Source organism: Acinetobacter sp. 12966 (assembly GCF_031196995.1).
In the GTDB taxonomy this organism is placed as follows: domain Bacteria; phylum Pseudomonadota; class Gammaproteobacteria; order Pseudomonadales; family Moraxellaceae; genus Acinetobacter; species Acinetobacter geminorum.
Genome location: NZ_JAVIMC010000059.1, coordinates 1 through 57,671, shown reverse-complemented (window position 1 = coordinate 57,671; position 57,671 = coordinate 1). Strand labels below are relative to the sequence as shown.

Genomic DNA, 57,671 nt, shown 5'->3' with positions numbered 1-57,671 from the left:
GATGCTCTTGCCAACTGCTATCACCTAACTCACCAATATCCCCCATGACCATCACTTTTACGCCTTGTTGCTGCAACAACACTTGTGCAGCAGCGCGCATAGAAGTCGGATTGGCATTGTAGGTATCATCAATAAATAAGTAAGGTGACTTTTGAATAAAGTTAAGACGACCTTTGGCTCCCTGAGCTTGCTCTAAACCTTGGACAATATCTTCTAGTCCAATACCAATTGCTAAAGCAAAAGCTACAGCTGCGGTCGCATTTTGAACATTATGCTCACCCGCAAAAGGAAGCTTAACTGCACTGCTACCTTGCGGTGTATGAAGGTTAAAATTCGTTGATTGAGGCAATAATTCCACATCTGTTGCATAGACATCACCACCTACACCAAATGTAGAAATACGATGAGCTTTTGCAGCATCAAGAATCTCAGCAGTGAAGTCATCTTGTTTTGGCACGATTGCAACGCCATTTGGTAAAATATGACGATAAATTTCCGATTTAGCGCGGCAAATACCTTCACGGCCACCAAATTCGCCTAAATGAGCAGTACCAATATTTAATATGCCCGCAACATGAGGCTGAACGAGTTGTGATGTGTAATCAATCTCGCCTTGATGGCTTGCACCCAACTCCATCACCGCATATTGATGTTCCTTGCGAAGCTCGAGCAACATCATTGGTACACCAAGGTCATTATTTAAATTGCCTCGGGTGATTAGTGTCGGTGCTAAGCGCGACAATATACTTCCCAGCATTTCTTTGGTTGTAGTTTTACCACTACTTCCCGTTAAGGCAATCACCTTTAATTGTGAGTTTTGCTCACGGCGATAAGCGCCGAGTTGCCCTAAAGCCAATCGGGTATCTGCAACAACGAGTTGTGCAATATCTACATCTAGCGGACGCTCAACGATAGCTATTTGACAACCATTTGCAGCAACTTGTGTAACGAAATCATGCGCATCGAAACGCTCACCTTTTAGTGCTAAAAAGGCATCCCCAGTTTCCGCATGACGCGAGTCCGTCAAAATACGTTTAATTTCAGTTTGAGGTATCTGGTCTTTATGCCAGTAGCCCTGTGTCGCCTGTTGTAATTGTTGAGCTGTCCACGGTTCCAAAGGTACGGTACTGGTGGTTGAAGTATGCATAATTTGTCCTATTGTGCAGGGTAAGCAGCGTCTACAGTGTGATGTTGTGCATCAATCGCAGAACGCACTTCAACAACATCATCAAACCAGTGACGTACGCCATTAATTTCTTGATAATTTTCATGTCCTTTACCAGCAATTACAACAATATCACCAGCCTGGGCCTGCTGTGCAACAAATTTAATCGCTTCACGGCGGTCATGAATTTCATGCATACGGTGCCCTGAAAAATCGATTCCTTGCTTCATATCAGCAAAAATTTGTTCAGGGTCTTCTGTTCTTGGATTATCCGAAGTCAAAATAACTGGATTTGCGCCATCCAGAGCTGCTTGAGTCATGAGTGGACGCTTACCGCGATCACGGTCCCCGCCACAACCAAATACGGCCCAAAGTTGATTAGACACATGACGTTTTAATGTTTTAAGCACTTGAATTAATGCATCTGGTGTATGTGCATAATCAACAACAAATAAACGTTCATCATCACGAATAACTTGCATTCGGCCAGGTGCACCTATCAGTTTAGGAACAAAAGTAGCTAATGCTTTTAAATCAAAGCCTGCTTGCTCAGCAGCAATAAGTGCTGCAACCAAGTTTTCGACATTAAAATGCCCCAACAATGGACTTTGCACAGCAAAAGAACCTTGCGGGCTCACTAAATTAAATGTCGCCCCTGCTAAACTATAACTCAGGTCAGTAATATAATAATCAGCAGTATTTTGAGTAAGTGAATACGTTAAAATTTTCGGTTGAGCAGGATTTTGCTTTGCTGCATTGATCATGAAAGCAGCATGCTCATCATCTAAATTAATAACAGCTACTTTTAAAGAGCTAAAACGAAATAAAAGAGCCTTCGCTTCTGCATAAGCCTCTAAAGTGCCGTGGTAATCCAGATGGTCACGACTCAAATTGCTATAAACAGCAATCTCAATCGCACAACCATTTAAACGACCTTGTTCCAAACCATGTGAGCTTGCTTCTAAAGAAGCGAAAGTCGCACCTTGTTTTGCATAATCATGCAATGCATTTTGCAGTTGTAAAGCATCAAGCGTAGTGTGAGTTGAAGGTGTTAAGTCTGGTAAAATACCATTGCCTGTAGTGCCCATCACAGCACAGCGCTGTTGTTGTGAACTAATTAATTCAGCCACTAGACGCGAAATTGTGGTTTTACCATTTGTACCAGTCACTGCAATAATACGCACTGGTGCCACGGGATCTATACGCTGTAAATAACGTTCTTGCCACTCACCCATACGTTGACGCACATCAGAACATACCCACTCATTCGCTACGCCCAACTTAGTCTCACTAATAATGGCAAGAGCACCATTAGCTAAAGCTGACTCAGCAAAAGCACGTATTTTTTCAGGTTGGCTATAACTGGTCAAAGCGATAAAGATCTGGCCCGACACAACCTTACGGCTGTCTAAACTAAAGCCTTGAAAAGGCTGTTTAGACCACTGTGCATCGATCTCGACTGGATTAATTTCTTGGAAAGAAACAGACATAGCTTACCTGCGAATAGGATTTTCTGGAGTATCAAGGGGCTTATCAAGCGGCACATTCATTAAGCGCAATGATTCTTGCATAATGCGTGCAAAAACAGGGGCCGCAACCAAACCACCGTAATAACGGCCTTGTGGATTTTCAACAACTACAATAACCGCTAAACGAGGATCACTAATCGGAGCTACACCTGCAAATAAAGCACGATATTCATTATTAGAATAACCTTTACGGTCTGCACGCAGTTTATGAGCCGTACCTGTTTTACCACCAACGCGATAACCTGGAATATTAGCTTGCTTTGCAGTACCGCCTGGCATCGTCACTTGCTCAAGCATAAGCAAAACCTGATCAGCAATTTTTGGAGCAAGAACTTGCTCACCTTTAGGTGCTTGATCGAGCTTATGCAAGCTTAGAGGCATTTTTACCCCATGGTTTGCAAGCATTGCATAACCTTGCGCCAACTGAAGAATAGTTGCATTTAGACCATAACCGTAAGCCATGGTACCAATTTGGGAAGAGTTTAATTTGTTTACAGGAAGTACTAAACCAGAGCTTTCACCAGGGAACTTCACAGCAGAACGCTTACCAAAGCCAGCACGGTTAAAGAAGCTTGGTAATGTTTCCTTAGGAAGTGACAACGCAATTTTTGCTGAACCCACGTTTGATGACTTAATAATTACGCCACTGACAGTCAAAGCACCATAATTATGCGTATCACGAATAGTATGCCAGCCTAAACGCATTGAACCTGGCGAAGTATTGACAATAGTATTTGGCGTATATTGTCCAGTTTCAAGTGCAGCAGAAACTGTAAAAGGCTTCATGGTAGAACCTGGCTCGAACATATCAATCGCACCGCGGTTACGCATGGCATCTTTATTAGATAACCCGTTTTTATCATTCGGGTTATAAGATGGCCAACTGGTCATGGCCAGAATTTCGCCTGTTTTAACATCAACAGCAATTGCTGTCGCCGAACGAGCGTTATTTGCAACACCAGCAGCAGTCAACTCACGATACATAATATATTGCAAACGAGAGTCGATACTTAAAGTGATGTTTTCGCCTGGTTCACCCTCACGAATAACCTCTGAAACTTTTAAGCGGTTACCACGTTTATCACGAATAATTTTTTGTTCGCCATCTACCCCCGACAGTTGTTTATTCAACTGCATTTCCAAGCCTTCAATCCCTTGGCCTTCACTATTGGTTAAACCAATAATCTGAGCATTTGGTTGCGGTTGAGGATAATAACGTTTATAGGTTTTCTCAGCATAAACGCCTTGGAAATTACCCTTTGTAATAATATCTGCCTGTTGCGGCGGCACTTCTTTTTTCAAAACCAAATAACGAGAACGTGGGCGTGCATTCATTTGTTTTTTTAGATCTGCGCGATCTAAACCAACCACATCCGCCAACTCATCAAGATTTAGGTTTTTATCTGGTAATTGTCGTTTTAACTTACGATTATTTGGATCTTTTTTTAATTCAGCTGTAATTTCGTCATATAAATGCTTGGCGTCAAAGTAATCACGTGGATCAATGACAATTTTCATAATAGGCGTGCTAATGGCCAAAGGCACGCCATGACGGTCACTAATAACCCCACGCATTGCCTCAATACGTTCAGTACGCAAAATATTGGCATTGGCCTTGTTTTGCAAAAAGTCTTTATTAATCACTTGCACATAAAATGCACGTGCAATTAAAACAACAAAACAGAGCAGTACTGTTGCCCAGAGCAGATAAAACCGCCACATATCGAAGGCAAGAGTTGGCTTTTCCGAAATAGACTGCTGTTTTTTCCGTGTTTGCTTTGTTCGCTTATCTACCATACAGCAAGGCCTTACTTATTTTGCTCTGAGGTCATCGGTAAAGAAATTACCACCGTTTCTGCAGCAGGTGGTGAAAACATGCGTAGTTGGGTTACAGCACGCGTACCAATCTGTGCTGTTGCACCGAAGGTTTGTTGCTCAATAAGCAAACGTCCCCATTCAGCATTGAGATCATCACGTTCACGCATATAAGAGCTAAGCTCTCTATAATCATGACGATATTCAAACACTTGAAATACCACCATCATGGCACTGATAAAAACAAGCGCCACTAATACGGTGTATGCCACAACTTTTTTCCCCACTTTATTTTCAGTGGTTTCAATTTCATCACTGCTTTTCATTACGCGCCTTTTTGTTCCAAGCGTTCAGCAACCCGAAGCCATGCACTACGTGAACGTGGGTTCGCTTTTACTTCTTCTTCACTCGCACGAACCCGTGAAATTTTCTTTAACCTTCTTGTATCTACCTGTTGCTGTGGCATTCCCCAGCCAATATCTTCTGCCAAAGTCGATTCTTTTTGAATAAATTGTTTGATTAAGCGATCTTCAAGAGAATGAAAGCTAATCACAGACAAACGCCCTTTTGGTTTTAGTAAGTCTACAGCTTGTGGTAAAAATACTTCAATATCATCTAGTTCTTTATTAATAGCAATACGAATTGCCTGAAATGTACGTGTTGCTGGATGTTTATGCTTTTCCCATTTTGGATGAGCTGTTTTAACAAGTTCTGCCAATTGGGCTGTTGTATCTAGTTTTCCAGCTTGTTTAATCGCTTTTGCAATACGTCGACTATAACGTTCTTCGCCATATTGATAAATAATATTTGCTAATTGTTCTTCTTCAATTTCAATTAACCACTCAGCTGCGGTTAATCCCTTAGAATTATCCATTCGCATGTCTAGAGGACCATCTTGCATAAAACTGAAACCACGTTCAGCTTGGTCGAGTTGAGGAGATGACACCCCTAAGTCAGCCATAATGCCATCAACACTCATCACACCAATTTCCTGCATTTTTTCTTTAATATCAGCAAAACTGGCATGAATAATGGTAAATCTTGGGTCTTCTTGTGCCAAAGCAGCCGCAACTTCCAAAGCTTGAGGGTCTTTATCAAATGCATATACTCGTGCATTTTCATCAAGTTTTGAGAGCAATAAACGTGTATGCCCACCTCGTCCGAAGGTTGCATCGATATACACCCCTGTTGTGCGATCTGCCAATAAGCTCTCAACGGTCTCAAAAAGTAAGACAGAAATATGCGACATAGGTGTTAAATCATTGCGTAAAAATGTAACTGCACATTATCACCTTGTTTATGATCAACGCCAAACGGCTTTTTGTAGGAAAATATTAATTTTTCATAGATAAAACCGTTTTGTTAGCATTTTTTAAGCAAAAAAAGAAAGCAAGCTAACCTTTTTAAGTTTGCCTGCTTTCTTTATGAATATTTATCTTTTAAATTTTCTTTTTGAACTACTGTTTTTTAGGTAATTTTATTTACTGCTTCCCATCATAAATTTGATCAAAGACAGCTCCATTAGCAAAGTGAGTTTTCTGAGCTTTCGCCCAACCACCGAACACATCGTTAATAGTAAATAATCTAATTTTTGGGAATTGTACTGCATATTTTGCTGCCACTTGAGCATTACGTGGTCGGAAATAATGCTTAGCAGCCAGCTCTTGCCCTAAAGGTGAATATAAAAAATTCAAATAGCCTTTTGCTAAAGTGCGGTTCCCATCTTTATCAACGGTTTTATCTACAATTGCGACTGATGGCTCTGCCAAAATTGAAATTGATGGGTAAACAATTTCATATTTGTCTTTATCAGGTCCTTTCGTTGCCAATAAAGCTTCGTTTTCCCAAGATAATAAAACATCACCAATGCCACGTTCGGCAAATGTTGTTAGCGAACCGCGAGCTCCCGAATCAAGTACTTTTACATTGTGATAAAGCTTTTTAACTAAGTCACGAGCCTTGGCATCATTACCACCCGGTTGTTTTAAAGCATAACCCCACGCAGACAAATAAATCCAACGAGGTGCGCCCCCTGTTTTAGGGTTAGGGGTGATAATTTCAACACCCGGTTTTGTTAAGTCATTCCAATCACGTATATTTTTCGGATTACCTTTTCGTACTAGAAATACAACAGTCGAAGTATAAGGCGCAGAATTATTCGGAAATTCTTTTTGCCAGTTCGGCTGGATAAAACCTGCTTTCACAATCTCATCAATATCATTCGCTAACGCTAACGTTACAACATCAGCTTCTAAACCAGTAGCCACCGCCCGAGCTTGTTTACCAGATCCACCGTGCGACTGTTTAAATTCAACATCTTGCCCCGTACGCTGTTTCCAGAACTTCCCAAAAGCCTGATTATATTCTTGATAAAATTCTCGGGTCGGATCATAAGAAACGTTTAAAAAAGAAGTAGCAGCCTGAGCTGCTGTTGCCATTCCCAAATATACAGCTACAGCCATTATTGATATTTTTTTCATTTACAAAATCCATCATTGGTTTTAATTTTACTATATTTTTAATTTTATAATTTACAATCAATCACTTATATTAATATATTTTTTATTAATCTCTTTAAAATATATAGATTAAGATGTCTAAGTTATTTCATTTTTGAAAAGTTTTGTAATTATCCTTACAACTTAATGAGGGCCTTCACTTTATCTACACATTAATTTGTTAAATAATGAAGCTCAAAGGATACATATGACCTACATTTGGGTCGACCAGATTAAAATATAGATAATTTTTGTAAAAAGTGTGATGCAGTTCCACTTTTTTATTAAGATTTATGTTTAAATCGTAGTATTACCGTAATTTTACATTTCGTTAAACTCAAAAAATAGATGAAATGTAATGAACAGAGGGGATGATTAATAATGAAAATTCATTATGGAAAAGCGTTAAGCTTAAGTTTGGTGCTGGGTTTGGCATCACAGTTTTCTGCAGCAGCAGTACTTAAAGATACTCCAAACAAAACTGGCTCAGATAAGCAGACTTCGCTTATTGAAAAAGCTTTAGATCAACAGAAACGTAATCCTATTGTATTACCTTCCACAAATGATGAACTTAAAGTACTCAATTCAATTCGCGTTACCCCCACTCAAAACTTTCTTGCTGCTCAGCACGAACGTTTTTCACGTTTTGTTCAGGCGATCTTTCAGCCGCATGCTTCTTAAAATCTGAAACACCCCCTCTTCGTTTCAGTTTGAGCCCAGTCTGATGTTAAATAAAACGTCAGAATACTGGGCTTTTTCGTTATAATAGTTTCAATTTTTATTTTGACCCATTACCTATGAAAGTTCGTACTCGTATTGCACCTTCCCCTACCGGTTTCCCTCATGTCGGCACCGCCTACATCGCCTTATTTAACATGTGTTTTGCGAAACAACATGGCGGAGAATTTATTTTAAGGATTGAAGATACAGACCAACTTCGCTCTACACCAGAGTCTGAAAAAATGATTTTGGATTCATTGCGTTGGTTAGGTCTAAATTGGTCTGAAGGTCCAGATGTGGGGGGCCCACATGCACCATATCGCCAATCTGAACGTATGGGAATTTATAAGCAATACGCATTAGAACTTGTTGAAAAAGGTCATGCTTTTTATTGTTTCGCAACAGCTGAAGAACTGGATCAGATGCGTGCAGAACAACAAGCACGTGGCGAAACACCAAAATATGACGGCCGCGGTTTAAAACTTTCTCAAGAAGAAGTGACTCGACGTCTTGAAGCAGGTGAACCTCATGTCATTCGCATGAAAGTGCCTGAAGAAGGTGTTTGTAAATTTAATGACTTGCTACGTGGTGAGGTTGAAATTCCTTGGGCTCAAGTCGATATGCAAGTCCTTCTAAAAACAGATGGTTTACCAACTTACCATTTAGCTAACGTTGTTGATGACCATTTAATGGAAATCACTCATGTATTGCGTGGTGAAGAATGGCTTCCTTCTGCACCAAAGCATCAGTTGCTTTACCAATATTTTGGTTGGGAAATGCCAACACTTTGCCATATGCCACTGTTGCGTAACCCTGATAAATCAAAATTGTCTAAACGTAAAAACCCGACATCAATTAACTACTACCGCGACATCGGTGTATTACCTGAAGCCTTATTAAATTATTTAGGCCGCATGGGTTGGTCAATGCCGGATGAAAGAGAAGTTTTCACATTACAAGACATGATGGATAACTTTGATATTCAACGTGTATCACTAGGTGGACCAATTTTTGACGTTGAAAAATTGAACTGGCTTAACGGTCAATGGATCAAAGGCTTGACACCTGGCGAATTATTAGACCGTTTGTTAACATGGAAGAGTGATCGCAAAACTTTAGAAGACATTGCTGCCGCTATTCAACCACGTATTAATTTACTTTCAGAAACTGTAAATTGGGCTGGTTTCTATTTTAACCATATGCCACAAATTACTGCTGAAATGTTTGAAAGTAAAAAATTGACTCAAGAGCAAGTTCGTCAAAGCTTACAATTTGCAATTTGGCGTCTTGAAGGTCAGTTTACTTGGAATAATGACACCGTTAGCCAAACCCTAATGGATCTTGCGAATCAGATGGGCATTAAATTACGTGATTTCATGCCAACGTTCTTTATTGCAATCGCCGGTTCAACGAGTTCGACCCCAGTGATGCAATCAATGGTTACGCTTGGACCTGATTTAACTTTCGCTCGCTTACGTCATGCCCTAGAAATTGTAGGCGGACCAAGTAAGAAAGAAGTTAAAAATTGGGAAAAACTGAATGAGAGCTTAAAATTGCCGAAAAATGACGCAACTAGCGAAGTTTAATTCATTTTTTTGTTGACGTGTGAGCGCATTCACCCTAAGATTGCGCTCACACAAACTGGGGTCATAGCTCAGTTGGTAGAGCGCTACAATGGCATTGTAGAGGTCAGCGGTTCGATCCCGCTTGACTCCACCACGCTCCTTCGTGTTTGCCTCATCAAGTCCCTATCGTCTAGAGGCCTAGGACATCGCCCTTTCACGGCGGTAACCGGGGTTCGAATCCCCGTAGGGACGCCATATTCTGCTTTAAAAATTATTAAAAGACTCTATCGTCACCTTACTGTTTATTCTTTATCTCTTTCTAGATTGCACATTTGTCTATTTTATCTAAAATAGCGTCTTTCTTAATTCTCTCAATGTGTAATATGCAGCCATCTGACAAACAACTAGATGCTCATCAGCATCAGAACAGTACTGCACCTTTAAAAAGAGCCATGAGTACTCGCCACCTTGTGATGTTATCACTGGGCGGAGCGATCGGAACTGGTCTATTTTTAGGTTCAGGGGAAGTCATTTCACAAACTGGAGCTATTGGCGCAATTATTGCCTATATTCTTGGTGGCGCGATCGCTTACATGGTCATGCTCTGCCTAGGAGAACTCGCTGTACACATGCCTGTTTCAGGTTCTTTTGGTGCCTATGCCAAAAAATACATTAGTCCAAGTACAGGCTATATGATTTCTTGGATGTACTGGTTAACTTGGACTGCAACGCTTGGAACAGAATTCACAGCCGCAGCATTGCTCATGCAAGAATGGTTCCCTCAGATTTCAATGTGGATTTGGACAATTATTTTTGCAGTTACTATTTTTGGCTTAAATATTAGTTCAACGCGTATTTTTGCTGAGTCTGAGTTTTGGCTAGCCCTTGTTAAAGTCGTTACGGTCATTGCTTTTATTGTTCTTGGCTTATTAGCAATTTTTGGTTTAATTCCATTCCATGGTGCCCAGACTGCTCCACTATTTAGCAATCTTACAGCTCAAGGCTGGTTCCCTCATGGTTTAATTCCTATTTTTACGACCATGCTAATTGTTAACTTTGCTTTCTCAGGAACTGAATTAATTGGTGTAGCAGCTGGCGAAACAAAAGATCCAGCTCAAAATGTACCAAAAGCGATTAATGCCGCGATCTGGCGCCTACTTATTTTCTTTGTAGGTACCATCATCGTTATTAGCGCCTTACTCCCATTCCAACTCGCAGGTCTAGGCGGTGATGGTGTAAGTAGCAGTCCTTTTGTGACGGTATTTAATTATATTGGCATTCCATATGCGGATGACATTATTAGGTTTGTAATTATCACAGCTCTGCTTTCAGCAGCCAATTCTGGCCTATATGCAGCTTCACGTATGATGTGGTCTCTGTCAGAACAAAAATTACTACCTAGTGTGTTTGCGACTTTATCAAAAAGTGGAACACCAATCGTTGCTCTAGTTGTAACCATGTTTGGAGCAATTCCAGGTTTGCTATCAGAGCAATTTGCACCAGAGACTATTTTTAAGAATCTGCTTGGCGTAGCGGCTTTTACCATGGTGATTGTATGGATGAGCATTTGTTTAAGCCAGTTCAATTTCCGCCGCCAATGGTATAAATCAGGCCATACTGTTAAAGACTTACAATATGCTGCGCCTTTATTTCCTATTGTGCCAATTTTAGGTTTTATTTTCTGTTTCATTACTTGCTTGAGTATGGCAGCAGACCCTGAAATGCGTGCTGGTTTTGTAGGCTGTCTTATTTTTACAGCTTTATGTTATGTCAGTTATTTTATTTTTTATCGCAATAAAGACTAAACCTGTCGTTATTCAATTAAAGTGTAGCAAAAAGCTACACTTTTTTTTGCCTACATACTGGTTTTATATATCAGACCACGGTAAATTAAAATTTATATTAAAAACAATTCTTTGTATAGAATGAAAATTATATTTATCCATGGGATGAATCAACAAAACTACACAGCACATCGCTTGAAAGAGCATTGGTTAAAAGTGTTTAAGCTCGGCCTAAAACAAATGCCTTGCAGAGTTAATATCCGTGATCTTCATATTCACATGCCATTTTATGGCGACTTAATGACCAAATACCAATTAAGCAATCAATTAGACCTTAACACGTTGTTACCTAAATCATTTTTTAATAATTATTTCCCTATTAACGTACACCCAAGTAATCCTCCACCTAAAGAGCACACTCCATTTGTTCCGTTGTTACGTCCCTCAACCGATCAAGCTGATAAAAGCTTCTCAGAACGACTTTATCTCACTTCTCAATTAGTTAAAGATCGCGTACTGAAAGAACTAGTTGTTCTATTAAATAACTTTCCTAAACTGCATGAAAGTTTGATTCAACAATTCCTTATCGAAACTTATATGTATTTATCTAATCCAGAGTTCATGCAGGAAGTACATCAAAGAATTTTAAAGAAAATGCGAGAAGAAGAAGATTATATTGTGGTCGGACACTCTCTCGGTTCAGTTATCGCTTTCCAATTATTATCAGATCCATCTTATCAATTCTCAGTTAAGCGTTTTATCACCCTAGCTTCCCCTTTAGCTTTTCGCGTGATTCAAAGTAAGCTCCCGAATCCAATTTCTAGACCACCCTGTATTCATGGTGACTGGTTTAATTTTTACTCTCAAGATGATTTTTTGACCGCTTTTCCCTTATGCGAGGCCCCATTTAATTTTGATCCTGCCATTATCAATCAGAAAATTTATACCTTTGCCCACCAACCACATGAGATTTTAGGATATTTACAACATCCATCGGTTATAAAGGCAATTATTGAACCTTTTCAGAAAAATGAGGGCTAAATGTATATATTTTCTACAATTTGAGTTATTTTTAATCGCTTGATTGTTTTTTTTAATATTTCTTCAGAAAACTATTTGACACTTTTATTAAATCGACCTAATATACGCCCACCTCTGAAACGTCCCTATCGTCTAGAGGCCTAGGACATCGCCCTTTCACGGCGGTAACCGGGGTTCGAATCCCCGTAGGGACGCCAATATTTTTCAGATGTATGCCTCATATAAGTCCCTATCGTCTAGAGGCCTAGGACATCGCCCTTTCACGGCGGTAACCGGGGTTCGAATCCCCGTAGGGACGCCAAATTCTAAAAAGCCACTGCATAACGTCAGTGGCTTTTTTCTTGCCTAAAAAATAAAAAGCCAATCAATGATTAACTTTTTATATGCTCTATCAACCCGCAATTCCTACTTGTACTTCAAGACGACCAGACTGCACTCGTAGTCCTCTAATTTCAAACTGATCTACGAGCTGCTGCACAAGCTCGCGACTTTCTCTCAAAATATTCAAGCCCGGTAAAATACTAAAATCAGTCAAACTCAGAAGCTTTTCAACCATCCATGAACGGTTGTTAATAAAGTCAATAAATCCTGCTTGCTCTAGGTCAATAAACCACATCCGGTGGCCATCGCGTTGGATTCCGGGAATATCACCAATCAAATGATTAATAAGTGATGGAATAGGCAACATATTTACCACTTCGAAACCAACTCGACCAATACGTCGCACAGCCCAATTTGACAAGATGCCGCCATGACGAATCTGCACATCAAGACTTTCATCCATTTGACGCAAGCGTAAGAATTTTTCCTGCCCAATACGGCATTCCAATACTTTAAAATCTAAACTCAAACGATACATGAAGCGATGATAATGCCCATCGATCTCGACTTGGAAACTGTCATTGCCGCACTTGATTTTAATATCATCAATTTCGGAGCGATCTATGCGCTTACGAATCTGATTATTTAATAACATTTCGGGTAAGTACAACGTTAAGGTACTTTTGCCTAAAAAAGTTCGCGCCATAATCAATGCGACTTGGCGTGCTGTTTCACTGGTTTCAGACACCATATCTCTTACCGTGCCAGCTGCCAGATTTGTCATTCCGACAACTCCACGTCGTGTATGCGTAGTTACTTGATCGAGCGCGTCCAAAGCAGCATCGGCAACCTCTGCAATATTACGTGTCGTGTCGCTAGCAAACCCAACTGCATCTTGAGCATGTTGCAATGTCTTATGCAGTAATCGACGAGATAATGACGGTTTAGCAGTATCTGGGGTAGCTAAAACCGGTGCTGTCGTTGTAGGCTGCGACTTATTGTCATCTTGTTGACCCAAGTCCCTATCTCCTTTTTATATTTATCCCACATCCTATTCGAGTATTTAAGCTCATTTATTGTGCTAATCACACTTCATTTTTCTGTAGATTAGCATGCTCTACAATATTATTTTATTTTTTATGTGTACGAATAAATCATCCGTTTTTTATATTTCTTTGTTTATCCATAAGTAATTTTTCTGCTAACTCAATGCATTTCATCGATATCTTACAAATTTTTTTCTTTCTGCACATTTCCGTTAGAATAGATTCAAACTAAATGTGGAGTTCTCATGCAATATCGTTGCCCTAAATGTCAAAGTGTTAAAATTATGCCTGTGAGCCAAGGCGTGAACAGCGCAAAACCTGTCGTTCCTAAAAGTCTGGTTATCTTGATTCCTGCAATTTTTGTGCTTTTACTGTTAGTAGTCATTAGCATCTTTATGTGGATTTTTGGCAATGGTGCAGGTAGTTCTCTTCAAATCGCAACAGTAGTTGCATTTGTGGTTACTGTAGGGGCAGGTTTTATGTTCTGGCGTGATTTGCCTGATTTTAAACTGTCTATGCAAGCATTTATGCAGTCACAAAAACACTGGAAATGCCGTGACTGCAATAACGAATGGGAAATTTAAAAAAACTGTTCACATCAGCTTAATGCTGATGTGAATGTGCATTGTCTGCATCATCATGTTTGTGCGAAGCATGCTGAGCAATGTGCTGACAATTGATCTCGGCATCGTCCTCAATTTGCAATGTCACTTCACCAATACCATGTTCATGAGAAAGCATTTCAACAGCATCTTGATACAACTTGGTACGATCAGCTTCAGGCGCAAACAAGTGCACCGTTAAATGAATATTTTTAGACGTAATGGCCCATACTTTAAGTTGATGAATACTTTCAACGCCATTTAAAGAAAGTAGATCTGTACGTAATTTCTCAATATCGACCTCTTCTGGCACACCTTCGAGCAAAATATTAATGCTCTGTTTAAGCAAAATCCATGTTCTTGGTAATACCCAAAATCCAATCAGTACTGCAATAAGCGTGTCAATCCAGTACCAATTAGTGAAGTAAATAATAATTGCACCAATAATAACGCCTACTGAACCTAGTGCATCACTCAATACTTCTAGATAAGCACCTTTCACATTTAGGCTGTTATTGGCACTCGACATCAGGATTTTCATTGAGATGAGGTTAATCAACAAACCAATGGTTGCCACGATCAACATGCCCACACTTTGAATTTCGGGTGGCTTAGAGAAACGGATATAGGCTTCATATAAAATATAAATTGCCACAACGAACAGCATGAGTGCATTAAATAAAGCGGCCAGAATTTCAAAGCGCTGATAACCAAAAGTACGTTTATTATCAGCGGGACGTTTTGAAATCTGAATTGCGACCAGAGCAATTGCCAAAGCAGCTGCATCTGTAAACATATGCGCAGCGTCAGAGAGCAATGCCAGACTTTGTGTGATTAAACCTGCAATGACTTCAACAATTAAAAATGTCGTAGTAAGCGCCAAGGCAATCGTTAGTTTCTTGGCATTACCTTCAGTCACTACAGCATGACTATGGTCATGACCATGTTGTCCACCCATTTTGCGGACTCCTTATTATTTATCTTTATGGTGAGGTAAAAGTAACCATGAATTCATGTTTACCTTTACCTGTTTCAAATACTTTTCTGACTCAAACTTTTTCATCAAAAAAGATATCTCAAATCGATGACATTATGAATGCTCAACTTTATTCGTCTTGCTTTCATTCATCCATCGATAAATGACTGGCAATAAAACCAGCGTTAGTATCGTAGATGAAATAATGCCACCGATTACTACCGTTGCCAAAGGTCGTTGTACCTCTGCACCCGTTCCAGTTGCCAAAGCCATTGGAATAAAACCGAGGGAAGCAACGAATGCCGTCATTAATACAGGGCGTAATCGCAGTACAGCACCTTTCCAAGTTGCAGCATGAACATCTAGAGTTGCTCTTAGCTCTTTAATGAATGTGAGCATGACCAGACCATTCAATACCGCAACACCTGATAGAGCGATAAACCCGACTCCAGCAGACATAGAAAGCGGAATATCTCTCAGCCATAAAGCTACTAATCCACCAGATAAAGCGAAAGGAACCCCGCTAAATACAAGTAAACTATCTTTAAAGTTACTAAATACCGCCATCAGCAATACAAAGATCATGATGAGCGCCATCGGCACAACAATTTGCATTCTTGCAGTGGCAGAAGCAAGATTCTCAAATTGCCCTCCATAACCTAACCAATAACCGCTAGGTAGCTTTTGCTGCGCCAGTTTGCTTTGCATCTCTTGTACAAAAGACCCAAGGTCACGATCACGCACATTTGCTGTCACAATCACTCGGCGTTTGCCATTTTCACGGCTCACTTGAGCAAGGCCCAGAATATTCTCAACCTTGGCAACGTCTTGTAACTGGATCAGACCGCCGTTTGGTAAGCGAATCGGTAATTGTGCTAGCTGCTGAGGCGTACGCATGTCTTCCTGCAAACGAATCACAAAATCGAAACGTCTATCACCCTGTAAAATTTGCCCTACGCTTTGTCCTCCAATACTCGCAGCGACAATATCCTGAATAGACTTGACTGATAATCCATATTGGGCAGCCAGAGCATGATCAACATCAACATTGAGTAATGGCAAACCGTCAGTCTGTTCAACTTTGACTTCACTGGCACCTGGAATGCTACGTAGCTGTTGGGCTATTTTTTCCGCTTCCTGATTGAGGACCTGCATATCGTCCCCAAAAACTTTCACCCCAATATCACTACGTACACCTGAAATGAGTTCATTAAAACGTAGTTCGATGGGTTGCGAGAATTCACTGTTATTACCAGGAATCTGGTTCACAAATTGCAGCATTCTGGTACGCAATTCATCTATCGTTTCTTTAGGGTTTGGCCATTGATCGTGCGGTTTTAATAGAACAATGCCATCAGAAATATTAGGAGGCATGACATCGGTCGCAACCTCGGCTGTTCCTGTTCTTGCAAAAATGGCTTTAATTTCAGGGAAAGCTTTGAGCAACTGCTTCTCTACATTCTCCTGAATCTTAAGTGACTCTTCTATGCCTGTGCTCGGTGCACGCATGAGTTGTAGTGCAAAATCACCCTCACTGAGTTGAGGTGCGAACTCACTTCCCACTCGTGTTGCAATAGCACTTGTCAAAATCAAAATGCTGATCGCTGCTGTGACAACAACATATCGGAAGGCATATGCTTTATCGAGTAAGTCTGCATAACCTTTTTTCAGTGACATCATCCAGCGGCTTTCTTTTTCCTTCACTTCACCTGTAACAAACAAAGCGACAGCTGCTGGCACAAAGGTCACAGATAAAATAATTGCACCCAATAACGCTAAAACGACGGTCATTGCCATAGGATGGAACATTTTTGCTTCTACGCCTGCTAAAGCAAAAATTGGCAAGTACACGACCATAATGATGATCTGACCAAATATTAATGGCCGGCGTGCCTGTTTAGCGGCTAGAAAGACCTCAGTGAAACGTTCTGAACGTGTTAATAAGCGACCTTTTAAATGCTGCGCTTCAGCTAAACGCCGAATACAGTTTTCAACAATAACAACTGCTCCATCAACAATGATCCCGAAGTCCAAAGCGCCCAGACTCATCAGGTTGGCACTGATTTTTTGTTCTGCCATACCTGTTAAGGTAAAAAGCATTGCCAATGGGATAATACAAGCAGTGATTAAAGCAGCACGAAAGTTTCCTAAAAAAATAAAAAGGATAACGATGACTAAAATCGCCCCTTCAATTAAATTTTTAGCTACTGTTTTAATTGCTTTATCTACGAGACTACTACGATCATAGACTGTTTCAATCACAACGCCCTGAGGAAGTGATTTTTGAATTTCCTGAACTCTGTCGTCAATGGCCTTGGCAATGGTTTTACTGTTTTCACCCATCATCATCATGGCGATACCTAAAACAGTTTCCTGTCCATTATAGGTAGCACCACCTGTACGCAAATCATGACCAATCGATACTGATGCAACATCTGCAACCCGTATGGGTAAACCGTTTTTAGTGGCAACCGTAACGTTCTGAATATCTTGTATCGATGTCAGCATGCCCGGAACACGAACGGTGAGTTGCTGGCCATTTTCTTCAATAAATCCAGCACCACGGTTTTCATTATTATTTTGAAGCGCATCCTGTAAATCAGTGAGTGGAATTTGCAACTGTTGTAACCGTGTCAGATCTGGAGAGACCACATAGGTTTTGTTATATCCACCAATGCTATTAACTTCGGCCACCCCTTGTACGCGTTGTAACTGGGGCCGAATAATCCAGTCCTGAATTTCGCGCAAGTCCATCGCGCTATAGGCTGAACCATCTGCTTTTTTAGCATTTGGCTCTGCTTTTACCACCCATTGATAAATCTCACCGAGTCCAGTCGAAATTGGAGACATTTGCGGATCAATGCTATCTGGTAAAGCACTCTTTGCTTCTTGTAAACGCTGGTTAATCAGCTGTCTTGCCCAGTAAATGTCAGTACCATCTTTAAAGGTAATCGTGACCTGAGAAAGGCCATATCTGGAAATTGAACGAGTCTGTTCCAGATTGGGAATACCAGACATGGCATTTTCAATCGGATAAGTAATCCTTTGCTCAACTTCCGGCGCAGTAAAGCCATTAGCCTGACTATTGATTTGTACCTGTACATTGGTGATATCAGGCACGGCATCAATTGAAAGTTTTTGGTAGCTATAAATTCCGACACCAATCCAAGCAATGACAAACATCATGACCCAAATGGCGTTGTTAATTGAAAACTGAATAATTCGATCAAACAAACCTTCAGCCTTTGGCAAATCAGGTTTATTAATGTCCATGCTCAGCCTCCCCTTTTTCAAGTTCGGACTTGAGCAAGAAACTACCTTGAGTCACATATTGCTGCTTTTCAGTAATTCCGGATTTAACCTCTACCCATTGTGCATCTGAAGAATAATTACCTAACTCTACCGCAACAGGAGCAAAATGAATTTTGTCCTTCTCTTGTTTTGCAATAAAGACGACATTCTTTCCATCAATCTGTTGTATCGCTGTCTTATTAACTCGTAATACAGTCGCTGCATTATTTTGTTTCAGTAACACATTGACCATTAAGTTAGGGCGTAATTCTTTTGAAGGTGTGAGTACCTTGGCACGAACCTGTAGACGACCAGTTTGAGTATCTGCTTCTGAAGTTAAACTTTGTACCTGTGCTTTAAAAATATTATTCGTTTGCAGTGATTTAAATTCAATTTCCTGATTAGGCTGAATATTGGTATTTGCACTTGGTAGCACAAATTCAACCCATAACTGATCTAGGCGATCAATAACAAATAACTGTTTTTCAGGACCAATTTGCTCACCAATGACAATATCTTTACTACTGATTACACCGCTTAAAGGTGCAGTTAAAACATATCGGCCTTTACTTGAGCGATTTGCTCCCAATGCAGATAAACGGCTATTTGCAGCCTGCACCTGAATCTGCGCCTGACGATAAGCATTGTAAGCACGCTGGTAATCTTGACGTGCTGAAACCCCTTGTTCCCACAATTGTTTTTCACGCTGATAATCTTGCTGGGCTAATGTCAGTGCTTCTTGTGCCATGCTTAAGTTAGCTTGTTGATCAACCAAATCCGGCACAAATAAAGTCGCAAGCGCCTGACCCTTTTCAACTTGTTGTCCCAACGCAACATTTACACTATCTACACGCGCAGAAAAAGTTGAAGAGACATGTGCTTGCTGGTCTGTATTTACTACAAGTTTGGCAGGATACGAGAGATTCTGCTCAACTTCTCCACGTCCTACTTGCTCTAACTTCACTCCATATTCAACCAGTTGCTTAGACGTGAGGTTTAAACTCCCTTCCTCTTTTCCAGATTCTTCATGATCAGCTTCACCCTCTGCATGCTCTTCTTCACCTTCATCAGTATTAGGCTGTTTTTTTCCAGAGAAAAATAACCACGCACTTAGAGCAAGGCAGACAATCAGCAGCAGAATAGCAATAAACCATTGGTTTTTCATTTTTTTAACTGACATTACTCTGCCCCTCCAACTGTCGGCAAGTTATAGGTGTCTTGCCATAAATTTTGATTAATTTGATTTAATGCATCTCCAGACATCACCACATTTGGATCAATCCCGAGAGCTAAACTTTCTGCCTCAATTGCTTTTTGCCAAGCAGATTTAAGTAGTTGAACTTTTTTCAAACGTTGTTCTTGTAATTGCAAGGTAGATTGCTGGACATCAGTAATTGCAAATTTACCGACTTTAAAGCCAAGCAACATTTTCTCTTGTACTGTCTCTGATAAAGGGATTTGCTGCTCATTCATTAAATTATATTGCTGCTTTAAACCCGCTAACTCGTACTGTAGAGTACGGATAGAATTCTCGCTTTGCTTTTTATAAAAGCTTTGCTGCTGGTCAATTAAATCGAGTTTGCTTTGAGCAACTTTGAGTGCATATTGCTGGCGATTAAAAATATTTAAAGGAACTGCAATACCGACTCGAATCTGATTTTCGGTACTGCTCGTTTCTGCGGTTTTACTACGAACCACACCCATATTTACAGTAGGCGTAGGCCGATTTTTTGCCTTTAAATAATTAATTTCAGAATTTTGTTGTATTGCTTGAAGCCGTAGGGACTGTTCTAACAAATTCTGTTTTAAATATTGGTCGATATCACTTTCATTTTTTAAAGGCCACGCACTTTTTATATCTGGACGTAACGTGAAGTTATCATCTGTCTCCCCCCATAAGTTAGCCAATTTTCTTTTAGCACTACTCAGTGATAATTCAACTTCTTGATATAAACGCTGATTTTCAACATGCGTCATAAGAGTTCGATCTAAATCAACCTGAGCAATACTGCCGGCCTGAAAGCGTAAGCGGGTAGCATCAAGAAGATTTTTACTCGTTCTTAACTGGGCTTTAGCAACTTCATGTTCAAGCTCTAAAATAGATACTTGTGACCATAAATATTTTACCGCCAGCTTCAGTTGAGCCTCATATAAAACCTGATTTAACTCAACTTGATTTTGCTGAACACTTGCTAGTTTTTTTGCTGCGGAACGTACACCAAAAATATCTAGTTTTTGCGAGATTCCGAGTTCTAATTCCTGATCTTTTCCAGATTTAAAACCCGTTTGCTGTACAGAAACCGTCGGGTTTTCCCATAGCTGGCTCTGTTTGATATTGCTCTCGGCAATATCTTGTTGAGTTTGCCAAATTCCTGTTTGAGTTTGAAACTGCTTAACCTGATCGAGTACCTGTTCAAATGTTAAAACATTCTGTACCTGCTGCGATTGAGTATTCTCAGCAAGATTCTGATTTGAACTAGCAGCAGTTGTTACAACGCTAGTTGAAAGCGCAACTGCAACAACTAATGATTTAAGTACCCAAGATGTGCTCAGACTAACGAAACGCTTTTCGTATAAAAAAATAGACATAAAATAACCCTATGAAATAAATAATATTTCTGGTGGGCTAATTTTCGGCTACCCCACCTATAGCAGGGTTAAAACAGGAGGCGGGTCTTGTTTAGAAATATGAGGGGACTTATAAGAATTGGACCAATAATATTGTTGTTTTGGCTCAGATGACAGTATTAACGGTGAAACAAGTTTTTCTTGTGCTTCTACAATCACAACATGAAAACATGAAGGTAAATGGTCATGATGATCGGACAAGGTTAAAGGAGCTTTATGAGTAGTTCCTACGATATCTGTCTTTTCCGTATGGCTATGCTGTGAAGCTTCATAACTCAACGCTGCATGATGACCAAAATGATGTAATGCCTTTTCCTGATTTTCATGGGCGCAAAATGCCGCTGCCACATTCCATAAACTTTGGAATATAAGCAAACAGAATAAGACGGACATGAAAAGTGCAGAACGTGGCAACAGCACACCATTAAACTAAGAAGTTGAACAAAGCCACTATAGCAGGCTATCGGCATGTAATAAAATTACATCTATAAATAGCAGTATAGAAGCGATCCTAATCTCGCCTGAGTAAAGATAAGAATAAATCATTAAGAATTTTTATCTTTACTCATAGGAAACTAATTATTAAGTAATTAGTTTCCTAAAAAATAAAAATTATTTACGCTTACAAGTTAAATGAGGATTCTTACTTTTTTCAGCTTTAGCTTTTGTTTCTTGCTGAGACTTAATATTCTTTTCGAGGAATATTAACCCTCCATCAGCATGAGCCAAACTTGTTGAAAGAAGTAAAACCATCAAAACTGATTTTTTATTTAGTTTAATAGACATAATAATCACCTGATCTAAATATTCCGAATTTATTTAAGGATTTAACCCAGAAATAAAATTAATTTTTCGCATGCCTTAGTTAATCAACTCAGAACAAAACTTCTGAGTCTCTAAGAAGCATGCGGATATACTTTCATTTCATTTTTAGAACCAACTAAACAATGAAGGGAGAACACCATGCAGTCGCAACTCATCAAAAAGTTGGACTAAGGCCGCAACCCAGACAAACCAAACCACCTGCGTCAAAAAAATACGAAAATGCTTCGGCGAAACCTGATAGAACTCAGGCTCTTTAAAATTTTTGAAACTTGGTAAAAAGCGTGGAATTGTCTTTATATAATCTGAATATGCAGTTCCATATTTTTCACTCAGGAACTGTTCTTCTTGGCGTATGACATAATGGTAGTAACAGAGAAAATAAAGTGTAAATAATATTGGGAAGATAAATGTCTCTGTAATCAACATAATCCCGACTCCACCTAGATAACTAAATAGATAGAGTGGATTTCTACATAAAGAATAGGGTCCATCGGTTACTAACTTGGCATTCTTAAATCCAGAAATGTAAAGACTGCACCATATTCTTCCCATTACTCCAATGCCCACAAAAAACCATCCAAAGAACCATAAAATATGTTCCACGAATGCTGCCTGAAAATGCCATTTACTAAAGCTGAAAGCGAGAATAATAGCTAAAATAAACCCAATCACTCGGGAGCTCACAGTTCTAACGCGGGGGGAAAATAAAATATTCATCTCCATAAACCTCCATCACTGTGAATCATCAGAGATGAGATAACCGATTCATTAAAATGATATTTTTGTTTTCCGGAAAGATTTGACAGAATCTTATATCCCGCCTTGTCATTAACATAAAGACGTGAATGTTTAAGCGAGTAATCTACATAGAAGATTGCTGCGCTTTGTTTGCACATATAATTAAGCATAAAATAACCCTTTGAAATAAATAAATTTCTGGTGGGTTATTTTTCGGCTACCCCACCTATAGCAGGGTTAAGACAGGAGGGGGATTTAAAGAGCCAAGATGCGGAGACTGATAAGAATTAGACCAGTAATAGATTTGTGAAAGCTCATGTACACGTACAATAGGTTCTTGAGCTTGTTTCGCGTTTTCAGTCATCACTACATGAAAACACGAAGGTAAATGATCATGATGATCCTGCCAGCTTAATGGAGCATTATCAGAATTTTCTACATTACCAATATGTTCAGTGTGCATATGGTCTGAAGATTGATACACATTTAAATCTGCATGATGACCGAAATGTTGTAATGCCGCTCCCCTATTTTCATGCACGCAAAATGCCGCTGCCACATTCCATAAGCTTTGGAATATGAGCAAGCTAAACAAGACGGACATAAAAATTGTAGAACGTGGCAACCGTACACCGTGATAATTAGAAATTGTACAAAGTCACTATAGCAAGCGATACCAATGTAATAAAATTACAAAATAATTTTTTGTCAATTTATCGCTGTTTTAAAAAAGTTTTTTCTTTAGAAAAATTATTTTCTTATTTGAGTTCCTGCAATGTTTAAACTATTTTCCACCCTAATCGTTATCGTCTGTTTAAATTTGAGTGCTTGTGCCACGACATTACTTTCAGAAGCTCTTCCTAATGAAACCACAAGAATCGAGAAGATCATTTTAGCAAAAGATCAAATCATTGCTTTAGGGCAAGCTGTTCAAAACCAGCAAGAACAAGGGATCGTATTTGTAGGCCAAGATTTCAGCTATTTAATGACCGAGGGAAGCGCTGAGCTATCAAAACTTCTTCATGCAATCCCGGCAGACCAACGGAGTCTGACCAGTCCATCCCCACTAGTACTGACCATGGATGACCCCAATCATTTTCATGGCGTTTTACAAATACGCTATAACACACGTATGGTTGATTTAAATGACTCGCAAAAAAATTTATTAAAGTCTCTCGGCTTTAGACAAAATTTCAATATCATTCAAAATCAACAAACGGCACCTTATCCTTATATCAATATTTTCTTTAAAGGCCAGCTTTATCAATCACAGGAAGCTAAAAAGGTCCAAAAAACATCCTTTGAAAAAGGCGACCCGTATGGTGCTCTATCCATTTGCCATGACCTTCGATGTGATTACGGTCGTTCCATCACTGATGTGGGCTGATTTACGTGGCGAATTTAATAATTAATATTTCCAAGTCCTTAATTAAAAAAACAGCCCTTAAGCTGGTTTTGTTTAAAAATTTATCTTTTGTTTGTTATTTATAATTTTTACTCATGCTTTTTTGATCAAAGAAAATAGATACGTTATCAAAAAATGAGGATTTTCTAGCTATCAAAACACCGCTATAGATAAAGTATATAGAGAAGAGCTAGATTAATTTCACTTAGCATAAAAACACGTGTAACTTTTATGTAAGCCAAAACTTCACTATTTTTCATCCAAATACGCTATATTACATTTACAAAAAAAAACATAATATTTCAATATAAGGGACTAGCTTAAAAGTGTGATTCAATTCAATCAAATTGAGGAACAAGGGAGACTATCATGAATATGAAATCAATCAAGCATGGACTTAATCACTTGTTTGCTTTTGAAAACTTACCTTCTGATATGCATTCGCAAGCAGTTGATGAAATTGAACAGGGTTTACGCTTTGAAGAGTTAGCTGAGCAAGACCATGAACGTATGCAAAATTGGTTAGATGTAACTCCTAATGACCGAAATGCTATGTGGTGCTACTTACGAGCAGCTTTACGTGGTAGCTCTGATGCTTCTTTTAAGCTTGGTATTGGTTATCTCAATGGTCAATTTGGATTAGATAAAAACTATAACGAAGCTGAAAAATGGCTTAGAAAAGCAGCAAGTCAGGGACATCCCGATGCCGAGCATTGCTTACAAGAAGCTTTTAGTAAACTCGCATTTTCATAAAAAAACCAGCCCTTAGGCTGGTTTTTTAAATTAACAGAGATTATCCGCTAATTTTTTTGTATTTAGTACGTTTTTGAACAGCGTCTTCACCTAAACGTGACTGACGATACGCTTCATATTCTGCATAGTTACCTGTGTAGAATTCTGGCTGTTCATTTTCAAATGACAAGATGTGGGTCGCGATACGGTCAAGGAACCAACGGTCATGCGATACCACCATTACCGTACCAGGGAATACAAGAATTGCATCCTCAAGCGCACGTAAAGTTTCAATATCCAAGTCGTTTGATGGCTCATCCAGTAAGATAACGTTTGCACCTTGCTGTAAAATTTTCGCAAGTTGTAAACGGTTACGCTCACCACCAGACAATTCGCCTACGCGTTTTTGCTGGTCTTGGCCTTTAAAGTTAAAGCGGCCGATATAAGCACGTGAAGCAATTTCATAATCGCCCACTTTCAAGATATCTAAACCACCAGACACTTCTTCCCAAACAGTTTTGTTATTGTCTAGGGTGTCACGAATCTGACCTACGTAAGCCACTTTAACTGACTCACCTAAAGTCACAGTACCTGTATCAGGTTGCTGTTCGCCAGTCATCATACGGAATAAAGTCGTTTTACCCGCACCGTTTGGACCAACGATACCCACAATTGCTGTTGGTGGTACAGTAAACGATAAGTTTTCGTATAATACGCGGCCGTCAAATGATTTGCTGATACCTTCCACTTCCACAACTTTATTACCCAAGCGAGGGCCAGGTGGAATGTAGATTTCAGACGTTTCATTACGTTGCTGGAATTCTTTAGAGTTAAGCTCTTCAAAGCGTTCCATACGCGCTTTGTTTTTCTTTTGCTGACCTTTCGCATTTGAACGAACCCATTCAAGTTCTTTTTTCAATGCTTTAGCAAAAGATTCTTCTTGTTTCTGCTCTTGTTCTAAACGAGCATTTTTCTGTTCCAACCAAGAAGAGTAGTTACCTTGGTAAGGAATACCGTGTCCACGGTCAAGCTCCAAGATCCACTCGGCAACGTTATCTAAGAAATAACGGTCATGCGTAATCGCAACGATTGTGCCAGGGAAATCTTTCAAGAAGCGCTCTAACCAAGATACAGATTCTGCATCCAAATGGTTCGTCGGTTCGTCAAGAAGCAACATGTCTGGCTTCGAAAGCAATAAACGACAAAGCGCTACACGACGGCGCTCACCACCTGAAAGCTTAGTTACGTCTGCATCCCAAGCTGGAAGGTTCAAGGCATCTGCCGCGATTTCAAGCTGGTTATTTAAGTTATGTGCATCCCAAGCATGGATAATTGATTCTAATTTTTCCTGCTCTTTTGCAAGTGCATCAAAATCAGCATCTGGGTCTGCATACTCTGCAAATACCTGATCAAGACGTTCTAAAGCATCTAAAGCTTCACGCACGCCATCTTCAACGTTACCACGAACGTCTTTAGTCGGATCAAGAGGTGGCTCTTGCTCTAAATAGCCGATTTTAATTCCAGGTTGTGCACGAGCTTCACCAGAGAAATCTTTATCTACGCCAGCCATAATACGAAGCAAGGTAGATTTACCTGCACCGTTCAAACCGAGCACACCAATTTTGGCACCCGGGAAAAATGATAAAGAGATGTCTTTCAAGATTTCGCGCTTTGGCGGAACCATCTTAGACACTCGGTTCATCGTATAAATATATTGGGCCACGCAGGACTCCTCAATTGAAAAACCAATACATCGCATAAGCGATAAATAATCGCGCGTATTATACGCTGAAAACCCCAACAACTTGAAGTTATGATTTCCATCGTACGGATTTATCAAACAATTTTCTTTTTCAATAAGTTGCAAAATGTTTATGGATAAGATTTATACAGCTTTTCAGCGTATATTTTTCTATCTTTATTCCTAAAATTAGAAAACAAACCAGAATTTCTGCAATTTTGTACATAAATTTTAGGCTAGACTCGCTCAATATTTAACTCACGAAGATGAAGTAATCATGACTTATAAAGATGAAACCTTAGCAATTCACGCTGGCTACTCACCCGAAGCAACAACAAAAGCGGTTGCGGTCCCTATTTATCAAACCACTTCATATGCATTTGATAATACACAGCACGGTGCTGACCTTTTCGATTTAAAAGTTCAGGGCAATATTTATACCCGTATTATGAACCCGACCACTGCTGTGCTTGAGCAACGTCTTGCTGCACTCGAAGGCGGAATTGGTGCTTTAGCCTTGGCTTCTGGAATGGCAGCGATTACCTATGCTGTCCAAACAATTACAGAAGCAGGAGACAACATTGCCTCCGTCTCAACTTTATATGGCGGAACTTATAATTTATTTGCCCACACTTTACCAAAACAAGGCATTGAAGTTCGCTTTTTTGATTATCAGCAGCCTGAAAGCTTACGTAATTTAATTGATGATAAAACTAAACTTGTTTTTGTTGAGTCAATTGGGAATCCACTCGGAAATATAATCGATTTAGAAGCAATTTCAAAAATTGCACATGAATATGGCGTACCTGTCATCGTCGATAATACGGTTGCCACCCCTGCCTTATTAAAACCATTTCAATATGGCGCCGATATCGTTATTCATTCTCTTACCAAATATATTGGTGGACACGGTAATAGCATTGGTGGCGCAATTATCGATAGCGGCAAATTCCCTTGGGGTAAATATCCAGAGCGTTTTAAAGTTTTGAACACGCCAGACCCAAGCTATCATGGGGTTAATTATGTCGAGGCATTGGGTGAGGCTGCCTATATAGCACGCGCTCGCGTAGTGCCATTAGGTAATACAGGTGCGGCAATTAGCCCACTGAGTGTTTTCTTAATTTTACAAGGTTTAGAAACTCTAAACCTCCGCATGGAACGTCATACTGAAAATGCGCAAAAAATTGCGGAATATTTACAGACCCATCCAAAAGTAAAATGGGTGAACTACGCAGGTTTAAAAGATCATCCACAGCACCAGCTTGCTCAAAAATATGTAAAAGGCAAACCTTCTGCAATTTTATCTTTCGGGGTGCAAGATGGGCGCGAAGGAGGTACTCGATTCATCGATGCACTCCAGCTATTTACTCGTCTTGTTAATATTGGCGATGCTAAAAGTTTGGCTTGCCACCCTGCAACCACGACTCACCGTCAACTTAATGAACAAGAACTTAAATCTGCTGGTGTAAGTGAAGATATGGTTCGTCTTTCCATTGGAATTGAGCATATTGATGACTTAATTGCCGATTTAGAACAAGCACTTTCAGCTGTATAACTTTTAAACTATTTATCAAGCCTCTGGAAATAGAGGCTTTTTTCATATTTTTGTTCATTATATAACTAAAATAATTAATGGATTAAGATACTATTTTAGAGTTTTTACTCTAAATAAATTGTTAAATTTCATATATTTACAGACTAGACAATTTTTAAACATCTATTAAGATAAGAACAACATTTATGAGTTCATTTGGATGAACCTACGGTTGTAAAAAATAAAAATTACATACCGGAATAAATAGTCCCTGCCCCTACTTAGGTAAAATGCTGTGAATAAAAAATTAGAAGCTCTGTTCCAGGAAAAGGTACAAGATAAAGTCATTTTGGTGACAGGCGCCTCGAGTGGAATCGGATTAACGATTTCAAACAAACTTGCTGATGCTGGTGCCCATGTTTTACTGGTTGCCCGTACTCAAGAAACTTTGGAAGAAGTAAAAGCAGATATCGAAAAACGTGGCGGTAAGGCATCAATTTTCCCGTGTGATCTTAACGATATGGAAATGATTGACCAAGTATCTAAAGAAATTTTAGCGACTGTTGATCACATTGATATTTTAATTAATAACGCAGGTCGCTCTATTCGCCGTGCTGTACATGAATCTTATGATCGTTTTCATGACTTTGAACGCACAATGCAATTAAATTATTTTGGCGCGGTTCGTCTAGTTCTCAATATCTTGCCGCATATGATTCAGCGTAAAGACGGACAAATCATTAATATTAGCTCGATTGGTGTTTTAGCAAACGCTACTCGCTTCTCTGCATATGTCGCATCTAAAGCCGCTCTTGATGCATTTAGCCGCTGCCTATCTGCCGAAGTTCATGCACACAAAATTGCGATTACTTCAATTTATATGCCATTGGTTCGTACTCCAATGATTGCACCAACTAAAATTTATAAATATGTACCAACACTTTCACCTGAGCAGGCCGCTGACCTAATTGCTTATGCAATTGTGAAACGTCCAAAACGTATGGCAACTAACTTAGGCCGCTTAGCTTCAATGACTTATTCTGTAGCGCCAGGCATTAATAATATGTTCATGTCGATTGGTTTCCGTTTATTCCCAAGTTCAGATGCAGCGAAGGGACAAAAAACCGAGAAATTAAACTGGGCACAAAAAGCATATGCACGTATTTTCCCAGGTGAACACTGGTAATTTTGAGTCAATCGCATAACGAATAAAAAGCGCCTTAAATAAGGCGCTTTTTTTAACTAAAGAACTGATCAATCAAGAAACTGAACGTGCCCTGTTTTTACATCATAAATTGCACCCACAACTACGATCTCACCTCGATCAACCATATCTTTAAGCACACTACTATTATTAATAATGTACTGGATGTTGTAATGAACATTCATTGCTGTGACTTGACTAATAAAAGCATTACCTAATTCACGTGGTTGCATAATGTCATATACGCTATCAACCGAATGCATTAATGGTCCAAGCACATATTGAATGTGTGGCATTTCCTTCACATCAGATACTTGTTTTTGTTCTAAACGCAATTGACATGCACTCGTCACCGCACCGCAATCAGTATGTCCTAAAACAACGATTACTTTAGAACCTTTAGCCTGACACGCAAATTCAAGTGAACCCAATACTTTTTGCCCAGCAATATTACCTGCAATTCGCAAGCTGAACAGATCACCAATACCCACATCAAAAATCATTTCGGTAGGAGCACGTGAGTCCATACACCCAAGGACTGCTGCGATCGGATGTTGCCCTTCATCTGCAGTCACACGAATTTGTCGGTAAATATCTCGTTGAAGGCGTTCATTTTTTACAAAACGTTCGTTCCCTTCTTTAAGTAGGTTAACGACCTGTTGTGGACTCAGCTTTTGTTGCAAATCATGTGTACTAATATCAATATCAAGTACCGCATCATCAACGTCTTGATAGTGCTGTTTGAATCCAACCAATTTAAGGTTTACTTGACGTTTAATAGCTGTTTCACTTTGATAATCTTGAATAACTTGATAGATATCAGGATCGATCGAATCACACTGAGTTGCATCAATAATGAGTTGTTGATGTTTATGCACATGTTCTAATGCCGAAATAAGCGCAGAACGATTAAGAAAGGTAACTTGTGATGGGAGTTCAATACGAGTCACTACGCCATGTAAGCGCTTCTCTCTATAAACACGAATACCTTTATTAAAATTACCATAGAGAATAAAGGCACTACTGGTGAACAGGCCAATTAAGATTCCCATTAAAAGATCGGTCAATAAAATTGCAACTAAAGTAATAATAAAAGGTAAAAACTGTTTCCAACCTTTTTGATAAAGCTGTTTAAATAGTTTTGGATGAGTAAGCTTAAAGCCTGTCACGATTAAAATCGCAGCCAATGCAGACAGAGGAATCATGTTCATTAATGGCACAAAGAACAAAACTGCCAGTAGCAATAATACGCCATGAATAATGGTAGAGCATTTACTACGCGCCCCTGTATTTGCATTCACCGAACTACGCACAATCACTGAAGTCACGGGCATGCCACCTATTAAGCCCGAAACGATATTCCCTGTACCTTGTGCCCAGAGTTCACGGTTCGGCGGAGAAGAACGTTTTTGAGGATCGATTTTATCTGCTGCCTCTAAATTCAATAACGTTTCTAAAGATGCCACAACAGCCAGAGTAATTGCCCCTGTGTAAATCATAGGCTCAGCTAAATAGCTAAAATCAGGGAAAATTAATACTTTTTCGGGTGCCTGTAATATATTCGGCAATTGAATTAGGTTATCAATTTGTACTGCCCATGAAGAGCCCATACTCACTAAAATAAAATTTAAAACTGCTGCTAGTACAACCGCAATCAAAGCGGAAGGTAAAGCTAATTTTTTAAGCGGACTGCTATCCCACGCTAAAATTAAAAATAAACTGAGCAAGCCAATAAGCGCAGCACCTCCATCAAAACGTTGAAGGAATGCATCTGGTGTTGAAGTCCAAACCTGTTTCCATGAAAAATCAGAAAGTCCAAACAGATAAGGTAATTGCGTGGCAATCAGAATCACGCCAATAGCGGCTAGTAATCCCAAAATGACATTATTTGGAATAAAGTTCGCAAAAAAACCTAACTTAAATAATCCAAATAGAATTTGTAGGACACCGGCAAAAATAATACATAATAAAAAGGCGGCATAATTGCCGCCTAATTGTTCTAACTGTACAAGGATGACAGCAGTCAGCCCTGCCGCTGGGCCTGCAACGCTAATGTGAGAACCACTTAGTAAACCCACAATAATGCCGCCCACAATACCTGCAATAATACCAGAGATGATGGGAGCACCTGAGGCTAAAGCAATACCCAAACACAGCGGTAATGCCACGAGGAATACGACAACTCCGGACAAGAGGTCTTTTAAATGAAATCTATTTTTCAGGTTTAAAACCGACATAAAACAACCATTTATAATATAAAGAAATAAGCAAAGTTGTACTATTACAGCCTGAAAGTGAGTAAATGCTTCAAGGCTGGGTTGATGATGTCGAACAACTGAATATCATTAAAGTTTAGTTATGCTATAACGTTGTGTATTTAATTGTGTATTTAACAACGATTTGTTGATCTTAAGATTCACCTCATCTTTACGACTGTTTTTTTCTTATTTCGCTTTTATATAATTATTAAAAAAGTAATATTTTAACCCATAAAAAAAGCCTCCAATTGGAGGCCTTTTTATCAATTAAAGACTCTTATTTAGAACCTTTAATTCCCGCTTGTAGTAACAATGCACCTAAACCACCAATCTTTTGTTCTTGTGGTTTTTCCTGTTTGCTACGCTGAGGGCGTTCAGCTTGATCTTTACGTGGTTGAGGACGTTTACCTTGAGGCTTACGCTCAAAACGCTGTTCTGTATTTTGTTCACGGCGTGGTGGGCGCTGTGCTTTTACAGGTGCAGAACCTTCAGCACGCATACTTAAGTTCACGCGGTTACGTTCAACATCAACCTGCATAACACGCACTTGTACGATCTGGCCCGGTTTTACAACTTTATGCGGATCAGAAACGAACTCATTCGCTAATTCAGAAATATGAACTAAACCATCTTGATGTACACCAATGTCAACGAAAGCACCAAAGTTTGTGACATTAGTGATCACACCCTCAAGTTGCATACCTTCAGTTAATTGGCCCACTTCAGTAATATCTTCGCGGAATTTAGCAGTACGGAACTCTGGACGCGGGTCACGACCCGGTTTTTCAAGTTCAGCTAATACGTCTTGTACTGTTGGCAAACCGAATTTGTCATCAACAAATTCATCAGCTTTTACTTGGCGAATGATTTCGGTATTACCAATGATGTCTTTCACAGTTGTCGCTTTTGCTGCAACAATTTTCTCAACAAGACCATAACTTTCAGGGTGAACAGCAGAAGCATCTAAAGGTTCAGAACCATTTTGGATACGTAAGAAACCAGCCGCTTGTTCAAACGTACGCTCACCTAAACGTGGTACGCTTTTCAAAGCTTGACGGTTATCAAAACGACCATGCTCTTTGCGGTATTCAACAATTTGCTGTGCAATTGCTTTGTTTAAACCAGCAATATAAGCCAAGATTGCTGGTGACGCCGTATTTACATCAACACCAACAGCGTTCACACAGTCTTCAACAACTGCGTCAAGCGTTTTAGCCAAACCAGTTTGATTTACGTCGTGTTGATATTGACCTACACCAATTGATTTCGGATCAATCTTAACAAGTTCAGCAAGTGGATCTTGTAAACGGCGAGCAATCGACACTGCACCACGAATTGAAACATCAAGCTCTGGAAGTTCAGCCGCTGCAAGCTCACTTGCAGAGTAAACAGATGCACCCGCTTCACTTACAGTCACACGTGTTAATTTAAGGTCTGTATTAGCAGCCATCATTTCAGCCACTACAGCTTCCGTTTCACGGCTAGCTGTACCATTACCAATAGCAATAAGCTCTACATTATATTCACGGCATAGACGTGCAAGTTCAGCAATAGAACCTTCTTTATCTTCTTTAGGCGCGAATGGATAGATCGTGCTATGAGCAAGTACATCACCTGCATCACTTACCACCGCAAGTTTCACACCAGTACGAATACCAGGGTCAACACCTAAAGTAGTACGACCACCCGCTGGTGCTGATAATAATAAATGACGAAGATTTTCAGCAAATACCTGCATTGCTTCTGCTTCGGCAGTAAGACGTTTCTCTGTTAGCAATGAATGCTCAATTTGAGGACGAACTTTACCCAACCAGAATAATTTTGCAGTTTGTTTTAAGAAATCTTGACGTACTTGGGGTTGAATTTGCTCAAGGTTGTATTCAGTTTCAATACGCGCTAATGGTGCATCATCTTCACCATCAACTTTTAAACCTAATACATTTTCTTGACGACCACGTAACATCGCCAATAAACGGTGTGAAGGTAATTTGTTTAAACCTTCAGAAAATTCAAAGTAATCACGGAATTTTTTACCGACTTCTTTCTTTTCTTCAGAAGCAACTGTACTTTTTAAAACCGCAGTTTTTGCAAAAGTTGCTTTTAATTCTGTAGTAAGCGCAATATTTTGTGCCCAGTCATCAATCAGAATATGCTGGATCGCATCTAACTGACTTTCAACATCTGGATAGTCTTCATGACTAAACCCAGCCAATGCTTCTGTTGGGTCAACTTGTTCTGCAATAATTTTTTCAGCAATTGGTCCTAAACCTGCTTCTTTTGCTTTAAAAGACTTACTTGTACGCTTAGGACGATACGGTGCATAAATTTCTTCTAAAGCATTTTTTGTTTCGGCTGCATTCACCCGCGCCAACAAGTCATCATTCAATTTATTCTGTTCTTGCAAAGACTGAATGACCTTTTCACGGCGCTCATATAAATCACGTAAATACGCTAAACGAGTATCTAATTGGCGTAACTGCGTATCATCTAAACCTTGTGTTACCTCTTTACGGTAACGGGCAATGAATGGAACACTGGCACCTTCGTCAATTAAGCGGATGGCAGCTTCTACTTGGTTTGGACGTACGGCAAGCTCACTTGCCAACTGCTGAACTAAGTCAGTCATCGTGTTTGATCCCACAAGGATAAAGTTTAAAAGCACTGATTATAAAGACCAAGCCCATAAAATCCACACTTGTTTGCGTGTTCAAAACGTTTTTTTGTATTGACTCTGAATATTTATACTTTTTACGACTACTAGAGCACATAAAAACAGTGATTTAAGTATGAAAAATTTGAGAGCGAACCCTCCCTTTTAATCTTTAAAAAATATAAACGTATGAATTGTGTCATGAACGTGAGAAAAATTTAATATAATTTATGAGAAATTGATCATATTGATACATAGCCCAAAAGACAAAAATATTAAGGTTGAGCACTACTTTATTCTTCTAATTTGTTATTTACTCAGTTTTTTTATCTTATTCAGCAATCAAAAGTCTATTATATTTATTTCAAAGAATTGATTTGAAACAATTAGTTATTACTATTGAGTAATTAGAAATTTATTGAAAATTTAACTATTTGTTGTTTTAGGTCGGTCTTTGCTAAATTATGGGCTTAAGATGTTGTTTTTTGGTTTCAAACAACCTTGAAAATTGTAATTTTGAGCAAATTGATACATAGTCTAAACAAGAACATCGGCATTATACTGAGGGCTTGTTGGCAATAAGCCTATCCGACCCAATAATATATAAATTATGACTTTAAAAGGGAGTACATCATGAGTTTAGTTGTACCTGCTGAACATCCTGAAACCGTACACAACGAAACGGATCGTGTCGAACGTATTTTAGTGGTCGATGACGATGTGCGTTTACGTACCCTCTTGCAACGTTTTTTGGAAGATAAAGGCTTTGTTGTAAAAACTGCCCACGATGCTTCGCAAATGGACCGCTTATTACAACGTGAGTTATTTTCACTTATCGTACTCGACTTTATGTTACCGGTTGAAGATGGTTTAAGTATTTGCCGTCGTTTACGCCAATCAAATATTGACACGCCAATAATCATGTTAACAGCACGTGGTAGCGATTCAGACCGTATTGCAGGTCTTGAAGCTGGTGCAGATGACTACTTACCAAAACCATTTAACCCAAATGAACTTTTAGCACGTATCCGTGCAGTATTACGTCGCCAAGTTCGTGAAGTTCCGGGCGCACCAAGCCAACAAGTTGAAGTTGTAAGCTTTGGTCCATGGTCTCTAGACTTGTCTACTCGTACGCTGACACGTGAAGGACAAATCGTTACCTTAACAACTGGCGAATTTGCAGTATTAAAAGCATTAGTACAACACCCACGTGAACCCTTAACACGCGATAAACTGATGAACTTAGCGCGTGGCCGTGAATGGGGTGCGATGGAACGTTCAATTGACGTTCAAGTTTCTCGTTTACGTCGTTTAATTGAAGATAACCCTGCACGTGCACGTTACATCCAAACTGTATGGGGTGTCGGCTATGTATTCGTTCCAGATGGTGCTGAATAAGCTTGAGATAAGATAGAGTGAGTTTAGAACCAATCGCCCCACAGAACTTTACCGATTACGTTACCTACTCAGAGCGTAAACGGACTCGGTGGGAACGTTTTCTCGACAAAATAAAGCCACGTTCTGCTGCCATGCGTACCACTATTCTGGTACTGCTGGTGGTGTTCTTTAGCTTATTTATGTCGTTATGGTTCTTTTGGCGCACTCTTTATTTACCTGAAATTCAACAGCACGCCCGTTATCTTGCGGTTGAGCTTGAGCTCGTCAACAATCCTGATATACGAATTTTTCATCGTGAAAATGAAGTCGATGTTGATGCGTGGTTGCGTAATCGAGTCGGTATTGAATACATTACCAACCCAAAAGAATATCCAAGTGTCCGAGAAAAGGTCATTGCCGAGTTTTTTACCAATCACGTCGAAAAAAAGCTGGCAAATGAGATCGGGACTAAAGACGTTACCGTTTATTTCCAGTTTAAACCGAGCCCACGCATTTGGATTCAAACTCCTGAAATGCATGGGAACTGGGTTCGTGAACCTTTAAAAACCTATGCCAATTACAGTCCTGAACTTTTAGTGGGTTGGGTCGTGGGTGTTCCATTACTGTCGGCTATCATTATTTTAATTTTGGTTCGACAGATGAACCGCCCCCTGCGTCGTTTGCAGAATGCTGCCAATGAATACAGTAAATCTGGAACCGCGCCGTACCTTGATACCAATCATGGACCACTAGAAATTCGTCAAGTAAACCAAGCCTTTAATCGTATGGTCTACACACTCGATCAGACTGAGCGTGAGCGACGTATTATGTTGGCAGGTATTTCACATGATTTACGCACTCCACTTACACGCATACGTTTAACAGCAGAGATGCTGCCTGATGAGTTTTTACGTGAAGGCTTGGTCTATGACGTAGATGACATGGATGCAATTCTTAATCAGTTCATTTCGTACATGCGCGATGGCTCAGATGAGGAGTTGAAAGACACCAATATCAACATGCTTTTGCAAGAACTTGTTGTGCAATTTAAACCTCTCGATATTCAATTCGAGATGCAGGATGTACCTATTATTCCGGCACGTAGTCTTTCTTTAAAAAGATTGATTGCCAACTTGATTAATAATGCAAAACGCTATGGTGCTGAACCAATAGAGCTCAGTGCAAAAGTTGAAAATGAATCTATTTTAATTACCGTTGCTGATCATGGTGAAGGTATTCCGGCAGATCAAATTGAAGAGTTAATGCAACCTTTTGTTCGCGGAGACTCAGCAAGAACCATTCAAGGTAGTGGTCTTGGACTGGCTATTGTTAAACGTATTGTCGATATTCATCATGGCGAGATCCAAATTCATAACCGTGAACAAGGTGGTTTAGAGGTTATTATTTCTTTACCAATCCCAAAACCGAGTACCGAAGAAAATACCACGACGAATCCTTTGGAAAAAATAAAACAAACTTTAAGTGAGCGCTTTTAATTTGATCAATCAGCAATTAAAAGCCTTGTTTTAATGATAAATAAAAGCAATAAAAATCAATTAAATAAAAACTATAAATATTATTTATACCGCCATTTATTTACAAAATTAGACCTTAGCCTAACACCTATGCACTTTTCAATTTTTCATAGCTAAAATCCCGTATGTTTTGACAATATTGAGGATGTCCAATGTCTTTAAGTCGTATTCGCCTAGCTTCTCTTCATGACAAGGTCATCAGTGCTGAACAAGCTGCGCAATTCATCGAAAATGGAATGACCGTTGGTATGAGTGGTTTTACTCGTGCCGGTGAAGCTAAAGCTGTTCCACAAGCACTTGTAGAGCATGCAAAGAAAAATCCGTTAAAAATCACGTTAATTACGGGTGCTAGCTTAGGTAATGACTTAGACAAACAACTCACGGAAGCAGGTGTTTTATCTCGTCGTATGCCATTTCAGGTAGACAACACTTTACGTCGTGCAATTAACAACGGCGAAGTTATGTTTATTGATCAACATTTATCAGAAACTGTTGAGCAAATGCGTAACCAGCAACTTAAACGTCCAGACGTTGCGGTAATTGAAGCAATTGCGATTACTGAAGATGGCGGCATTATTCCAACAACTTCTGTGGGTAACTCTGCAAGCTTTGCTATTTTTGCCGAAAAAGTTATTGTTGAAATCAACACATCTTTAAGCGAAAGCTTTGAAGGTTTGCACGACATCTATATTCCGACTTACCGTCCAACACGTACTCCAATTCCATTAACAAAAGTGGATGAGCGTATTGGTACAACGGCAATCCAAATCGATCCTGCAAAAATTGTAGGTATTGTATTTAACGATACACATGACTCACCATCAACAGTAACTCCTCCAGATGATGAGACTCAAGGCATCGCAAACCACTTAATTGCTTTCTTTAATAAAGAAGTTGCAGAAGGTCGTTTACCGAAAAACCTTGGTCCATTACAAGCAGGAATTGGTTCTATTGCCAACGCTGTATTAACAGGTTTAAAAGATTCTGATTTTGAAGATCTCATCATGTACTCAGAAGTACTACAAGACTGTACTTTTGAACTCATTGATGCAGGCAAAATGAAATTTGCTTCTGGTAGCTCAATTACCCTTTCTGCAAAATGTGGCGAAAAAGTTTTTGGCAATATCGAAGCTTACAAAGATAAATTAGTACTTCGTCCCCAAGAAATTTCTAACCATCCTGAATTGGTTCGTCGTTTAGGAATTATCGGTATTAATACTGCGCTTGAGTTTGATATTTACGGTAACGTGAACTCAACTCACGTGTGCGGCACTAAAATGATGAACGGTATTGGTGGTTCAGGTGACTTCGCTCGTAACGCTCACTTGGCGATTTTTGTAACCAAATCAATTGCTAAAGGCGGCGATATCTCTTCTATCGTACCTATGGTGAGCCACGTTGATCACAGTGAACACGACGTTGATATTTTAGTAACAGAGCAAGGTTTAGCTGACTTACGCGGTTTAGCGCCTCGTGAACGCGCTCGTGCAATTATCGATAACTGTGTACACCCACTTTATCGTGATGCATTAAATGACTACTTTGACCGTGCATGTGCTAAAGGTGGACATACCCCTCACTTACTTCGTGAAGCATTGTCTTGGCATGCGAACTTCGAAGAAACAGGTCAAATGCTTCAAGCAGCACCAGTTGCAAAATCAGCTTAAACCACTGGTTTAATTCAAGCACTCCTTCGGGGGTGCTTTTTTTATTTGTTTAAATTATTGATAAAACACTGCTCAAGTCCGAATTTTTATTTTATCTTTTGAGCACATCAAAACAAAAAGTAGAAATCCATATGTTTATTATTCGTCAATTTACAAATGCAGATCTGGATGATGTCGTTATTTTATGGGAAAGCTGTGGACTGACCCGCCCTTGGAATAATCCGGAAACCGATATTTTCAGGAAAGTCTCACAACAGGATGATTTGTTTTTAGTTGCTATTAAAGATGAGCAACTGATTGGTACGCTTATGGGCGGCTACGACGGTCATAGAGGCTGGATCAACTATTTGGCTGTTCACCCCCACCAACAACGCTTAGGAATCGCTACAGCGCTCGTTCAGCAGCTTGAGAAGCGCCTCATCGCTCGGGGTTGCCCAAAGCTTCAATTATTAGTCCGTAAAGACAATTTGAATGTATTGAATTTTTACGAACAACTTGGCTATGACGAGGTAGAAGCAGTGTGCTTAGGAAAACGACTTATTCGTGATAGTTCTCATGATTAGAACCACGTTTCAGTTGAGCCATTTTTAAAAACTTAAGGCGATATTGGGGATAATCCTCTTTGCTTGTGGATAAAATGAGATTTATACACAGGTAAAGTCTTAATCTTATTATTAAATAAACAGGCATGAAAAAAGCCCCATACATTATGAATGGGGCTTTTTTGAATATGGTGGCGAGACCCAGGATCGAACTGGGGACACACGGATTTTCAATCCGTTGCTCTACCTACTGAGCTATCACGCCGATGGCCTGTATTAAGCCGTATCTCAGAACAATAGTCAACAATTATCCTGAGTTTCTGATTTAAATGAGTATTTTTTATACTTAAAAAAAAATCCCTGATGGGATCAGGGATTGAAAACACAAATAATGGTGGCGAGACCCAGGATCGAACTGGGGACACACGGATTTTCAATCCGTTGCTCTACCTACTGAGCTATCACGCCGAAGTGGGCGTATTAAACAATGTTTATAAGAAGACGTCAAGCAACTTCCGCGTTTTTTGTAACAAGTGATTATTTTTAAATCACAACTACAAAATAATAGAAATTTTTAGTGATGTAGTTTACCAATGTGAGCCAAACAGCGATGAATCGCGCCACAGCCTGGCTCAAAAGTTTTAACACCTTTTGACTCTTCTATGCGGCAAGCTTCTTCAACTAAGCGCTCAGCTACCCCACGACCACGGTTAGCAGGGTGCACAACAATATATTCAAGAACCTTGCTTTCGCCTTGTCCTGAAGACCAAATTGCACCTATAATTTTGGTGTTAAATTCGGCAGTGTATAGCGTGGTATACTGTTGTAAATCTTGTTCAAGTTGTTCAATCGCATCGTGCCCGTCACCAAACTCCGGACTTGTATCATACAGTCGCTCAAGCTGATCGCGGATCTCTGAATTATCTAGAGAACTATAAGCATGTACGGTAATAGGCATTGATTAACCCTCCTGAGCAAACTATGATGCTGTCACGAATTCGTCACAGCGAAATTGTCGTTAACATCCAATCATTTTTGACGTTTTTTGAGGAACGTGTCCATGACGCAACGTATCAGTGAAGTGGTTAGAAATACCAATGAAACCAAAATTCGAGTTCGTTTAAATCTCGACGGTACTGGTCAAGGCACACTAAACACTGGAGTTCCATTTTTAGACCATATGATTGATCAAATCAAGCGACATGGCTTATTTGATATCGATATTCATTGTGATGGAGACCTCGAGATTGATGATCACCACACCGTAGAAGACTGTGGTATCACGCTTGGACAAGCTTTTGCCCAAGCTTTAGGCGATAAAAAAGGTTTAAAACGCTATGGTCATTTTTATGCACCATTAGACGAAGCTTTATCTCGCGTTGTTGTAGATTTATCTGGTCGTCCGGGTTTATTCATGGATATTCCATTTACCCGTGCACGCATCGGTACCTTTGATGTCGATTTATTTTCCGAGTTTTTCCAAGGCTTCGTAAACCATGCGCTTATGACCTTACACATCGATAACTTAAAAGGTAAAAATAGCCATCATCAAATCGAAAGTGTTTTTAAAGCACTTGCTCGTGCTTTACGTATGGCATGTGAAGTTGATCCACGTGCAGAAAACACGATTGCATCGACAAAAGGTAGCCTCTAATGACACGTATCGCATTGCTTGATTATGGCATGGGCAATCTACACTCAGCAGCTAAAGCACTTGAGCATGTAGGTGCAACAGTCGATGTAACCAATGACCCAAAGTTAATTGCACAAGCTGACAAAATTGTTTTTCCGGGCGTTGGTGCAATGCGTGACTGCATGCAAGGTATGCGTGAAGCAGGTATCGATGAAGTAGTACGTAAAGCCGCTTTTAATAAACCTGTTCTTGCGATTTGCGTAGGCATGCAAGCATTACTACAAAGTTCTGAAGAAAATGGCGGTGTAGACGCATTAGGTATTTTTGACGGCGTAGTAAAACATTTCCCTCAAATGGAAGGTTTAAAAGTACCACACATGGGCTGGAACCAAGTTCACCAAATGGACCCAAGCCATCCAATGTGGAACAACATCGAACAAGATGCTCGCTTCTACTTTGTACATAGCTACTATGTCGAACCAAAAGATGAAAGCTTAGTTGCCGCCACATGTGAGTATGGTGTGAATTTCTGCACAGCCATTCACAAAGATAATTTATTCGCGACTCAATTCCACCCAGAGAAAAGTCATACTGCTGGTTTGCAGTTACTTAAAAACTTTGTGGAATGGAATATTTAATCTGATTCAAAACTGAAAAAGATCAGGTCGAGATGGCCTGATCTTTTTTTTTATTTATAATAACAACTAATCATTTATAGAATGATATTTTATTCAACAAAATATTGAATATTTATACTTTTAAATAAAACCAAATGATCAGGAAAACAAAATGAATTCACCTTTTGAAAATCAGCCACTTCAACAAGATTCACCCTTTAAAGCTAGTGGTCGTTTTGGACGACTCTCTTATGCTGCTTGGACATTCTTATTTTCACTCGTGATCGGTATCGCTGTTGTCATCATCGCTTTTACTTTTGGATTTACATCTAGTCAGGAACTAACAGGCCTTTCTACGGCAGGCATGATTGTTATCGCCATTCTTTATATTTTTTGCCTCTATATAAGCTTTGTATTTACCATCCGCCGTTTGCATGACCGCAATAATACAGGATGGCTATCGTTACTGATGCTGATCCCTGCCGTAAACCTCATTTTTATGATTTATCTCTTTGCGGCAAAAGGTACGGAAGGCAATAATGATTATGGTCCGCAGCGCCCTACCCCTGGTTGGGAACGCGTTTTAGGCTGGATTTATATTGTCCTAATTCCACTTGCTTTTGTTTTTGCCATTGTTGCTACAATCATGGCTCCGACCTATGAAGGCTATGTTGAGAAAAGCGAAAGTGTGGTCATTGGTACACCTTCTCAATCTCAATAATTTTTAAAGACATTCATAAAGCCTAGTCCTCTAGGCTTTATTCATATATAAAGTAAATAGCCCAATTCATTTGTACGCTATTAAATATGTCCGAAGCCGTTGCCCTCCTTGATAAAGCCTCTATTCAGCAGCTTCCTCCTTTTGAAAATCTTAACCACCATAATATTGTGGTGATTGAAAATTTTGAGCAATGCAAAAATATTGAAGAAGAATTAAAAAACGCTGCAATTTTGGGATTTGATTCTGAGTCTAAACCTACATTTAAAGTGGGTGAAATCTCAACTGGGCCACACTTGATTCAACTTGCTACAGCACAAAAAGCCTATTTATTTCATGTCAATTCATCGACTTTAAAATTCTTGCAGCCCATTTTATCTAACCCAAAACAAATTAAAGTAGGCTTTGGCCTTAAAAATGATAAGCACATTTTTCATAAAAAAGGCATAGAGCTAGAAAGTTGTGTCGACCTTGCCAAAGGATTTAGTCACTTTGGTTTTAAACAGCAGATCGGTCTACAAAAAGCGGTAGCACTGTTATTTGGACAATATCTGGCAAAGTCGAAAAAAGTCGGGACTTCAAACTGGGCACGAAAGCCACTTACATCACAGCAAATAAATTATGCTGCCGCTGATGCTTATGCTGCATTACTGGTATTTGAAGAACTCAGAAACCAAAAACTATTACCCGCCCACATTTCACAAACGATTCAAATCGTGCTTCAGGCGTAAAGTAATAAAAGTCTTTTCTAAGGCTTAGCGATTGATCAATACTTTGCTAAGATGTGCACAATTTCATAATCATGATGAAGCAAGGAGCGGAAGCATGCTAATCATTCCAGCAATTGACCTGAAAGATGGTAAATGTGTGCGTTTAAAACAAGGGCGTATGGAAGACGATACCGTTTTCTCTGACGATCCGGTTGCAACTGCCCAGCATTGGGTAAATGAAGGTGCGCGCCGTTTGCATTTGGTTGATTTGAATGGTGCTTTCGCAGGTACTCCAATTCATAAGCCTGTTGTTGAAGCGATTGCTAAAGCTCAGCCAGAATTACCAATTCAAATTGGCGGTGGTATTCGCTCATTAGAAACGATTGAACACTATTTAGAAGCTGGTGTGACTTTTGTCATTATCGGTACTAAAGCAGTTCAAGAGCCTGAATTTGTAGAAGAAGCTTGTAAACGCTTTGCTGGTCACATCATTGTTGGTATTGATGCCATGAATGGTATGGTTGCAACTGATGGCTGGGCAAACGTTACTGATGTGAAAGCAACTGATTTAGCGAAACGCTTTGCAGATGCGGGCGTGTCTAGCATTGTTTACACGGACATTGCACGTGACGGCATGATGCAAGGTGTAAATGTTGAGCAAACTGTAAACTTGGCTCAATACTCAGGTTTACCAGTAATTGCTTCTGGTGGTGTAACCAACCTTGATGACGTTCGTAACTTAAAAGGCCAACCGGGCATTTTAGGTGCGATTACAGGCCGCGCAATTTATGAAGGTACTTTAAATCTTCGTGAAGCTCAGCTTTTGTTAGATGAAAACCGTCTTTAATTTTTAAGATGTAAAAAAAGAGCCGCTTTAGGCTCTTTTTTATTTTTTGATTATCTTTAGTTTAATAACTTTTCTAAATCGATTACCTCATCCGCAATTTCCATCGCATACGGTGAATGCGTAATCATGATCACGGATGGAACAACCTGCTGAATATATTCAAGTATATTTTTTGCAGTATCTACATCCAAGGCGGCAGTCGGTTCGTCTAGGATGATGAGCTGCGGGCGAGCTAAAAGACCTCGAAGAATGCAAATTCTTTGCTTTTCTCCTCCTGAAAAATTCTTATAAATTTCAGTCAAATCATCATCGAGCGTTAGTTGATGCTTTTTCAAAATATGTAATAGATTAAATTGATCAAGCATCTGAAGTAAGTAAGAATCCTCATATATGTGCGAGGAGTTATAAACTAAATTATCTCTAAGGGAATAAGGAAAAATAACTGGTTGCTGTGCAACGTAAACAACCTCATCAAAAATATGCTTAGAGAAATTTTGGCTAATATCAATATTCTTATAGCAAAGCTGCCCTGATTGAATCTGGTAGACACCCATTAAATAATTCATTAGAGAAGTTTTTCCCAAGCCAGTTTGCCCAATCACTACATACGTTTTATTGGGTAATATTTTTAAATTAAAATGATCTACGGCTCGTTTCCCAAGTAAAAATTTAGCATTTATAAATTGAAAGAGAACGTTAGAGTCTTGAATGATAGAATGCGTATAATTTTCTTTATTGAGATCAAAGTATTTTCGATATTTTGCTAAGGCGACAAAGTTGCCATTTAAACGCATCAAGCTTTGAGAAACCGCTAAAAATGGATTGGTGAGTTGAATAATATAGGTACTTATCAATACAAAAGCACCCGGTGTAAGCTGCTTTTCAGTTGAAAGAAATACGGTGAATAACATAAAAAAGAGTAAAAAAAGAAAGATCAGGAACAATTGAGAAATCATCAATAGCCCTATTTTCTTGTTCCTATCTTTAGCTGTTTTGATGAATGAGTCTAATGTGGTATTAAATTTTGATAATTGGAACGGTACTGCATTTTTTACTTTAATTTCATATGAATTCGAGATCTGATGTATCAAATGGCTATTTACCTGATTATCTTGTTGATACATCGAATCGAATAAAGAACTGCTTGTTTTATTTATATGAAATGAAACTAGGAAAATAATGATAGCTATTAATAAAAAGCTAATACTAAAGACTAGGCTAATGGTGGTAAATAGAACTGCAAAAATCATCGCCAATTGAAAAATAATTGGCCCCAAATGAAGAAGTAAAGTTAAATTAATCTCACCAAAAGCAGAACTTCCTCTTGCGAGATCACTGATTACTGTTCCAGCTTCAATTTGATCTTGTTCATCTTTTTTAAGATTTAAATAATTTTTTAAGCCTGCAAAAATTAATGCTCCTTTGAAATCAACCATCAAATAAGCACTAAAAATATTTTGCGTCCAATGGCATAACTCATTCACCAACCATGCAGTCGCATAAGCAAGTACGAGTAGATATAAAAAATTAAATGGGATTTGAATATTGAGGAAAAAGTTATATTCGTGTGCAGAATAGTCGATAATAATTTTCAGCAGGTATGGCAACAATGTTGTAAAGAATGCTGAAAACATCACTAATAAAAACATGAGAAACATACTACTCTTCTGTTTCTTATAATTTTCTTTAGAAACCTGCCATATAAATTTATAGTTCTGAATATCTTGCGAACTTAATAAAAATTTCATTTCTGTATCTTTTTTTCTATTAAACCGAATTAAAAATAATTTCATTACACAAGAAATATTATAACTTGCCTTATTTACTCTTATTCATATTTTTTTGTTTAAATTGAATTCGTAGGTTTTTAAGATAGGTCATATGCATCATATATGCCTTCAATAAACTGCATAAATTTTAAAAACATATATTTTATTAAAAAGCTTAAATTCCAAATCAATACACCACATTACGAGTAAATTTAAGCACTTGGTTACCACTATTGATATAGGTATAAGTAACAGAACTTTCAAAAATGAAAGATGAACCAGCAGGTATTATTTTTTTGCTGTCTGTAAATTGTATGGTCAACTCACCTTCTAGTACGTAAATAATTTCCTGCCATCCATCTGCATCTGCTTCCGCAACGTAAGACTCCCCTACAGCCAAGGACCATATCCAAAGTTCAACTTGGGAACGAGATGGAACTGAAGCGAGTAAGGTTGCTTTACTTTCTTCATCTTCACCCTGCCAAGCGAGTGCATTTACTACGGGATGTTCTTTATGCTCAGGTGCAGTCACAATCGTTTTAAAATCCACACCCAGCACTACCGCAATCGCATCGAGTTTGGCCAAACTAATATTGACCTGCCCTGTTTCCAAAGCAGCAATGGTACGTCTACTCACTCCGGCCTGATCTGCCAAATCTTGCTGGCTCAAATCTCGTTCATCTCTTAAGGAACGAATATTTGTGCCTACGTGCTGTAAAACGGTACTCGACTGGCTCATAAATTAAAGTAGTAAATAAAATATGAGCAATATATTGCACAAAACAAAAGAATAGCGCAATATGTGCAGTATATTGCACAATTTATATTAATTTGAGTATGTCGCCAATTTCTCTGAGTTCAAGCAAAGCCCCACAGTTAGCACTCATTTTGATTACGATCATTTGGGGTGGAACATTTCTTACTGTGCAGTATGCACTGAATTTTTCATCGCCTATGTTTTTTGTAGGTTGCCGTTTTGCTGTCGCGGCTCTTACTTTGCTTGTTATTTCATTAAAAAGTATGAAAGGTGTTACGTTAAAAGACTTAGGTGCGGGTTGTGCGATTGGACTTGTAATTGCGGCAGGCTATGGCACCCAGACCATTGGCCTACAAACCATTCCGAGTAGTGAATCCGCTTTTTTAACAGCGCTTTATGTACCGCTTGTTCCTATTTTAATGTGGCTCATCTTTCGAAAAACTCCACACATCATGACTTGGGTGGGAGCAGCTTTGGCTTTTACTGGTCTTGTTTTATTGACGGGAAATGGTTTTAAGCAAATTTCCTTAAGTTTTGGACAGCTTTTAACAGTACTCGGCGCCTTTGCGATTGCTTTAGAAATTATTTTTATTAGCTACTTTGCCGGAAAGGTAAATTTACGCCGCGTCACAATCATTCAACTTGGTGTGGCGTCTCTACTTTCTTTCGCCATCATGCCTATGGTAGGTGAACATACGATTCCTGCATTTTCATGGCCCCTAGTACTCATTGCTGTTGCATTAGGTTTAGCAAGTGCACTTATTCAATTTGTTATGAACTGGGCTCAACGTGTGGTTGATCCTTCACGTGCTGCAATTATCTATGCAGGCGAACCTGTTTGGGCAGGCATTATTGGTCGAATTGCAGGGGAGCGTTTGCCATTGATTGCCCTTTTTGGGGGGGCGTTAGTGGTCTTAGGTGTTTTAATCAGTGAGTTAAAAATTAAACTACCAATTAAAAAAAATAAAAGTGTTCAAGAGTAAAAAAGAGAGCTTAAAGCTCTCTTTTTTATTTATTAAGGTTGATACATCGGACGGTTATCGTTTAACGCAATCAAACCACGAATGGCACGATATACAATCCAGATCCATGCTGCTGCAATAACACCTACACAAAAAACAGTCGATGAAATGGCAACGCCTGCAAATAAATCGGTATTTTCGCCCGTAAAGAACAAGAAGATAAACGGCAAAAAGGCAATAATATTCCAAGCCAAATACCACCAAAATGTTCTGATTTGCCATGTAAAGTGACTCGCAAAAATAGAGCCTTGTACATCAGAACGTTTTACGTAGTTAATAATTAAAGCAATAACCGCAAGTAAGCCACCTGTAAAAATGGCAACAATATAAAGTACATATAAAATAAGTGTTAAAGTACGATTTGGATCTTGGTCGATAGAACTATTCATTTTTATACCTCTCAAGTTTAATAAAACGATTTACTTTTATGAGCCACGCAATACATTTAAGGGAGAAATTAGCCACAAAATCAAAAGTAAATGAAAGAATATGGTACAAAAATAAATCTTACGAAAGGGTTGTTTTTGTGTTTTATGTCTCAGTTTTTGTTGTGCCCACCATGCAGCTGGCCAACCTCCTAGAAAGCTAACAATGTGCAATGTTTGTTCAGGTACACGGCGATTACCTAATTGTGCGGCTTCTTTGTCTTGTGAATAAAGCCAATAACTCAACACATTCATCATTAAGACGAACAATAAAGTATAAGCTGGCAGAACATGAATAAAACTCATAATGCCCATTAAAACGAAATAAAACACAATCCCCATTTGCATTACAGACAATGGGCTGGCTTGAAATGAAGATTCTGCTTTTGCAGTTTTTGAAGCTTTCCGGGTTTGAGATGCCTTTAAATAAGTGACCTGCTGAGCACGAAAACGGCCTCTTTCGTCGAGAATCACCCGATATTCCAGTGCACAGCCAATAATTGGCCGAGGTCCGGGGCGTGCAAAATCTTTGATATGCAAAAAGACTCGCTCTTTTTCAGCATCATCTGGCTGAATAAAGCCATATCCTTTTTCGTCGAACCATTCGACTAAACGCCCCTGATCTCGCATCTTTATTCCCTTTTATGCTTTTACATGGCTTAAACGATCTTGCATCATTGCTCGCATTTCTTGCGGGTCTTTTTGCAAAATGTCATCACCGGTACGTCCTTCTTCTTTATTTTTTTGAGCAACTTGCAAACGCATTGACCAAAAACGGCATGCTGCCATTGCCAAGAATACATCTAAACATGCTAGCTCATCTGATGTAAGCGCACGAACTTTTTGGTATGCCGCTAAGTAAGCTGCGACTTTGTCTGAGTTTAAGTGTGCTGCTGGATATTCGGTACAAAAATCATTGATAGTAATCGCAATATCAAATAGCATTTCATCTTGATTTAACTCATAAAAATCTAGAATACCTTGTAATTGCTCACCTTCAAACAAAGTATTGTCACGGAACAAATCAGAGTGAATAAAACCTGTTGGTCGATTTGGATACTGCGCTGTTTTCTCATTAAAAGCTTGATAGACCTGTTCAAGTAAATTTTGGTCATCTTGCGTCATGCTTGGTTTAAGCTGCTCTGCAACACCTGTCCAATATTGATGATCACGGCGATATTCACGTTCAAGCGGAAAATCTTGCAAAGCGACATGCAGTTTTGCCTGTGCATCTGCAATTGCAGCAACTTGGGCTACTGTAGTTTGCATGGGATGGTGGCCCATAAGACGTGGTGCAATTTGTGCAGGTTTACCCGCAATAAAATGAACCGCTTGGCCGCTGTGCTTTAATGGCACGGCAACGGGTACATCATGAGTACCTAATTGCTCAAGCACAGGAATGAGTTCGCCTGCACCTTGTGCATCTAACTCTTCAAATACGGTGAGTACATATTGTTTGCGGTTTACATCAACCAGAAAATAATTGGTGTTTTGAATACCTCCCTGAATTGGGTTCAGCTCTAACACCTCTAATCCATAAGGTGCAGCAAAGGTGCGAACTTCATCTAAACTCAACGGGGTATAAACCGACATGGAAAACCTGCAAAAAACATCTGTGAAGTTTGATAGAATACCTCTTCCCTCCATGAAGGTGTAGCGCCTGTGTAGGAACTTTCACCAACGGCGATTATTTTTGGAAAAAGCTATGCTTGCTAAACGTATTATTCCTTGCCTAGACGTTGATAACGGACGCGTAGTTAAAGGCGTTCAATTCCTCGATATTCGTGATGCTGGCGACCCTGTTGAAGTGGCACGTCGCTATAACGAACAAGGTGCAGACGAAATTACTTTCTTAGACATTACCGCTACACATCATGGACGCGATACCACTTACCGTACTGTTGAGCGTATGGCTGAGACTGTATTTGTGCCATTAACTGTCGGTGGTGGTGTACGTAAGGTTGAAGATATTCGTGCGTTATTAAATGCAGGTGCAGACAAAGTGAGTATTAACTCGGCTGCCGTATTTAATCCGGAATTTGTTCAAGAAGCTTCTCAGCATTTTGGCGCACAATGCATTGTGGTTGCGATTGATGCCAAAAAAACTGGCGATAACAAATGGGAAATCTTTACTCACGGTGGACGTAAACCAACGGGTATTGATGCCATTGAATGGGCTGTAAAAATGGCTGACTACGGTGCGGGTGAGTTACTCATTACCAGTATGGACGCCGACGGTACTAAAGCGGGTTATGACATTGCGTTAATGCGTGCTATTAATGACCGCGTTACCATTCCAACGATCGCTTCAGGTGGTGTAGGTAACTTACAACACCTTGCAGACGGTATTTTACAAGGTGGTGCCGATGCAGTATTGGCAGCAAGTATTTTCCACTTTGGCCAATATACCATTCCAGAAGCTAAACAATATTTAGCTGAACAAGGCATCGAAATGCGCTTGTAAGTTTATTGATATTTAAAGGGGCGATATGCCCCTTTATTTTTTATGCGGCACCGTCTACAACATTCAGATCACCAATGAGTTGAGGCTTTTCTTTTTTCTCGACCCATTTTGCAGGAAAGATTTTTTCTACAGCTTGAGATAAAGGTTTAGCAAGCGCAGTAGGTAACCGTATACCCAAAGGGTTTTGTTCTTTTAAATCTGCCGAAGACACCACCCGTGTTCCCATTACATAATCAAACCAAGGCTTGGTCACACACCAGTTGGCATCTTGGTTAGAGTTCATATGGTGGTCGTAATGCCATGGAATTTTACGCTTTGCCCAGTCAGGCTCTAAATGTGCACGGCGATGAATATAATAATAATTTCCAGCACTGTACCAAGCTGCGAGTGCCATACCTTTTGAAAAAGGGTAAAAAATTGCACTTGAAACGGTTGCCACCACAGCAAGCGAAATTAACTCATTTTTAGTTCGCCAGTTTCCCACGCCTTCCACATAGCAATCATCATGAAATTGTTGTTTACGGACTTCACGATGGTGTGCCCAATGAGATTCCATGCTTTTTGGCACTGGGCTATAACGTGGTTTTCCAGCACGGTGTACACCATGCAAAATATATTTGTGAGCTACCCATTCAAATGCATTCGCAACTGCAATTCCTGCAGTAAACCCTTTTAACATCACCTAACTCCTTTTTCTTTTTATTCAGCATATAAAATTCGTTATGCTAGGTATTGACCAGAATTTATGGTTTCATTGACAAATCACGACAAGAAAGAGGTGGTTAGGGATGCCACAACTAAAAAATTATACAGGCTCAGTGTATGGAGGACTGGGGCATCTTTTAAAAGCTTATTGCGAAGCCAATGAATTAGCTATTCCAGAACAATTAGAACAAATTCAAAATCTGGAACGCTTTGACTATGTGGTTTGGCGTGACCTATTAGAAGTGATTTATAAACTACACCCGAAGCCGGGATTAGGCCTAGAAATTGCCAAATATGTACAACCCAAACATTTAGGCATTATTGCCTACCTTGCTCTCTCTTGCGACAACTTAGGTGAAGCCTTAATTCGTTACCATGATTTTCACCGTCTGATTTATGACGGTAGCCCTTTAGTGGTTGAACTCCATGGACAATATGCTTCTATTCGTTGGGAAGCGACTGAGTTACACCCCACTCAGCTTACTGATGAAATCGCGATTGCGTTGGTGATTCAGTTCTTGCGTCTTTTTATGTCTCATGAAGATGTACAGTTACATGAAGTGCGTTTCTTAAATGCTGCCCCTAAAAATATCAGAGTCTATGAACAATATTTTCAATGTCCCGTTCGTTTTAGCCAGCCCCGTACAGAGTTACTCATTCCAATTACAGAAATTCATAAGCCACTTAGCAGCGCCGACCACACCTTACAGCAACTATTGGTTCAGCAAGCACAAGCACTTTTAGAACAATTACCAAATTCGACCCAACTTGATCAGCGTTTACAGCATTCGATTTTGACTGGTCTACAAAAGAATCAATATCAAATTGAATATATTGCCGCTCAATTAGGCCTATCAATTCGACAACTCCAAAGACACTTACAGCAACAAGGCACCACCTTTCAGGAACGCGTTCAGCAAGTGCGGTTTATGCTCGCAACCGAGTATTTAAAAGACCCACATTTAAGCTTGCAAGAGATTGCACTTTTGCTTTGTTATTCAGAACAAAGTGCCTTCCAGAGAGCATTTAAACATTGGACTCATCAAACACCACAACAATGGCGAGATCAAAATTAAATAAAAAATTCATATTTTAAGGCTATGGCTGTAATTGGTGCGATTATTTATAAGGTGGTTGCTGGAGATAAGGATTAACTGCACGACCTCAAGTACCGTTTTCACTCAAGTTGTAGTTGTGTAGGTAATGCCTCACTTTTGAGTGAGCAAAAGTGACAAAACTCATTCGTTTCACTGACGTTACTTCCATGTAACGCAGTGAAACAGGCGGCATCCATGCCGCCGTCGCGATAGCAAACTGAGTAAAATAATAGTTATTACAAAAACGGATTATTAATTTCTTGTTCAGCTGGACGTTCAATTTTCTCAGGCAATTCTTCTTTTTCCAAAGCTGCAACTACATCTTTTAAAAAGTTCTGTAAGGCTTTGGCCTGTTCTAAACCGACTTTGTCTTTGGTAATTTGCAAGTTGCCATAAATACTGACGCAATCGACATCATTTTCTAATGTTAAGTCTTCAATCGATGAAGACTCTGTACCCTTTTCAAATGGCTTAAACATAAGTGTTGTCTCGTTGTTATATATTCACAGTGTAATACGATCAATTTAAAAAAAATCGATCAAAATTAAAAGTGCCGATAAAATTAAGAAAGCGCCCATCAAGATATTAAAATATTTCAAACGGTTGCCCTGATTAAGCACCACTGAAAATTTATCACCACATAGTCCCCAAAAGAACAAACACGCGTAGCAAGTGAAAAAATAAATAACGATAAAGATCGGCAACGACTCTGGGTTTTCAATGCTAGTAAACATGGTAATGCCTGACACACAAGCCAACCAAGCCTTGGGGTTGAGCCACTGTAGCAAAAAACCATCTTTAAAATTAGGAATAATAATTTGCTCTACAGGAGCACTTGAAATGGAAATATTAGCGGCAGCAAGAATAATTTTTATGCCGATATAACAAACAAATAGCGTTCCGCAAACTGCGAGAACTTTTAGCACAACAGGAAACTGAGTTAATAAACTCTGAAGACCAAATGCCATAAAAATTAAAAGTAAGGTAAAACCAATTGTGGCCCCTGAAATATAGGGAATCGATCTTTTTAAACCGTGATTTAAACTGGTCGATAAAATGACTGTATTGACTGGGCCTGGGGTAATAGACATTGCAAATGAAAAAAGAAACATCGAGGCAAACATTGTTATTGTCCTTATTAAAATAGAATCCATAGACAGATCTGTCTATGGATTCTATTTTAAACAATTACGATGTTGCAATAACAATCAAAAAAATCTGCTTATTTCATTATTTGCAAGAAGTAGTTCACCAATGCTTCAACCAGTTGCTTCACAATAGCTTGGCGTGTTTCTTCGTCAATCGTTGGAACTTTTGCTTCCATCGGTTCTGTAGAGCCACTTTTTTGCTTTTTAAACTGGTCTTGTAGCGCTTGAATTTGGTCAGCATTTAAGTCTTGTTCACACTGACTTTCACCATCCCAGTGTAAATAGTCTAACTTTTGATTTGCCTTAACTTGACTAGCTGCTAAAGGTAGGCGATAGACATTACGCTTTTGTTGCTCGGTTAACTGCGGAAATAGGTTAACGCCTAAGCGCTCCTCAAGGTAGCAAACACTCACAACTTTTACTTGTAGAGAGTTATTATTAGGTGCGTAATAAGCCCCAATCGCGCCAGTTTTTGGCATATAGACCGCTTTATAAACGGCTGTTGGTACAATCACACCCTGTCCAATCGTTTTAAGACGTTTGCCTTCAAAAACAGGGCCTGTCACCACATAAACATCTTGTTTTTGTTTAGTGGCAATAGCACGAGTCGCTTCTTCGAGCTTACGCCAGACTTCTTGGTTATTTTTAGGTGCTTGCGGTACCATATTGCTGAGCGAGAAACTATCAGATTGGGATTCTTTATTTGACATATCACCATTAGGTGCCATATGCCCACGGTCATAGCCTGAACCGCGATAGTCACTTAACAGTGCCCGATGCTTTTGAGGAACACGCGTTTCTTCATGGAAGTTATCTTCACGTTTAATTTTGACACTCAAACGTTCTGCATTTAAATGCTCAGCCGACCATAATGGTGTTTTAGAAATGCCTGAATAGAGGACATTAAAACCGTTAAAGCACAGTGGATAGCTGTCTTTTTTTAGGCTGTCTTTATTTAAAGCAGGCGGAACTTCTCGATAAAACTGGTTAAGACAAGTCGAGTTAGTACTTAAAGGCGAAAACCACTGCGAAATCTTTTCACTACCGAAAGCAATTACAAAGCTTCCGGCTGCAATACAAGCAAGAATAATCTTGCCAAAATGCTCACTTAGAGAGAATGAATTTTTACCTTTACTGCGTTTTTTACTTGCCATGTTTCTATCAATACTACTGTCCAGACGCAGCTTAACAATCCTGCTTTTTTAAGTATATCTCTTATCTTTCATATGGTTAAAACATGGTCATCTTTTTTGTAACTCTATTTCCCATTACGTAACAATCTGTTGGAATTATGAGAGCCTTTGGCTATTGAATTGCGCCAATTGCGTATCTTTCGTTGAAAAACACTGATTGCTTATGACATGGTTAGCTCCACAAATTTGGATAAAAATATAATCGGAGTCCACTTAATGATCCATTCAAAGATTATTGGTATTGGCGTAATCACGGGATTATGTAGTATGGCCGCTTTGGCTGAACCAGCAGTCCAGCCAGGAGATACTTTAGAAAGTTTGTCTAAAGTAAAAGTAACCACAACAGTAAATGGCCAACCAGGCTCTATTAGCGATTTAGTCAATAGCGGACAAGTACAGCAAGTTTCTGCTGCACCAACTGATGCAGTGCCACCTGCACCGAACCAAGCGCCTCCAGCGCCACAAGATCCGAACACTCCACCGCCTCCGGCAGATCCAAGTCAGTCGGCAGACCCGATGGCAAAAGATGGTGCTTTACCAGCAAATGCACCTATGCAACAAGCTCAATAAACAGAGCCATAAAAAAACCAAGACTTATGTCTTGGTTTTTTTATTACATCAATTTTTATATTTCGATTTGGCTACCTAACTCAACCACACGGTTGGTTGGAATCTGGTAGAAGTCACTCACCGGACTGGTATTACGCTGCATAGAGATAAACAGTTTTTCTCTCCATGGAGACATACCATCGCCCACCGAATGCACAATACGATCACGGGAAATGAAGAAGCTGATGTGCATCAAGTCATACTCAAGACCAAGCTGTTCATAGGCTTGCATCAATGCTTTTGGTACATTCATTTCATCTTTAAAACCGTAGAAGATTTTAATACGGAAGAAATGTTCAGCTAATGTTTCTGTCGTAATACGCTCTTCAGGTTCAACATAAGGCACATCTTCAATCACTACAGTGACCAAGATATTACGCTGATGCAGCACCTTGTTATGCTTAATGTTATGCAGCATGGCATGTGGCACAACGTTTGGCGTACCCGTCATAAATACTGCATCACCCGGCACCCAGTGCACGCTATTACCAATACTTTTTACAAACAAATCGAGTGACAAGGTATCGTGTTCAAGCTTGGCAAAAGTAAGCTCACGGCCACGTTTCCATGTCATTAAGATGGTCACGGCAATCGCACCAATCAGTAATGGCACCCAACCGCCCGACAAGATTTTAAGTGAAGTTGCACCGACCAATACCGACTCTAAAACAAAGAATGGAATAATCAGGAGCAGCACTTTTGGCAAGCTCCACTTCCAAGCTGAGTAGATAAACACCGCAACCAAAATCGTGTCACACAGCATGGTTAAGGTCACAGCTAAACCATATGCACTTGCAAGGTTAGAACTGCTTTTGAAGATCAAGATTAGGATAATAATTGCGATTAAAAGTAACCAGTTTAAGAAAGGAATATAAATCTGGCCTTCTTCAGATTCAGAAGTATGTTTAATACTTAAACGTGGTAAATAACCCAATTGAATCGCTTGGCGAGCAAGTGAAAACACCCCAGAAATTACGGCTTGAGAAGCAATTACCGTTGCCATGGTCGCCATAATAATCATTGGGTAAAGTGCCCACTGCGGCACCAATAAATAGAATGGGTTTTCAATTGCCGCTGGGTCTCTGAGCAATAATGCGCCCTGTCCTGCGTAGTTTAAAACCAAGCATGGTAACACCACAAAGAACCATGCCATACGAATTGGTACTGGTCCGAAGTGGCCCATATCCGCATAAAGTGCTTCACCACCAGTTACCGTTAACACCACAGCGCCCATAATGAAAAAGGTCATTACTGGATGATGATAGATAAACTGAATGGCCCAGTGTGGACTGAACATACCCAACACCACAGGGGTCTGAATAACACTGTGAAGGCCTAATAATCCTAAAGATAAAAACCACACCATCGTGATCGGGCCAAAAAACTTACCGACAAAGGCCGTACCGTGTTTTTGTACCAAAAACAACGAGATGATAATGGTAATCGCAATCGGCATGATGAACGGGTCAAATACATCGGTGGCAATAGACAAGCCTTCGACGGCTGACAATACCGAAATGGCTGGGGTAATAATACCGTCACCAAAAAACAGCGATGCGCCGATAAATCCAATGGCAATCATGTAGATTTTTTTGTTGTCGGCAATTTTGGCTTTACGTAAGTTCAATGCGAGTAAGGCCATGATCCCGCCTTCGCCGTTGTTGTCTGCACGCATGACAATCGCGACATACTTGATGCTGATGATCAGCATTAAGCACCAAAAAATAATAGATAAAATTCCTAATACGTTTTCAGGCTGAATTCCCAACCCATGCGCTGCATGGAAGGACTCTTTCAAGGCATAGAGCGGACTTGTTCCGATGTCTCCAAAGACCACTCCAAGAGCTGCCAAAGCCGTGGCAGGCAAGGTCGCTTTTTTGGCCGTATTTTGCATTGTGTAATTAAACCAATATGATTTTTAGCGCAATCTTATCACCTCTATTATTTTTTTTCTGTAATGCTCGTCTTAAATCTTGGCAGGACTCGTTTTTTTAGTTACTATCGCACGCCTTGGTGAGGTGTCCGAGTGGCTTAAGGAGCACGCCTGGAAAGTGTGTATACGTTTGCGCGTATCGAGGGTTCGAATCCCTCTCTCACCGCCAGAATTCAAAAAAGACCTAAATCATTTTGATTTAGGTCTTTTTTATTCACTAAATATTTTATTATCCCAATTAAGCCCCACTACCTAACTCAGTAACGAGCCAATTAGATTTTGGATCCTTTTTTACAACAGTTACAAACACAATATAGGTTCCCGCAGGGTTACCAGCAAGATCTGCATGTACTGTTTTTATCTTTATGACGAGTAAAATCATTTTATAAAATTGTTGATAATAATCAGGTCTATTTTTTGCTGAGTCGTAACGAACTTTTAGCACTTCTATAACTTTTGAGTTTTTATAAATTTGGGGTATTTCAGCATTTCGTATATTTAAGTTCTCGCCTGACCAAACATATTTGTATGCTGTAGCTGAGTCTCCATTAGAAAGTGAATTAAAAAAGGAAATAGCAACTCGACTTGCCTGTTCTTTTTCAACGTTAGTCTTTTTCTCGTATGCCTCAAGGACTGCAAATAAACTTAATCCAGCAAGAAGTAATCCGATAGTTATAAAGATTCTAGGCTTTAGCATTTGGTTTCCTTGGGAGAATACGTTTAGACTTCACATTCCACCCGTTTCCATACCGCTCCATCCTTTAAATCCGCTTTTTGAAACTTATACAAACCCATAAAACGGTACATAGCCCGACTGATCCTAGACAGTATCGTG

General features: G+C 39.5%; 54 protein-coding genes, 7 tRNA genes and 1 pseudogene (1 of these 62 running past the window's edge). 28 read left to right on the top strand and 34 right to left on the bottom strand.

Translation table 11 applies throughout. The annotated features are described in order from the left end of the window. The 6 genes from murF to RFW85_RS08815 form a co-directional block, all read right to left on the bottom strand. Positions 1–1,147: the 5' portion of a UDP-N-acetylmuramoyl-tripeptide--D-alanyl-D-alanine ligase gene (murF, locus tag RFW85_RS08840; protein ID WP_309171423.1), read on the bottom strand. It extends 254 nt beyond the left edge of the window; the window shows 1,147 of its 1,401 coding nt (coding positions 1–1,147); the start codon lies at positions 1,145–1,147; its stop codon lies off the left edge, out of view. An 8-nt stretch (positions 1,148–1,155) separates the two neighbouring features. Further along, positions 1,156–2,655 (bottom strand): UDP-N-acetylmuramoyl-L-alanyl-D-glutamate--2,6-diaminopimelate ligase, encoded by a 1,500-nt coding sequence (locus RFW85_RS08835; RefSeq protein WP_309171422.1) that lies wholly within the window; start codon positions 2,653–2,655, stop codon positions 1,156–1,158. A 3-nt stretch (positions 2,656–2,658) separates the two neighbouring features. After that, the gene (gene ftsI / locus RFW85_RS08830) at positions 2,659–4,491 is read right to left on the bottom strand and encodes a penicillin-binding protein PBP3 (protein ID WP_309171421.1); all 1,833 of its coding nucleotides are present in this window, start codon (positions 4,489–4,491) and stop codon (positions 2,659–2,661) included. Positions 4,492–4,502: 11 nt separating this feature from the next. Further along, positions 4,503–4,835, bottom strand: coding sequence for a cell division protein FtsL (gene ftsL / locus RFW85_RS08825; protein WP_170249213.1), 333 nt, complete (start codon positions 4,833–4,835; stop codon positions 4,503–4,505). Beyond that, positions 4,835–5,758, bottom strand: a complete 924-nt coding sequence (gene rsmH / locus RFW85_RS08820; RefSeq protein ID WP_309171420.1) for a 16S rRNA (cytosine(1402)-N(4))-methyltransferase RsmH — start codon at positions 5,756–5,758, stop codon at positions 4,835–4,837. The genes ftsL and rsmH overlap by 1 nt, the downstream gene beginning before the upstream one ends. A gap of 232 nt (positions 5,759–5,990) precedes the next feature. Then, positions 5,991–6,989 (bottom strand): sulfate ABC transporter substrate-binding protein, encoded by a 999-nt coding sequence (locus RFW85_RS08815; protein WP_309171419.1) that lies wholly within the window; start codon positions 6,987–6,989, stop codon positions 5,991–5,993. A 399-nt stretch (positions 6,990–7,388) separates the two neighbouring features. On the opposite strand from RFW85_RS08815, the gene RFW85_RS08810 reads away from it, so the two are divergent. The 8 genes from RFW85_RS08810 (at position 7,389) to RFW85_RS08775 (ending at position 12,418) form a co-directional block, all read left to right on the top strand. Then, positions 7,389–7,688, top strand: a complete 300-nt coding sequence (locus RFW85_RS08810) for a hypothetical protein (protein WP_004639749.1) — start codon at positions 7,389–7,391, stop codon at positions 7,686–7,688. 116 nt (positions 7,689–7,804) lie between these two features. After that, positions 7,805–9,313 (top strand): glutamate--tRNA ligase, encoded by a 1,509-nt coding sequence (gene gltX, locus RFW85_RS08805; RefSeq protein ID WP_309171418.1) that lies wholly within the window; start codon positions 7,805–7,807, stop codon positions 9,311–9,313. 57 nt (positions 9,314–9,370) lie between these two features. Continuing rightward, positions 9,371–9,446: transfer RNA gene (locus tag RFW85_RS08800), tRNA-Ala, on the top strand. 25 nt (positions 9,447–9,471) lie between these two features. After that, positions 9,472–9,547: transfer RNA gene (locus tag RFW85_RS08795), tRNA-Glu, on the top strand. A gap of 128 nt (positions 9,548–9,675) precedes the next feature. Continuing rightward, positions 9,676–11,097 (top strand): amino acid permease, encoded by a 1,422-nt coding sequence (locus RFW85_RS08790; RefSeq protein ID WP_170249216.1) that lies wholly within the window; start codon positions 9,676–9,678, stop codon positions 11,095–11,097. 120 nt (positions 11,098–11,217) lie between these two features. Then, the gene (locus RFW85_RS08785) at positions 11,218–12,117 is read left to right on the top strand and encodes a hypothetical protein (protein ID WP_170249218.1); all 900 of its coding nucleotides are present in this window, start codon (positions 11,218–11,220) and stop codon (positions 12,115–12,117) included. Between the two features lie 121 nt (positions 12,118–12,238). Further along, positions 12,239–12,314 (top strand) — tRNA-Glu (locus RFW85_RS08780). 28 nt (positions 12,315–12,342) lie between these two features. Beyond that, a tRNA-Glu gene (locus RFW85_RS08775) sits at positions 12,343–12,418 on the top strand. A 90-nt stretch (positions 12,419–12,508) separates the two neighbouring features. Here the strand turns inward: RFW85_RS08775 and RFW85_RS08770 are convergent. Then, the gene (locus RFW85_RS08770) at positions 12,509–13,456 is read right to left on the bottom strand and encodes a hypothetical protein (RefSeq protein ID WP_309171417.1); all 948 of its coding nucleotides are present in this window, start codon (positions 13,454–13,456) and stop codon (positions 12,509–12,511) included. Between the two features lie 273 nt (positions 13,457–13,729). Here RFW85_RS08770 and RFW85_RS08765 point away from each other — a divergent pair, with 273 nt between their 5' ends. Next, complete coding sequence (locus RFW85_RS08765; protein WP_002117013.1) at positions 13,730–14,068, top strand: hypothetical protein; 339 nt, start codon at positions 13,730–13,732, stop codon at positions 14,066–14,068. A gap of 19 nt (positions 14,069–14,087) precedes the next feature. On the opposite strand, the gene RFW85_RS08760 is transcribed toward RFW85_RS08765, so the two are convergent. The 9 genes from RFW85_RS08760 to RFW85_RS08720 all read right to left on the bottom strand — a co-directional run bounded on the left by RFW85_RS08760 (position 14,088) and on the right by RFW85_RS08720 (position 23,169). Further along, positions 14,088–15,044: a cation diffusion facilitator family transporter gene (locus RFW85_RS08760; protein ID WP_309171416.1), complete on the bottom strand. Its 957-nt coding sequence runs from the start codon at positions 15,042–15,044 to the stop codon at positions 14,088–14,090. 132 nt (positions 15,045–15,176) lie between these two features. Then, positions 15,177–18,335 carry a CusA/CzcA family heavy metal efflux RND transporter gene (locus RFW85_RS08755; protein WP_309171415.1) on the bottom strand — a complete coding sequence of 1,053 codons (3,159 nt, stop codon included), beginning with the start codon at positions 18,333–18,335 and terminating at the stop codon, positions 15,177–15,179. After that, positions 18,325–19,533: an efflux RND transporter periplasmic adaptor subunit gene (locus RFW85_RS08750; protein WP_309171414.1), complete on the bottom strand. Its 1,209-nt coding sequence runs from the start codon at positions 19,531–19,533 to the stop codon at positions 18,325–18,327. Before RFW85_RS08750 ends, RFW85_RS08755 begins: the two co-directional genes overlap by 11 nt. Continuing rightward, positions 19,533–20,942 (bottom strand): TolC family protein, encoded by a 1,410-nt coding sequence (locus RFW85_RS08745; RefSeq protein WP_309171413.1) that lies wholly within the window; start codon positions 20,940–20,942, stop codon positions 19,533–19,535. Before RFW85_RS08745 ends, RFW85_RS08750 begins: the two co-directional genes overlap by 1 nt. 57 nt (positions 20,943–20,999) lie before the next feature. Further along, entirely contained in the window at positions 21,000–21,395 is a 396-nt protein-coding gene (locus RFW85_RS08740; protein ID WP_328704248.1) for a cation efflux protein, CzcI-like, read from the bottom strand. A 198-nt stretch (positions 21,396–21,593) separates the two neighbouring features. Beyond that, positions 21,594–21,767: a hypothetical protein gene (locus RFW85_RS08735; protein ID WP_199977048.1), complete on the bottom strand. Its 174-nt coding sequence runs from the start codon at positions 21,765–21,767 to the stop codon at positions 21,594–21,596. Positions 21,768–21,911: 144 nt separating this feature from the next. Beyond that, positions 21,912–22,529 (bottom strand): isoprenylcysteine carboxylmethyltransferase family protein, encoded by a 618-nt coding sequence (locus RFW85_RS08730; protein WP_309171412.1) that lies wholly within the window; start codon positions 22,527–22,529, stop codon positions 21,912–21,914. Beyond that, positions 22,520–22,714: a hypothetical protein gene (locus RFW85_RS08725; RefSeq protein ID WP_235944459.1), complete on the bottom strand. Its 195-nt coding sequence runs from the start codon at positions 22,712–22,714 to the stop codon at positions 22,520–22,522. Before RFW85_RS08725 ends, RFW85_RS08730 begins: the two co-directional genes overlap by 10 nt. Before the next feature lie 56 nt (positions 22,715–22,770). After that, positions 22,771–23,169 (bottom strand): cation efflux protein, CzcI-like, encoded by a 399-nt coding sequence (locus RFW85_RS08720; protein ID WP_216076505.1) that lies wholly within the window; start codon positions 23,167–23,169, stop codon positions 22,771–22,773. Positions 23,170–23,319: 150 nt separating this feature from the next. On the opposite strand from RFW85_RS08720, the pseudogene RFW85_RS08715 reads away from it, so the two are divergent. Together RFW85_RS08715 and RFW85_RS08710 are read left to right on the top strand one after the other, a co-directional pair. Then, positions 23,320–23,956: pseudogene (locus RFW85_RS08715) on the top strand (hypothetical protein). 362 nt (positions 23,957–24,318) lie between these two features. Continuing rightward, positions 24,319–24,702: a tetratricopeptide repeat protein gene (locus RFW85_RS08710; RefSeq protein ID WP_216076504.1), complete on the top strand. Its 384-nt coding sequence runs from the start codon at positions 24,319–24,321 to the stop codon at positions 24,700–24,702. A gap of 40 nt (positions 24,703–24,742) precedes the next feature. On the opposite strand, the gene ettA is transcribed toward RFW85_RS08710, so the two are convergent. Next, complete coding sequence (ettA, locus tag RFW85_RS08705) at positions 24,743–26,404, bottom strand: energy-dependent translational throttle protein EttA (RefSeq protein ID WP_005067029.1); 1,662 nt, start codon at positions 26,402–26,404, stop codon at positions 24,743–24,745. A gap of 295 nt (positions 26,405–26,699) precedes the next feature. Between ettA and RFW85_RS08700 the strand changes: the two genes are divergently transcribed. Further along, entirely contained in the window at positions 26,700–27,977 is a 1,278-nt protein-coding gene (locus RFW85_RS08700; protein ID WP_309171411.1) for an aminotransferase class V-fold PLP-dependent enzyme, read from the top strand. Between the two features lie 274 nt (positions 27,978–28,251). Then, the gene (locus RFW85_RS08695; protein ID WP_002116932.1) at positions 28,252–29,142 is read left to right on the top strand and encodes an SDR family NAD(P)-dependent oxidoreductase; all 891 of its coding nucleotides are present in this window, start codon (positions 28,252–28,254) and stop codon (positions 29,140–29,142) included. Positions 29,143–29,210: 68 nt separating this feature from the next. Here the strand turns inward: RFW85_RS08695 and RFW85_RS08690 are convergent, their stop codons facing one another. Continuing rightward, complete coding sequence (locus tag RFW85_RS08690; RefSeq protein ID WP_005067022.1) at positions 29,211–31,397, bottom strand: SulP family inorganic anion transporter; 2,187 nt, start codon at positions 31,395–31,397, stop codon at positions 29,211–29,213. Positions 31,398–31,695: 298 nt separating this feature from the next. Next, on the bottom strand, positions 31,696–34,044 hold the full coding sequence (locus tag RFW85_RS08685) for a Tex family protein (RefSeq protein ID WP_170248070.1): 2,349 nt from the start codon (positions 34,042–34,044) through the stop codon (positions 31,696–31,698). Between the two features lie 657 nt (positions 34,045–34,701). Here RFW85_RS08685 and ompR point away from each other — a divergent pair. From ompR to RFW85_RS08660, 5 genes are all read left to right on the top strand, one after another. Further along, positions 34,702–35,466 (top strand): two-component system response regulator OmpR, encoded by a 765-nt coding sequence (ompR, locus tag RFW85_RS08680; protein ID WP_000060753.1) that lies wholly within the window; start codon positions 34,702–34,704, stop codon positions 35,464–35,466. A gap of 17 nt (positions 35,467–35,483) precedes the next feature. Next, complete coding sequence (locus RFW85_RS08675) at positions 35,484–36,941, top strand: ATP-binding protein (protein ID WP_309171410.1); 1,458 nt, start codon at positions 35,484–35,486, stop codon at positions 36,939–36,941. Between the two features lie 33 nt (positions 36,942–36,974). Beyond that, positions 36,975–37,097 carry a hypothetical protein gene (locus tag RFW85_RS08670; RefSeq protein WP_309171409.1) on the top strand — a complete coding sequence of 41 codons (123 nt, stop codon included), beginning with the start codon at positions 36,975–36,977 and terminating at the stop codon, positions 37,095–37,097. 35 nt (positions 37,098–37,132) lie between these two features. Continuing rightward, the gene (locus RFW85_RS08665; RefSeq protein ID WP_002116671.1) at positions 37,133–38,647 is read left to right on the top strand and encodes an acetyl-CoA hydrolase/transferase family protein; all 1,515 of its coding nucleotides are present in this window, start codon (positions 37,133–37,135) and stop codon (positions 38,645–38,647) included. A gap of 131 nt (positions 38,648–38,778) precedes the next feature. Continuing rightward, positions 38,779–39,210, top strand: coding sequence for a GNAT family acetyltransferase (locus RFW85_RS08660; RefSeq protein WP_002116887.1), 432 nt, complete (start codon positions 38,779–38,781; stop codon positions 39,208–39,210). Positions 39,211–39,378: 168 nt separating this feature from the next. Here the strand turns inward: RFW85_RS08660 and RFW85_RS08655 are convergent. The 3 genes from RFW85_RS08655 to RFW85_RS08645 form a co-directional block, all read right to left on the bottom strand. Beyond that, positions 39,379–39,454 (bottom strand) — tRNA-Phe (locus tag RFW85_RS08655). Between the two features lie 127 nt (positions 39,455–39,581). Further along, positions 39,582–39,657: transfer RNA gene (locus tag RFW85_RS08650), tRNA-Phe, on the bottom strand. A gap of 106 nt (positions 39,658–39,763) precedes the next feature. Further along, entirely contained in the window at positions 39,764–40,147 is a 384-nt protein-coding gene (locus RFW85_RS08645) for a GNAT family N-acetyltransferase (RefSeq protein ID WP_002116928.1), read from the bottom strand. A gap of 102 nt (positions 40,148–40,249) precedes the next feature. Between RFW85_RS08645 and hisB the strand changes: the two genes are divergently transcribed. The 5 genes from hisB to hisA all read left to right on the top strand — a co-directional run bounded on the left by hisB (position 40,250) and on the right by hisA (position 43,714). Beyond that, entirely contained in the window at positions 40,250–40,843 is a 594-nt protein-coding gene (gene hisB / locus RFW85_RS08640; protein ID WP_002116767.1) for an imidazoleglycerol-phosphate dehydratase HisB, read from the top strand. Then, positions 40,843–41,460, top strand: coding sequence for an imidazole glycerol phosphate synthase subunit HisH (hisH, locus tag RFW85_RS08635; RefSeq protein WP_086264771.1), 618 nt, complete (start codon positions 40,843–40,845; stop codon positions 41,458–41,460). Before hisB ends, hisH begins: the two co-directional genes overlap by 1 nt. Before the next feature lie 151 nt (positions 41,461–41,611). Then, entirely contained in the window at positions 41,612–42,160 is a 549-nt protein-coding gene (locus tag RFW85_RS08630) for a DUF805 domain-containing protein (protein ID WP_309171408.1), read from the top strand. 86 nt (positions 42,161–42,246) lie between these two features. After that, on the top strand, positions 42,247–42,888 hold the full coding sequence (locus tag RFW85_RS08625) for a 3'-5' exonuclease (RefSeq protein ID WP_309171407.1): 642 nt from the start codon (positions 42,247–42,249) through the stop codon (positions 42,886–42,888). A 94-nt stretch (positions 42,889–42,982) separates the two neighbouring features. Next, positions 42,983–43,714, top strand: a complete 732-nt coding sequence (gene hisA, locus RFW85_RS08620; RefSeq protein WP_000905538.1) for a 1-(5-phosphoribosyl)-5-[(5-phosphoribosylamino)methylideneamino]imidazole-4-carboxamide isomerase — start codon at positions 42,983–42,985, stop codon at positions 43,712–43,714. A 56-nt stretch (positions 43,715–43,770) separates the two neighbouring features. On the opposite strand, the gene RFW85_RS08615 is transcribed toward hisA, so the two are convergent. Together RFW85_RS08615 and RFW85_RS08610 are read right to left on the bottom strand one after the other, a co-directional pair. Next, complete coding sequence (locus RFW85_RS08615; RefSeq protein WP_309171406.1) at positions 43,771–45,462, bottom strand: ABC transporter ATP-binding protein; 1,692 nt, start codon at positions 45,460–45,462, stop codon at positions 43,771–43,773. A gap of 208 nt (positions 45,463–45,670) precedes the next feature. Beyond that, positions 45,671–46,222 (bottom strand): XRE family transcriptional regulator, encoded by a 552-nt coding sequence (locus tag RFW85_RS08610; protein WP_309171405.1) that lies wholly within the window; start codon positions 46,220–46,222, stop codon positions 45,671–45,673. Between the two features lie 98 nt (positions 46,223–46,320). Between RFW85_RS08610 and RFW85_RS08605 the strand changes: the two genes are divergently transcribed. Next, entirely contained in the window at positions 46,321–47,223 is a 903-nt protein-coding gene (locus RFW85_RS08605) for a DMT family transporter (RefSeq protein WP_309171404.1), read from the top strand. Positions 47,224–47,255: 32 nt separating this feature from the next. Here RFW85_RS08605 and RFW85_RS08600 read toward each other — a convergent pair whose 3' ends face one another. Genes RFW85_RS08600 through RFW85_RS08590 form a run of 3 tightly spaced genes read right to left on the bottom strand, consistent with a single transcriptional unit; the run spans position 47,256 to position 49,280 of the window. Then, a complete protein-coding gene (locus RFW85_RS08600; RefSeq protein ID WP_272400530.1) occupies positions 47,256–47,651 on the bottom strand; it encodes a hypothetical protein in 396 nt (131 codons plus the stop codon). Positions 47,652–47,687: 36 nt separating this feature from the next. Beyond that, complete coding sequence (locus RFW85_RS08595) at positions 47,688–48,317, bottom strand: DUF1294 domain-containing protein (protein WP_069141278.1); 630 nt, start codon at positions 48,315–48,317, stop codon at positions 47,688–47,690. 12 nt (positions 48,318–48,329) lie between these two features. Then, positions 48,330–49,280 carry a homoserine kinase gene (locus RFW85_RS08590; RefSeq protein WP_309171403.1) on the bottom strand — a complete coding sequence of 317 codons (951 nt, stop codon included), beginning with the start codon at positions 49,278–49,280 and terminating at the stop codon, positions 48,330–48,332. A 112-nt stretch (positions 49,281–49,392) separates the two neighbouring features. Between RFW85_RS08590 and hisF the strand changes: the two genes are divergently transcribed. Beyond that, positions 49,393–50,151, top strand: a complete 759-nt coding sequence (gene hisF, locus RFW85_RS08585) for an imidazole glycerol phosphate synthase subunit HisF (RefSeq protein ID WP_000880078.1) — start codon at positions 49,393–49,395, stop codon at positions 50,149–50,151. 40 nt (positions 50,152–50,191) lie between these two features. On the opposite strand, the gene RFW85_RS08580 is transcribed toward hisF, so the two are convergent. Next, positions 50,192–50,830 (bottom strand): hypothetical protein, encoded by a 639-nt coding sequence (locus RFW85_RS08580; protein WP_309171402.1) that lies wholly within the window; start codon positions 50,828–50,830, stop codon positions 50,192–50,194. Positions 50,831–50,939: 109 nt separating this feature from the next. Between RFW85_RS08580 and RFW85_RS08575 the strand changes: the two genes are divergently transcribed. Next, positions 50,940–51,932 (top strand): AraC family transcriptional regulator ligand-binding domain-containing protein, encoded by a 993-nt coding sequence (locus tag RFW85_RS08575; RefSeq protein WP_309171401.1) that lies wholly within the window; start codon positions 50,940–50,942, stop codon positions 51,930–51,932. Positions 51,933–52,189: 257 nt separating this feature from the next. Here RFW85_RS08575 and RFW85_RS08570 read toward each other — a convergent pair whose 3' ends face one another. The 3 genes from RFW85_RS08570 to RFW85_RS08560 all read right to left on the bottom strand — a co-directional run bounded on the left by RFW85_RS08570 (position 52,190) and on the right by RFW85_RS08560 (position 54,255). Beyond that, entirely contained in the window at positions 52,190–52,432 is a 243-nt protein-coding gene (locus RFW85_RS08570) for a hypothetical protein (RefSeq protein ID WP_031949548.1), read from the bottom strand. Between the two features lie 45 nt (positions 52,433–52,477). Then, positions 52,478–53,077, bottom strand: coding sequence for a LysE family translocator (locus RFW85_RS08565; protein WP_031949549.1), 600 nt, complete (start codon positions 53,075–53,077; stop codon positions 52,478–52,480). A 98-nt stretch (positions 53,078–53,175) separates the two neighbouring features. Next, positions 53,176–54,255: a DNA/RNA non-specific endonuclease gene (locus RFW85_RS08560; protein ID WP_031949550.1), complete on the bottom strand. Its 1,080-nt coding sequence runs from the start codon at positions 54,253–54,255 to the stop codon at positions 53,176–53,178. A 255-nt stretch (positions 54,256–54,510) separates the two neighbouring features. Between RFW85_RS08560 and RFW85_RS08555 the strand changes: the two genes are divergently transcribed. Further along, positions 54,511–54,864, top strand: a complete 354-nt coding sequence (locus RFW85_RS08555; RefSeq protein ID WP_309171400.1) for a hypothetical protein — start codon at positions 54,511–54,513, stop codon at positions 54,862–54,864. A gap of 55 nt (positions 54,865–54,919) precedes the next feature. Here RFW85_RS08555 and RFW85_RS08550 read toward each other — a convergent pair whose 3' ends face one another. Further along, a complete protein-coding gene (locus RFW85_RS08550; RefSeq protein WP_170248054.1) occupies positions 54,920–56,797 on the bottom strand; it encodes a potassium transporter Kup in 1,878 nt (625 codons plus the stop codon). Positions 56,798–56,915: 118 nt separating this feature from the next. Between RFW85_RS08550 and RFW85_RS08545 the strand changes: the two genes are divergently transcribed. After that, positions 56,916–57,005 (top strand) — tRNA-Ser (locus tag RFW85_RS08545). Between the two features lie 69 nt (positions 57,006–57,074). On the opposite strand, the gene RFW85_RS08540 is transcribed toward RFW85_RS08545, so the two are convergent. Together RFW85_RS08540 and RFW85_RS08535 are read right to left on the bottom strand one after the other, a co-directional pair. Further along, a complete protein-coding gene (locus tag RFW85_RS08540) occupies positions 57,075–57,533 on the bottom strand; it encodes a hypothetical protein (protein ID WP_309171399.1) in 459 nt (152 codons plus the stop codon). Between the two features lie 23 nt (positions 57,534–57,556). Beyond that, on the bottom strand, positions 57,557–57,671 hold a 115-nt coding region (locus tag RFW85_RS08535), incomplete at its 5' end, for a hypothetical protein (RefSeq protein ID WP_309171489.1).

Bases quoted from the DNA above. Each gene is read 5' to 3' on its own strand.
- RFW85_RS08835 (WP_309171422.1), bottom strand. From the start codon at position 2,655: ATGTCTGTTTCTTTCCAAGAAATTAATCCAGTCGAGATCGATGCACAG.
- RFW85_RS08600 (WP_272400530.1), bottom strand. From the start codon at position 47,651: ATGAATAGTTCTATCGACCAAGATCCAAATCGTACTTTAACACTTATT.
- hisB (WP_002116767.1), top strand. From the start codon at position 40,250: ATGACGCAACGTATCAGTGAAGTGGTTAGAAATACCAATGAAACCAAA.
- RFW85_RS08555 (WP_309171400.1), top strand. From the start codon at position 54,511: ATGATCCATTCAAAGATTATTGGTATTGGCGTAATCACGGGATTATGT.
- RFW85_RS08550 (WP_170248054.1), bottom strand. From the start codon at position 56,797: ATGCAAAATACGGCCAAAAAAGCGACCTTGCCTGCCACGGCTTTGGCA.
- RFW85_RS08615 (WP_309171406.1), bottom strand. From the start codon at position 45,462: ATGAAATTTTTATTAAGTTCGCAAGATATTCAGAACTATAAATTTATA.
- RFW85_RS08560 (WP_031949550.1), bottom strand. From the start codon at position 54,255: ATGGCAAGTAAAAAACGCAGTAAAGGTAAAAATTCATTCTCTCTAAGT.
- RFW85_RS08735 (WP_199977048.1), bottom strand. From the start codon at position 21,767: ATGTCTATTAAACTAAATAAAAAATCAGTTTTGATGGTTTTACTTCTT.
- RFW85_RS08665 (WP_002116671.1), top strand. From the start codon at position 37,133: ATGTCTTTAAGTCGTATTCGCCTAGCTTCTCTTCATGACAAGGTCATC.
- RFW85_RS08660 (WP_002116887.1), top strand. From the start codon at position 38,779: ATGTTTATTATTCGTCAATTTACAAATGCAGATCTGGATGATGTCGTT.
- ftsI (WP_309171421.1), bottom strand. From the start codon at position 4,491: ATGGTAGATAAGCGAACAAAGCAAACACGGAAAAAACAGCAGTCTATT.
- RFW85_RS08625 (WP_309171407.1), top strand. From the start codon at position 42,247: ATGTCCGAAGCCGTTGCCCTCCTTGATAAAGCCTCTATTCAGCAGCTT.
- RFW85_RS08580 (WP_309171402.1), bottom strand. From the start codon at position 50,830: ATGTTAAAAGGGTTTACTGCAGGAATTGCAGTTGCGAATGCATTTGAA.
- RFW85_RS08570 (WP_031949548.1), bottom strand. From the start codon at position 52,432: ATGTTTAAGCCATTTGAAAAGGGTACAGAGTCTTCATCGATTGAAGAC.
- RFW85_RS08590 (WP_309171403.1), bottom strand. From the start codon at position 49,280: ATGTCGGTTTATACCCCGTTGAGTTTAGATGAAGTTCGCACCTTTGCT.
- RFW85_RS08630 (WP_309171408.1), top strand. From the start codon at position 41,612: ATGAATTCACCTTTTGAAAATCAGCCACTTCAACAAGATTCACCCTTT.
- RFW85_RS08760 (WP_309171416.1), bottom strand. From the start codon at position 15,044: ATGGGTGGACAACATGGTCATGACCATAGTCATGCTGTAGTGACTGAA.
- RFW85_RS08745 (WP_309171413.1), bottom strand. From the start codon at position 20,942: ATGTCTATTTTTTTATACGAAAAGCGTTTCGTTAGTCTGAGCACATCT.
- RFW85_RS08595 (WP_069141278.1), bottom strand. From the start codon at position 48,317: ATGCGAGATCAGGGGCGTTTAGTCGAATGGTTCGACGAAAAAGGATAT.
- rsmH (WP_309171420.1), bottom strand. From the start codon at position 5,758: ATGTCGCATATTTCTGTCTTACTTTTTGAGACCGTTGAGAGCTTATTG.
- ftsL (WP_170249213.1), bottom strand. From the start codon at position 4,835: ATGAAAAGCAGTGATGAAATTGAAACCACTGAAAATAAAGTGGGGAAA.
- RFW85_RS08605 (WP_309171404.1), top strand. From the start codon at position 46,321: ATGTCGCCAATTTCTCTGAGTTCAAGCAAAGCCCCACAGTTAGCACTC.
- RFW85_RS08765 (WP_002117013.1), top strand. From the start codon at position 13,730: ATGCAATATCGTTGCCCTAAATGTCAAAGTGTTAAAATTATGCCTGTG.
- RFW85_RS08750 (WP_309171414.1), bottom strand. From the start codon at position 19,533: ATGTCAGTTAAAAAAATGAAAAACCAATGGTTTATTGCTATTCTGCTG.
- RFW85_RS08700 (WP_309171411.1), top strand. From the start codon at position 26,700: ATGACTTATAAAGATGAAACCTTAGCAATTCACGCTGGCTACTCACCC.
- RFW85_RS08710 (WP_216076504.1), top strand. From the start codon at position 24,319: ATGAATATGAAATCAATCAAGCATGGACTTAATCACTTGTTTGCTTTT.
- RFW85_RS08670 (WP_309171409.1), top strand. From the start codon at position 36,975: ATGATAAATAAAAGCAATAAAAATCAATTAAATAAAAACTATAAATAT.
- RFW85_RS08685 (WP_170248070.1), bottom strand. From the start codon at position 34,044: ATGACTGACTTAGTTCAGCAGTTGGCAAGTGAGCTTGCCGTACGTCCA.
- RFW85_RS08575 (WP_309171401.1), top strand. From the start codon at position 50,940: ATGCCACAACTAAAAAATTATACAGGCTCAGTGTATGGAGGACTGGGG.
- RFW85_RS08645 (WP_002116928.1), bottom strand. From the start codon at position 40,147: ATGCCTATTACCGTACATGCTTATAGTTCTCTAGATAATTCAGAGATC.
- RFW85_RS08755 (WP_309171415.1), bottom strand. From the start codon at position 18,335: ATGGACATTAATAAACCTGATTTGCCAAAGGCTGAAGGTTTGTTTGAT.
- gltX (WP_309171418.1), top strand. From the start codon at position 7,805: ATGAAAGTTCGTACTCGTATTGCACCTTCCCCTACCGGTTTCCCTCAT.
- RFW85_RS08540 (WP_309171399.1), bottom strand. From the start codon at position 57,533: ATGCTAAAGCCTAGAATCTTTATAACTATCGGATTACTTCTTGCTGGA.
- RFW85_RS08730 (WP_309171412.1), bottom strand. From the start codon at position 22,529: ATGGAGATGAATATTTTATTTTCCCCCCGCGTTAGAACTGTGAGCTCC.
- hisF (WP_000880078.1), top strand. From the start codon at position 49,393: ATGCTTGCTAAACGTATTATTCCTTGCCTAGACGTTGATAACGGACGC.
- RFW85_RS08815 (WP_309171419.1), bottom strand. From the start codon at position 6,989: ATGAAAAAAATATCAATAATGGCTGTAGCTGTATATTTGGGAATGGCA.
- RFW85_RS08690 (WP_005067022.1), bottom strand. From the start codon at position 31,397: ATGTCGGTTTTAAACCTGAAAAATAGATTTCATTTAAAAGACCTCTTG.
- hisH (WP_086264771.1), top strand. From the start codon at position 40,843: ATGACACGTATCGCATTGCTTGATTATGGCATGGGCAATCTACACTCA.
- RFW85_RS08810 (WP_004639749.1), top strand. From the start codon at position 7,389: ATGAAAATTCATTATGGAAAAGCGTTAAGCTTAAGTTTGGTGCTGGGT.
- RFW85_RS08725 (WP_235944459.1), bottom strand. From the start codon at position 22,714: ATGCTTAATTATATGTGCAAACAAAGCGCAGCAATCTTCTATGTAGAT.
- RFW85_RS08785 (WP_170249218.1), top strand. From the start codon at position 11,218: ATGAAAATTATATTTATCCATGGGATGAATCAACAAAACTACACAGCA.
- ompR (WP_000060753.1), top strand. From the start codon at position 34,702: ATGAGTTTAGTTGTACCTGCTGAACATCCTGAAACCGTACACAACGAA.
- RFW85_RS08565 (WP_031949549.1), bottom strand. From the start codon at position 53,077: ATGTTTGCCTCGATGTTTCTTTTTTCATTTGCAATGTCTATTACCCCA.
- RFW85_RS08610 (WP_309171405.1), bottom strand. From the start codon at position 46,222: ATGAGCCAGTCGAGTACCGTTTTACAGCACGTAGGCACAAATATTCGT.
- RFW85_RS08790 (WP_170249216.1), top strand. From the start codon at position 9,676: ATGCAGCCATCTGACAAACAACTAGATGCTCATCAGCATCAGAACAGT.
- hisA (WP_000905538.1), top strand. From the start codon at position 42,983: ATGCTAATCATTCCAGCAATTGACCTGAAAGATGGTAAATGTGTGCGT.